Here is a 57,429-nt window from a genome sequence, read left to right on the forward strand (position 1 = left end):
AAAACCCCCACACCAACAGGCGCAGGCAGAATTCGAATCAGAACAAGCCTGAAACCAAACAAAGACACCAAAACTGGCATCACAAACACCACACCCCAGCACGGGGGTACCAGAATGCGGCAAAAAAACAACAAACAAAAACCACCAAACACACTATTGAGTTCTCAAACAACACACCCAGCACCTTCACCGGCCGCGCAAAACACCCCGCAGCTTTAGCCGCGTGGAGTAGGGCGGACAGTTGGAAACATCCCGGAGTCCGGGACTATTCCTCGAAGGTATCGTCGCGCTCTCCGGGCTGGCCGTGTCGCGGCGACTTGGAATAAGTTACGTGAGTGCTAACGGCGAGTCAAATCGCCTGCTAGATCGGCGTTTCGCACGCACGCGGAAGTCTCAAACCCGCTGCACCCCAGCGATATTCCGCTTCCCGCGGCGCAGCACCAACCAGCGGCCGTGGAGGAAGTGGGACGCATTCGCCACCCAGTCCTCGCTGTCGATCTTCTCGTTGTTGACCGACACCCCGCCCTCGGCGATCGTCCGCTTGGCGGCAGCCTTGCTCGCGGACAGACCGGTGGCCACCAGAAGGTCGACGATGCCGTCCGGGGCACCAGAGGCCAGCTCAGCCACCGACGTCTCCCGCAACGCCGCCGCCAGGGTCGGCTCATCGAGCCGCGAGAGTTCACCGCGGCCGAATAACGCCTGCGAGGCGTGCTCGACCGCATCGGTCGCGGCCTGACCGTGCACCAACGTGGTCAGTTCCTGGGCCAGTCGGCGTTGCGCGGCCCGCTCGTGCGGGCGGTTCGTCGTGGCCTCGTCGAGCTCGGCGAGCTCGTCAGCCGTGAGGAACGTGAACCAGCGCAGGTACTTGATCACGTCGGCGTCGGCGGTGTTGACGAAGTACTGATACCAGGCATATGGGCTGGTCATCTCGGGATCCAGCCACAGGCTCCCGCCGCCGGTGGACTTGCCGAACTTGGTGCCGTCCGCCGCGGTGACCAGCGGCACCGTCAGGGCGTGCACGCTCGCGCCCAGGGTCTGACGGACCAGGCGCACGCCGGCGATGATGTTGCCCCACTGATCGGAACCACCGATCTGCAGCGCGCAGCCGTAGCGCCGGTTGAGCTCCACATAGTCATTGGCCTGCAGCAGCATGTAGCTGAACTCGGTGTAGGAGATGCCGTCGGAGTCCAGCCTGCGCCGGATCGTGTCGCGGTCGAGCATCACGTTGACCGAGAAGTGCTTGCCGACGTCGCGAAGGAAGTCGATGGCGCTCAGCTGCGAGGTCCAGCTGAGATTGTTCTCGACGATCGCACCGCTGGCGGAATCGTCGAAGTCGACGAACCGCTCCAATTGACCACGGATCCGCTCGGCCCACTGGGCGACGGTGTCGGTGGTGTTCAACGTCCGCTCGCCGGTGTCGCGGGGATCACCGATCATGCCCGTGGCGCCGCCGGCCAACACGATCGGCCGATGGCCGGCCCGCTGGAATCGCCGAAGTGTGAGCAACGGCACCAGATTTCCCGCGTGCAGGCTCGGCGCGGTGGGGTCGAATCCGCAGTAGACGGTCATCGGCGGCTGCGCGGCCGCGGCGGCAAGCGCATCGATATCGGTGGACTGGGCGATCAGTTCGCGCCAGCCCAACTCGTCGAGGATCGTCGTGGGCATGCGTTGATCTTCCCGTATGGGGTGTGCTCAGTCGCTCGCGCCCGGCCGTGGGGCGCGGGGACTGCGGCGGAAGGCCGAGACTTCCGGGCGTCCGGTGAGCCACAACCGCCAGGGTCGATCGGCTGCCTGAGACACCCCGACCCGGGGGCCGCTGCTGTGCGGACCGCCGCCGGCGCGCAGTTGCAGCGTCACCGGGGACTCCGGATCGAAGACGTCGACGCCGTTGTCATCCATCACGATGCCCAGTGCCGAACACAGGTTGCCGGGACCGCGAGCCAAATCCGCCGGGCGCACCAGCGGACCGCGGTGGGCCTGCGCCACATCTTGCCCCGACTCGATCGCGGCCGCCCGGATCAGCACCGCCGCAGCGGTGCCGTCGGGGCCGCACACCACGTTGGCACATACATGAATGCCGTGGCTTCGGTAGGTATAGAGCCGCCCGGGCGGGCCGAACATCACCGCATTGCGGAGGCCTGGCCCTCGGTACGAGTGCGCCGCGGCATCGGGCCACGGTCCGTCCGGCGGGCCGCCGTAGGCCTCGGCCTCCACGATCAGTGCGCTGACTCCCCTGCTGCTGATCACCCCGCCCAGCAGCGCACGCGCCGCCGACACCGGGTCGGTGTCCAGCAGGTCGGCGCTCATCGAAGGAAATTCTGCCCCAGGCATTGACCGGTCCGTGTTCGGGGAGGATTATTCACCGTGTGATGAGTTCATCGAGTGATGAATTAGCGGCGAGCCGCGACGCCGCCGTTCGCGCCGAGAACCTGAAAGTGATCCGCGGTAAGCGCGTCGCACTGCACGACTTCTCGGTCACCGTCGCGCGCGGCACGATCACCGGGCTGCTCGGCCCGTCGGGCTGCGGCAAGACCACTCTGATGCGCAGCATCGTCGGCACCCAGATCGTGGCGTCCGGAACCGTCACCGTCCTCGGACATCCGGCCGGCTCCCCCGTGTTGCGCCATCGTGTCGGCTACGTCACCCAGGACCCGACCATCTACAACGACCTGCGAGTCATCGACAACGTCCGCTATTTTGCGGCGCTCTACGGCGCTCCGCCGGACAGTGCCGACCGGGCGATCGACGACGTCGGTCTGCGCGACCACGCCAACGCGTACTGCGGGAATCTGTCCGGCGGACAACGCACCCGGGTGTCGCTGGCCTGCGCCCTGGTCAGCCAGCCCGATCTGCTGGTGCTCGATGAACCGACCGTCGGCCTGGACCCCGTCCTGCGCGTCGACCTCTGGCATCAGTTCGACACCCTGGCCCGCCGCGGAACCACGCTGCTGGTGTCCAGCCATGTGATGGACGAAGCCGACCACTGCAACGACCTGCTGCTCATGCGCGAGGGCCGGCTGCTGGCCCACACCACCCCGGCCCGACTCCGAGAGGACACCGGATGCACATCACTGGAGGAAGCGTTCCTGTCCGTCATCAGGCACAGCACCGCAATGTCAGCAAGCTGAGCCCACGGGCCTACCTGGCGACCACGACCCGGATCCTGCGCCAGCTGCGCGCCGACCATCGAAGTGTCGCAATGATTCTCGTGGTTCCGAGTGCGGTGATCACGTTGATGTACTTCATGTTCGACAATGTGCCGTCGTTCCCGGGCACGGTGTCGCCGTTCCAGACCTCATGCCTGATCCTGCTCGGACTGTTCCCGCTGTTCGTGATGTTCCTGATCACGTCGATCACCATGCAGCGCGAACGATCGTCGGGGACCCTGGAGCGAATCCTGACCACTCCGCTGCGCAGGCTGGACCTGCTGGCCGCATACGGCACGGCGTTCTCGGTGGCCGCGGCCGCGCAGGCAATCCTGGCCTGCGTGGTGGCGTTCTGGCTGCTGGGTTTCGACACGAAGGGCAGCCCGGTCTGGGTGTTCGTCATCGCAGTCATCAACGCGGTATTGGGCGTCGGGCTCGGGCTGTTGGCAAGTGCGTTCGCCCGCACCGAGTTTCAGGCCGTACAGTTCATGCCCGTGTTCATCGTCCCGCAGCTGCTGCTTGCCGGGATCATCGTGCCGCGCAATCAGATGCCGACCTGGCTGGAGTGGATCAGCAACGCGATGCCGGCCAGCTACGCGCTGGAGGCCCTGCGCGAGGTCAACGCCAACCCCGGGCTGACCGATATCGCGATCCGGGACATCGTCGTCGTCCTGGCGTTCGCCGTGGCCGCGATGGCGCTGGCCGCAGCGACCCTGCGGCGGCGCACCCCGTGAGCGCCGGCCCGCAACAGGCGAAACGGCCCGGCCGGCCGCGCGGAGCCTCCGACACTCGAGAACGAATCTTGGCCAACGCACGAGAGTTGTTCGCCCGCAACGGCATCGACAAGACTTCGATCCGCGCGATCGCCGCGGCGGCCGGCGTCGACTCGGCCCTGGTGCACCACTACTTCGGCACCAAGGAACAGCTGTTCGCTGCCGCGATCAACATCCCGGTCGACCCGATGACCATTCTGGTGCCGCTGCGCGACACTCCCATCGAAGAACTCGGGCTGGTCCTTCCGACAATCCTGTTGCCGCTGTGGGATTCCGAGATGGGCGACGCGCTGATCGCGACGATTCGATCGCTGGTGGCAGGCTCCGACGTCAGCCTGATCCGATCGTTCCTGCAAGAGGTCATCACCGCGGAAATCGGGCCCCGCGTCGACAATCCCCCGGGCAGTGGGCGGCTGCGGGTCCAATTCGTGGCATCGCAACTGGTGGGTGTGGTGATGGCGCGCTACATCATCGGTCTCGAGCCGTTCGCCTCGCTGCCGGCGGAACAGGTCGCCGCGACGATCGGACCGACGCTGCAGCGTTACCTCACCGGCGAGCTACCCGCGCTCCCCTGACGTCATCCCAGCACCGGGAAGCGGCGTTGCCCGGCGAGTCGGTCCAGCGCGCGCTGCATGACCCGACGGACATGGTCGTCGACCTCGTCGATATCCGGGTCCTTGCCGAAAGCACTGGGGTCGACCGGCTCGAGGACCTCCATCACGATCTTCGAGGGCAGTGGCCAGTTCGGCGGGAAGAAGACGGTGATTCCGAACGGCAGCCCGACGGTCAGCGGCATGATCTCCGCTCGGATGCGTGGCAGGCCGATTCGGTAGGCCAATTCGGTTCCCCGGCTCAGGAAGAACTGGGTCTCCTGGGCGCCGATGGACACCATCGGCACGATCGGCACACCGGTTTCGATCGCGGTGCGCGCATACCCGGTTCGGCCGTCGAAGTCGATCTTGTTCTGCTGCAACGTGGGCCGGTATGCGTCGTAGTCGCCGCCGGGAAACACCAGCACGACGGCACCGGATCGCAAGGCCGCGGTCGCGGCCTCGGGACTGGCGTGCACGACGCCCAGGCGCGGCAGCAGCGGCCCCCACGGCGCGATGAAGATCCCGTAATGCGCCAGGGTGTAGAGCGGACGCCCGTACCCGAACTCGCGGTAGAAGGCGGGGCCGAACACCGGGACGTCGGGCGTGAGCATGCCTCCGGAGTGATTGCACACCAGCAGGGCAGCTCCCGACGGCGGGATAAGCTCGAGACCCCGCACCTCGGCGCGAAAGTACCGCCGGATGAACGGCCAGGCCGCCCGGGTCACCCGTCTGGTGACGGCGGGGTCCCACTTGGCGAGTTCACCGGGCAGGTCCTTGACGACGACGTTGTCGACCACAGTCGCGACGCTACGCCTGCCGCTTCAGGAGCCCGACTGCGCCATCAGGCGCTCATGCTCCTCGGGGCTGACCTCGACCGCCTCGTCGATGAGCAGCACGGGAATGCCGTCCTCGATGCGGTACGCCTTGTGCAGGCGGGGGTTGTACAAGACCTGGTCAACGAGTACCAGCGGACCACGGTCGGCCGGGCACACCAGGATTTTCAGCAACTTGTCGTCGAGCACGGTTACGGGCTTGCCGGCTGGCCCATCACCGGTGCGGTGTTGCCGCCGATGGTGGGGGCTCCGTCGCTGGGCATCTGACCGGCGCCCATCACCGCATTGTTCTGTTGCGCCTGTTGCGCCTGCTGCAGGATCTGCATCTGGGCGAAAATCTTCTGCTGGTAGCCGAGGGTGTTCTGCAGCGCCTCGACCAGTGGCTTCTGATTGGGCCGGTACTGCAGCGCGTTCTGGATCTCGGCGATATTGGTTCGCGACGGCTTGATGCCCTGCGCGCGCAGCTTCATGACCTGCTTGATGAGGTTGGACAGCTGACCGCCGCCGGAACCCTGGTCGTACTCCTGGTCGATGAACAGCAGCAGCTGATCAGCGCTCTGGAACTGCGGGACGCCGTTATCGGCACTCGGGGTGGCCGGAGTGGCGCTCGGATCGGCCGAGGCCGGCTGCGTACCCATCCCGACCAGCAGGCCAGCGGTCAGGGCACCGATCGCCGTGCCGCGGACGGCGCGACGCCAGTGGCGTGAAACGGTCTGGCTTGTCATGCATTCCTCCGGCGCGGTGGACATCTGCGACTTTCGGCGAGCCTAACAGCGCTGCGCGACCTGGGCAGAAGCTCAGTCCTCGGTACCGCCGAGATGAGCACGTGCCGCAGCCGTGAAACGCTTGTATTTCCCCGTATCGGGCTCCAAGTGCCACGCGTTACGGGAAACCTTCGGCACACCCTCGGCTTTCAGCGCCGATACCGTCGGCCGGTAGGTGGCGCTGAGCGGAAAGTCGGGCACCACGTGGACGACGTCCGGCGGCGGACCGACCGGCATCGAGGCGAACGCATCGGTCAGGTCCTCGGCGGAGACGGTCATGCCGGGCCGCAGCGAGATGGCGGTGACGGCGATCGTCCCGCCGGGCACCTCGACTCCATAGGTGGCGGCCAGGTCGACGGCGTCGATCCGGGTGACCGCATCGGTCACCGGTTCGGGGAACACGACGCCGCGCGCGGTGCGGATCAGCGTCGGACGGCTGCCCAGCAGCCAGAAGTCGCCGTCGGCGTCGCGGCGGAACACGTACTCGGTGGAGATCCAGGTGTCACCCGCGGCAAAGACCCCGCGCTTGACCGACGCGGTCGGGTCGACCGGGCCCCACGGCCGGGCCAGAAGAACCCCGACCTGGTTCGGTTCGGCGACCGCGACGAACCCCCGATCGTCTTCGAGGATCAGGTCGTCGACCGGGTCGTAGGCGCCCAGTTCGATACGTCCGCCGCCGGGCAGCGGCCGGCCCTCACTGCCGACTTTGACGCCGGCCACATTGGCCAGCACCGCCTGCCCGTCGGTGGTCGCGAAGAACTCGACGACGTTGGCCGGGGCGAACGCATCCAGCGTCCGCTCCCAGAGGCCAGTCGGCATACCGGAGCCGATGAACAACCGCACCGGATGATTGCCACGCAGCGACAGGGACGGGTCGCCTAGGTAATCCAAGACCTCGCGCAGCATCGTCCAGGTGTAGGACACGACGGTGACGCCGTACTGCCGGATCTCGGCCAGAAAGCGGTCCGGCCGCAACCCGTGCGACAGCGCGATCCGGGTTCCGCCGACGACCGCACCGCCGAGGCTGACCAGCAGTCCGGATTGGTGATGCAGCGGGGTGAGGCAGTAGACGGTGTCGGTGCGGCCCAGTGCGGCAGCCGACGCGGTGCCGAACGCCGACAGTGCCCACCGATAGTTGGTGATCTGCTTGGGCGCCAATTCTCCGCTGACGGTGTTGAACGCGACGAAAGCCAGGTCCCGGGCGAAGCCGGGGTTGGGCCGATACCAACCCGGCAGCTCGACGGCGTCGGGATCGATCTGCTCCATGTCGATGACGTTGGTGTCCTCGGGCAGATGGAGGTCGCGGGTCTCGCCGCCGCCGAGCACCAGCACCTGCACCGGCAACCGCAGCGCCGCCTCGAGGTTGCCGGGGTCGGTGATGACCTCGCCGACCCCACCCAACCGGACGGCCTCGGCGAGGTCGGCGTCCGGCGGCATCAGGACGGCCACCGCGCCCAGCCGGGACAGCGCGGCGATCGCCACCAGCGCCGAGGGCCGGGTGTCCATCAGCACACCGACCCGCACACCCTGGCGAACGCCCACCGCGATCAGGCCGCGGACGACGTTGTTGATGCGGCGGTTCACCGCCTCGTAGGTGTGGACCCTGCCGTCGAACAGCAGGAATTCGCCGTTGGGGGCGCCGTCGGCCTGCTCGTCGATGATCCGGCCGAGCGAGATGCGGGTGTGGTCGTTGATCTGGCCGAGCCGGGCCAGGCGCGGCAGGGTACGCGCGGTCTCGACGGCCAGCGTTCGTGCCGACTTGTTGGCGTAGAGCACCGCCTCGGCGGTGCCGCGAACCGCCGACAGCGCGACCTCGGACGCCTCGGCCAGGCTGTGGACGATACGGGCGGACAGGGCTACGCCGGACTCGTCGGGTTCGGCGGTGCTGTCCTGCATCGGTGCGATGTTCGCGGGCCGGGAATCCAGGCCGGACTGCCAGCGCACCCAATCCGCCACCGTCGGCCACGTCGACGTCGCCGCCTTGGATCCCACGACGAGCCCGAAATGACCCGCCCTGATCATCACCTCGTAGACCTCCGCGGCGGGCGCTGCCCGCTTGATTCCGCGCACCGAAGCCGGCTGGCCGATGTCGTCGACCTCCCCGACGAATGCCAGTACCGGGCACGTGATGTCGGACAGCGTGACCAGCTGACCGTTGATGGCAAATCCGCCCGACATCATCCGGTTGTGCGCAATGAACTGCTTGAGCAGTTCCGACACCGCCGGGCCGGACCAGGCGATCCAGCCCTCGGAGTCCAGGAAGCGCCGCTGCTGCTCGCGCGGCAGCAGAGCGTCGCGGTCGTGCAGCTGGAACAGGAAATCCAACCGCGCTTTGGCGGTCTTGAGCGGGTCGAGCATCTGAAAACCGGTGCGGGCCAACCAGCCTGGGATGTCGATGTGGTTGAAGACGTGGTCGGCCATGAAGTCCGCGGCGACCGCGCCGAGGTTGGCCGGGATGCCCATCGGCAGGGCCGCGAGGGTGTCCACCGGGGAACCGAACGCCACGATGCTGGCGATGTCCTTGGTCTGCCGCAGGGCTGCCGTCTGGTAGCAGAACATGCCGCCCTGCGAGTAGCCGGCGAGATGCACGCTCTGGCCGGTGGCGTCCCTGACAGTGTCGATGGCCTCGTTGAGCGCCACGATGTGGTCGGTGAGGTTGCGCTCCATGCCGCCTTCGACCTCGTCGGGCGAGCCGAAGTCGATGACCCATGGGTCGACACCAGCGGCGTGCAGGATGCCGACGGCGCCGTCCTCGCGGGTGACGTCCCACATGTTCGCCGACATCATCATCGGGTGGACCATCAGCACCGGCGGCCCGGCCGGCGGCTGGCCCGGCCTGCTGTCCGGGAAGTAGCGCCGCAGTTTGTACATCGGCTTGTTCTCGACGATCTGGAAGGGCGAGGGCACCGCACCGGTCTCCAGCCCGCCCCAGCGCAGCACCTCGAAACCGTTCTGCGCCGTGGCCATCAGCCGTTCCACAGGCCTGGTGATCGCCGACAAATTCAGATCCACGGGTTGTTCCCCTGTCCCACGTCGCTGCTGCTTGAGGCCCCGACAGCCAGCACATCATGGCACAAGCCCGATCTGCTTCCTGCTGCTTTGACGGTCCACCAGTAGGGTCTAGCCAGTGGCACACCTGCTCGGCGCCGAAGCGCTCCATCTCGAATATCCGACTCAGGTGGTCTTTGAATCCGTGACCGTCGGCGTCAACGACGGTGCCCGCATCGGCATCGTAGGGCGCAACGGCGACGGTAAGTCCAGCCTGATGGGCATGCTCACCGGGCGCATCACCCCCGACTCGGGACGGGTGACCAGACGCGGCGGGCTGCGGGTGACCGCGCTGGAGCAGGGCGACAGCATGGCACCGGAGAGCACCGTCGGCGAGGTGCTTGTGGGCGATCTCCCCGAACACGAGTGGGCGGGCAACCCCCGCATCCGTGACGTCGTCGCCGGCCTGGTCGCCGACCTGGACTGGCTTGCCCCGGTGGCCGCGCTCTCCGGCGGCCAGCGCCGCCGCGTCCAGCTGGCCGAACTGCTGATCGGTGACTGGGATGTGATCGCCCTCGACGAGCCGACCAACCACCTTGACATCGAGGGCATCACCTGGCTGGCCGAGCACCTCAAAACACGCTGGCCGCGCAGCACCGGTGGTCTACTGCTCGTCACCCACGACCGGTGGTTCCTCGACGAGGTCGCCACCACGACGTGGGAGGTGCACGACGGGATCGTCGAGCCGTTCGACGGCGGCTATGCCGCCTATGTGCTGCAGCGCGTCGAACGTGATCGCGTCGCGGCGGCCGCCGAGGCCAAGCGGCAGAATCTCATGCGCAAGGAACTCGCCTGGCTGCGCCGTGGCGCGCCGGCACGAACCTCCAAGCCCAAGTTCCGCATCGACGCGGCCAACCAACTGATCGAGGACGTTCCGCCGATCCGCAATGGCGTCGAGCTGGCCAAGCTGGCGACCGCCCGGCTGGGCAAGGATGTCATCGACCTGCTCGACGTGTCGGTGTCGTTCGGTGGCAAACCCGTTCTGCGCGATGTGGAATGGCGTATCGGGCCCGGTGAGCGCACCGGCATCGTCGGCGCCAACGGCGCGGGCAAGTCGACGCTGCTGGGGTTGATCGCCGCCACCGTCTCCCCCGACTCCGGCCGGGTCAAGCGCGGCAAGACGGTTCGGCTGGCGATGCTCGACCAGCAGTCCAGCCAGCTCACCGATATCGCCGGCGATATGGTGCGCGAGGTCGTCGGCCGGCTGCCGGCCGGCTATCAGGTCGAAGGCAAGGAGCTGACCCCCACACAGCTGTTGGAGCGCTTGGGTTTTCGCCGCGAGCAGCTGTCGTCACGAGTCGGTGAGCTGTCCGGCGGGCAGCGCCGTCGACTGCAGCTGATGCTGACACTGCTCGAAGAACCCAACGTGCTGGTGCTCGACGAGCCGACCAACGATGTCGACATCGACATGCTCTCGGCCACCGAGGATCTGCTCGACTCGTGGCCGGGCACGCTGATCGTGGTGTCCCACGACCGGTATCTGCTCGAGCGGGTCACCGACCAGCAGTACGCGATCCTCGACGGCCACCTTCGGCACCTGCCCGGTGGTATCGACGAGTATCTGCGCATCAAGGCGCGCAAGCCGGCCGGCGCGACCACACCGGCACGCGAGCCTGCCACACAGACGCTATCCGGCGCCGAATTGCGCAGTGTCGAAAAGGAAATCGCCGCACTGGACCGGGCGCTGGCGAAGCTGACCGATCGGGTGAACGCCAAACACGTGGAGCTGGCCGAGTTCGACCAGTCCGATCATGTCGGACTGGGTCGGCTGACGCAGGAGCTGCGCGCGCTGGAGGCCGAAGTGGCCGAGAAGGAGAACCGGTGGCTGGAGCTCTCCGAGCTGGTCGACTGAGCCGGTGCTTGCACCCGAGGTGCCGAATTACCGATCCGACGCCGATGTACGCAGCGTCGCGGCTTCACGTTGCGCCCACCGATCCGCCCACGCCTGGATCGGCGGGTAGAGATCGAGCAAGAGGCGCCCCTCGTCGGTGATGGCGTAACCGGTCTCGAGTTGCTCGATGATGCCCGCTGTGCGCAGTTCGTGAAGGCGTTCGTTGAGCACCGACGAGCTGATCCCCCCGGACCGGAGCTGAATCTCGCGGAAGGTGCACGCATCGGCACGTAGCTCCCAGATGATGCGCAGAGTCCATCGCCGTCCCAGCAGGTCGAGCAGGGCCATGATCGGTTCGCCGCTGGTCGAGCCGCGGACGGGGCGCCTGGGCCGAGGCGTGTTGTCGGTGGCAGTCACGGGTTGTGCTTCTCTTTCCGAAGCGCTACCGTAACGCTTCGTAATCCGAAGCGGAAGTGTAGCCGATGAGTCATCCCGACATACGAATTCCTCCCATGGAGCCGCCGTACGAGCCGGCGCTGGAGACACTGCTGACGAAGTGGATGCCGCCCGGCAGCGGGATGGCGCCGCTGACGCTGTTCCGCGTGCTGGGCCGTCATGAAGAGCTGGCGTCGCGGGCGCGACCGCTGGGCGCGGGCATTCTGGGCAAGGGCAAGGTTCCTCCGCTGCTGCGGGAAATCATGATTCACCGCACCTGCGCGCTGACTGGCGCGGAGTACGAGTGGGGCGTCCACGCGACGGGCTTCGGGCGGCCGCTGGGGCTGTCCGAGGAGCAACTGGTGTCCACGGTGCACGGATCGGCTGAAGACCCCATGTGGAGCCCTGCCGAGCGGGCGGTGTTCGCCCTTGCCGACGAGCTGCACACCTCGAGCACGGTGTCGGATGACCTGTTCGCCACGTTGACCGAAAACTTCGACGACGAGCAGATCCTCGAACTGTGCGTGACGGCCGGCTGGTATCACGCCATCAGCTACGTGATCAATACAGCGCGGCTGCCGCTGGAGTCGTGGGCGGAGCGATTTCCCGCCCCGGGGCGCTGATCACCGCAGCCGCAGCCGCAATCTGTCCGCGGTATCCCGCACCACGCCAAGCTGATTCGCGACCTGGACCGGTGCCGTCCCGCCGCGGGCATCGCGAGCGGACACCGATCCGTCGACGGTCAGCACCTCCCGCACCTCGGGCGTCAACTCGCCGCTGATGTGGGCCAGCTCCTCGTCGGTCAGCTCGTCGAGTCCGACACCGCGACCCTCGGCAGCACGCACCGCCTCACCGGCGGCCTCGTGCGCCACCCGGAACGGGACACCCCGGCGCACCAGCCATTCCGCGACGTCGGTGGCCAGCGTGTAGCCGGCCGGGGCCAGCGCGGCCATCCGCTCGGTGTCGAACGTCAGGGTGGCGACCAGCCCCGCCATCGCGGGCAGCACCAGCTCCAGCTGCGCGACGGAGTCGAACACCGGCTCCTTGTCCTCCTGCAGATCCCGGTTGTAGGCCAGCGGCTGCGCCTTCAGAGTCGCCAGCAGGCCGCTCAGATTGCCGATCAGCCGGCCGGCCTTACCACGGGCCAGCTCGGCGATGTCCGGGTTCTTCTTCTGCGGCATGATCGAGCTGCCGGTCGACCAGGCGTCGTGCAGTGTCGCGTAGCCGAATTCGGTTGTGCTCCAGAGGATGATGTCCTCGGCCAGGCGGGACAGGTCGACGGCGATCATCGCCAGCACGAACGCGGCCTCGGCGGCGAAATCCCGCGATGCCGTGGCATCGATCGAATTGTCAGCCGCCGCAGCGAATCCCAGCTCCTCGGCGATCGCGTCGGGATCCAGGCCAAGCGACGAGCCGGCCAGTGCGCCCGACCCGTAGGGCGATACCGCGGTGCGGTCGTCGAAGTCGGCGATCCGGTCGACATCGCGCAGTAGCGGATGGGCATGAGCCAGCAGGTGATGAGCCAGCAGCACCGGCTGAGCGGCCTGCAGGTGGGTCTTGCCGGGCATGATCGCGGTCGGGTGCGCAGCGGCCTGCGTCGCCAGCGCCGACACCACCTCGAGCGCGCCGTCCGCGACCCGACGCATCGCGTCGCGGAGCCACATCCGAAACAGCGTGGCCACCTGGTCATTACGAGATCGACCGGCTCGCAGCCGGCCACCGAGATCCGCACCGACCCGGTCGATCAGGCCGCGCTCCAGCGCCCCGTGCACGTCCTCGTCGGTGACTAGTGGGGTGAAGCTGCCGTCGGCGACGTCCGCGCCCAGGCTGTCCAGACCGGCGAGCAGTCCGTCGCGCTGATCGTCGGTGAGCAGGCCTGCCCGGTGCAGTACCTTGGCGTGCGCCTTCGATGCGGCAACGTCGTACGGCGCGAGCACCCAGTCGAAGTGGGTGGACTTGCTCAGTGCCGCAAGGGCGTCCGCGGGCCCGTCGGCGAACCGTCCACCCCACAGGGAGCCCTCGTTGGTGCTCACGGCCATTCACCCGCGAGCGTGCGCGAACGTCTCGCGTCAGCGGCGTGTCGCTGTACCGACACGCACGCTCGCGAAAGGGGTGGAGTCGTCACAGGCCCAAGTCCCGCCGCGCGGCGATCTTCGAGGACAAACCGTGCACGTGCACGAAGCCCTTGGCCGATGACTGGTCGAAGGTGTCGCCCTCGTCGTACGTCGCCAGGTTGAAGTCGTACAACGAGGTGGGGCTGCGCCGGCCGTTGACGGCAATGTGCCCGCCGTGCAACACCATCCGGATCTCGCCGGTCACGTGCACCTGGGTGTCGGCCACGAAGGCCTCCAGCGAGCGCTTGAGCGGTGAGAACCACAGGCCGTCGTAGACCAGCTCGCCCCACTTGCGGTCGGTGGTGCGCTTGAACCGGCCCAGCTCACGCTCCAGCGTCACGTGCTCGAGCTCGGTGTGCGCGGTGATCAAGACCATCGCGCCCGGCGCTTCGTAGATCTCGCGGCTCTTGATGCCGACCAGCCGGTCTTCGACGACGTCGAGGCGCCCGACGCCCTGGGCCCCGGCCCGGCGGTTGAGCTCGACGATGGCCTCCAGGACCGACGTGGAGTTTCCGTCTATGGATACCGGCACCCCGCGCTCGAAACCGACGATCACTTCGTCGGGGGTGTTCCAGTTGAGCGTCGGGTCCTCGGTGTAGTCGTAGACGTCCTTGGTGGGCGCGTTCCACAGATGCTCGAGGAAGCCGGTTTCCACCGCGCGCCCCCACACGTTCTGGTCGATGGAGAACGGCGAGCGCTTGCTGACGTTGATCGGGATGGCGTTCTCCTCGGCGAAGGCGATCGCCTTCTCCCGGGTCCAGGCGTAGTCGCGGACCGGGGCCAGCACCTCCAGATCGGGTGCCAGGGAAGCGAATCCGACCTCGAAGCGAACCTGGTCGTTACCCTTGCCGGTGCAGCCGTGCGCGACGATCCCGCCGCGGTGTTCGCGCGCCGCGGCCACCAGGTGCTTGACGATCAGCGGCCGGCTGAGCGCCGACACCAGCGGGTAGCGGTCCATGTACAGGGCGTTGGACTGAATGGCCGGCAGGCAGTACTGCTCGGCGAACTCGTCGCGAGCGTCGACGACGACGGCTTCGACGGCGCCGCAGTCCAGGGCGCGCTGGCGAACAACGTCCATGTCCTCGCCGCCCTGGCCGAGGTCGATGGCCACCGCCACCACCTCTTTGCCGGTCTCCTTGCCGATCCAGCTGATGGCCACCGAGGTGTCCAGGCCGCCGGAATACGCCAAGATGACGCGTTCGGACATGAAGTGCTCCTTCTTCTTTTGGTCTCTAGTGGATGGTCTCGAACATGGCGGCCAGTTCCGCGCCGGTCATCGGCTCACGGGCCACCACAAAGATGGTGTCGTCGCCGGCGATCGTGCCCACGACGTCGGGCAGTGCCGCCCGGTCGATGGCGCTGGCGAGATAGTGTGCCGCGCCGGGCGGGGTGCGCAGCACCGCCAGGTTGCCGCTGGCATCGGTGGACACCAGGAGGTCGGCGAGCAGCCGCGAGACTCGTTCGGTGCCGCCGGACACCCCACGTACCGGGCTGCCGTCCTCGGGCACGACGTAGACGCCGACGCCTCCGTCGGCGCCGCGCAGCTTGACCGCACCGAGCTCCTCGAGGTCGCGCGAGAGCGTGGCCTGCGTGACGTCGATGCCCTCGTCGGCGAGCAGCGCGGCGAGCTCGCTCTGGCTGTGTACGGACTGCGACGACAACAACGCCACGATCCGGGCCTGGCGCCCGGCCCGGGTCGTACTGATCTCGCTGGTCATCGTCTCTCCAACAGCCACACCAGCAACGCCTTCTGGGCGTGCAGCCGGTTCTCGGCCTCGTCCCACACCGCGCTGTGCGGGCCGTCGATCACCTCATCGGTGATCTCGTGTCCGCGGTGCGCCGGAAGGCAATGCAGGACAACGACTTCGGAGTCGGCGTGGCCGAGCAGCGCCGCGTTGAGCTGGAACGGGCGAAACGGGATCACCCGATCCAGCCCGTCGTTCTCCTGCCCCATCGACGTCCAGGTGTCGGTGACCAGCACATCAGCACCCTTGGCGCCGGCGAGCGCATCCGCGGTCAGCGTGACGGAGGCACCGGTCTGTTGCGCCCGCCGTTCGGCGGCGGCGACGAACAACGGGTGCGGCTCGAACCCGGCAGGTGCGGCGATCGTGACGTGAATGCCTGCGGTGACGCCGCCGAGCATCAGCGAGTGCGCCATGTTGTTGGCGCCGTCACCGAAGTACGTCATCCGCAACCCGCTCAGCGATCCCTTACGTTCCTTCAACGTCTGTAGGTCGGCCAGCACCTGGCAGGGGTGGAACTCGTCGGACAGGGCGTTCACCACGGGAACCGTTGCCCCCGAAGCCATTGCATTGAGCCGCTGCTGGGCGAAGGTGCGCCAGACGATGGCGTCGACGTAGCGCGACAGCACCCGCCCGGTGTCCTCCAGCGTCTCCTCCCGGCCGAGCTGGGTGGCCCGGCCGTCGACCACGACCGCGTGCCCGCCGAGTTGCGCGATGCCGATCTCGAACGAGAACCGGGTGCGGGTGGAGTTCTTGTCGAAGATGACCGCCACCCCGCGCGGGCCCTCGAGCGGGCGCCGGCTCATCGGTTCCTTCTTGAGTTCGGCTGCCAGCTCCAGAATTTCGGCCTGTTCCTCGGGGGTCAGGTCGTCGTCACGCAGGAAGTTTCGCGGGGTGCTCATGGGGTCGCCTCATCCAGGATCGCCGGCAGTGCCGTCAGGAAATCGTCGATCTGTACTTCGGTGATGATCAGCGGCGGGGCCAGCCGGACGACGTCCGGCGCGGCGGCGTTGACCAGGAATCCGGCGTCGCGGGCGGCGGTTTCGACGGCCTTGCCCTGCGGGGCGGTCAACACAATGCCGCGCAGCAGACCGCGGCCCCGGACGTGGTCGACCAACGGATGGCCCAGCGACTCGATGCCGTGGCTGAGCGTCTTTCCCAGCAGGTCGGCGCGGCTGACCAGGTCTTCGGCGGCCAGCACCCGCAGCACCGCCAGCGCGGCAGCGGTGCACACCGGGTTGCCGCCGAATGTGCTGCCGTGCAGGCCGGGGGTCAGCAGGTCGGCGGTCGATCCGGTGGCCAGGCACGCCCCGATCGGCAGTCCCCCGCCGAGACCCTTTGCCAGCGTGACGATGTCGGGGACGATGCCGTCGTGCTGGTGGGCGAAGAACGAGCCGGTGCGCCCGACTCCGGTCTGCACCTCGTCGAGGACCAGCAGCGCGCCGCGCCGGCTGGTGATCTCGCGCGCGGCGACCAGGTACCCCTCGGGCGGGACGACGACGCCACCCTCGCCCATGATCGGTTCGAGGAACACCGCGGCGGTGTCGTCGGTGACGGCGGCATCGAGGGCGTCGACGTCGCCGTACGGCACATGCGTGACGTCACCGGGCAGCGGTTCGAACGGCGCCTGCTTGGTCGGCTGCCCGGTCAGTGCCAGGGATCCCATCGTTCGGCCGTGGAAGGCGCCTTGGGCGGCAACGAGTTTGGTGCGCCCGGTCAGCCGGGTGATCTTGAAGGCTACCTCGTTGGCCTCGGTGCCGGAGTTGCAGAAGAACACCCGCGCCGGGGTGCCGAGCTGCTCGACGAGTGCCTCGGCCAGCGCGACACCCGGTTCGGTGGCATACAGATTCGAGGTGTGGCCGAGCGTGTTCAGCTGGGTGGTGACGGCCTCGATGATCGCCGGGTGGCGGTGGCCGAGGATGTTGACCGCGATGCCGCCGAGCAGGTCGAGGTAGGACTTGCCGCTCTCGTCGGTGACGACGGCGCCGTCACCGCTGGCCAGACCGAGCGGCGGCGTGCCGTAGTTGTCCATCATGACGTCGGACCATCTGTCAGTGAGCGTCATGAGGGGATCACCTTCGTGCCGGTACCTTCGTCGGTGAACAGTTCGACCAGCACACAGTGTTCGACCCGGCCGTCGATCACATGCGCGCTGGGGACCCCGCCCTCGACCGCCCGCAGGCAGGCTTCGATCTTGGGGATCATGCCGGTTTCGAGGTTCGGCAGCAGCTCGGTCAGCAGCTCTGCGTCGATCTGGCTGACCAACGAATTCCGGTCGGGCCAACTGGTGTACAGCCCTTCGACATCGGTCAGCATCAACAGCTTCTCGGCACCCAGCGCCTTGGCCACCGCGGCGGCCGCCGTGTCGGCGTTGATGTTGTGCACCACGCCGTCGACGTCGGGGGCGATCGTCGAGATCACCGGGATACGGCCGGCGGCAATGAGATCCAGGATCGCCGCGGTGTTGACGTGTTCGACGTCGCCGACCAGGCCGATGTCGGTGAGTACGCCGTCGACGGTGACGCCGCGGCGCACCGCGGTCAAGAGCTGGGCGTCCTCACCGGTGATGCCGACCGCATACGGGCCATGGGCGTTGATGAGGTTCACCAGCTCGCGGCCGACCTGGCCGAACAGCACCATCCGCGCGACGTCGAGTACCTCCGGGGTGGTGACCCGGAAACCGCCCTTGAATTCCCCGTCGATCCCGAGCTTCTTGAGCATCGCGCTGATCTGCGGGCCGCCGCCATGCACGACGACGGGGTGAATACCGGCATTACGCAGGAACACCATGTCGTCGGCGAACGCGGCCTTGAGCCGATCGTCGGTCATCGCGTTGCCGCCGTACTTGACGACGACGATCTTGTTGTTGAGCTGCTTGAGCCACGGTAGCGCCTCGGCCAGGATCGCGGCCTTGGTGTTCACGGTCGCGGTCATGAGCTGTACGCCGAGTTCTCTTCGACGTAGGCGTGCGACAGGTCGGTGGTGCGGATGGTCGCCTGCCCGTTGCCGAGCTTCAGGTCGACGGTGACGTCGATGTCGGCACCGGACAGGTCCACGTCGCGAGCGCCCGGTGCGCCCGCGCCGTCTACGCACACCGGGAAGCCGTTGAACGACACGGTGATCCGCTGTGCGTCGATCTCGAACGGCACCATACCGACCGCAGCCAGCACGCGGCCCCAGTTCGGGTCGGAGCCGAACAGTGCGGTCTTCACCAGGCTATCGCGCGCGACGACCCGGGCCGCGGTGACGGCGTCGTCGTCGCTGGGCGCCCCGGTCACGGTGATCGCGACCCGTTTGGTGACGCCTTCGGCGTCGGCCTGCAGCTGCGCGCACAGGTCGTCGCAGACCCGCAGCACGGCAGCGTCGAGATCCTCTTGGCTGGGCGCGATCTCGCTCGCGCCGGAGGCGAGCAACAACACGGTGTCGTTGGTCGAGCAGCTGCCGTCGACGTCGAGTCGGTCGAAGGTCTTGGCGGTGGCCCGGCGCAGTGCGGTGTCCAGCGCGGCGGCATCGGCCACCGCATCGGTGGTCAGTACCACCAGCATGGTCGCCAGCGAGGGCGCCAGCATGCCGGCACCCTTGGCCATGCCGCCGACGGTCCAGTTCTCCCCGGTTTCCGGAGCGTGGTGCAGCGCAACCTGTTTGGGCACCGTGTCGGTGGTCATGATGGCGCGCGCCGCCTCGTCGCCGCCGGTGAGACCGCCGCCGAGTTCGTGGACGATCTCGGTGACGCCGGCCAGCACCTTGGTCATCGGAAGGCGGTCGCCGATCAGGCCCGTCGAGCAGATCGCAACCTCGACGGGCCCGGTCTCGGTGCCCCATTCAGACAACGCGGCCGCGACGGCTTCGGCGGTGGCGTGGGTGTCCTGGAAGCCGCCCGCGCCGGTGCAGGCGTTGGCGCCACCGGAATTCAGCAGCACCGCGCGCAGCCGGCCGGTGGTGAGCACCTGCTGGCTCCACAGCACGGGGGCGGCCTTGATCTGGTTGCGGGTGAACACCCCGGCCGCCGCGTAATCGGGGCCCTCGTTGAACACCAGCGCCAGGTCTAGGTTGCCGGACGCCTTGATGCCCGCCGCGATCCCGGTGGCACGGAAGCCCGCGGGCGCGGTAACCCCTTGTGTGCGAACCAGTTTGGTTTCATCAGTTTGTGTCACGGTGCCACCCCCACGATCGACAGCCCTTCGGTCTCCGCCCAGCCCAGCGCGAGATTCATCGACTGCACCGCCGCCCCGGCTGTGCCCTTGACCAGGTTGTCGATGGCGCACACCGCGACCAGAACGCCGGCGTCGGCGTCGACGGCCACTGCCAGTTGCGCGGCATTGCTGCCGATCACCGCACCCGTGCGGGGCAATTGTCCCTCGGGCAGCAGATGGATGAACGGCTCCGCGTCGTATGCCTTCTCGTACGCCGCGCGGATCTGCGACACCGGCGCCTGGGTGCGGGCCGTGCAGGTGGCCAGGATGCCGCGCGAGGTCGGAATCAGCACCGGGGTGAACGAGACGGTGACGTCTTTGGCCGTCACCGCGCGCAGCCCCTGCGCGATCTCCGGGGTGTGCCGGTGTGCGCCCGCGATGTTGTAGGCCCGCGCCGAGCCGATGACTTCCGAACCCAGCAGGTCGACCTTGGCGGCGCGACCGGCACCAGAGGTCCCACTGACCGCGACAACGGTGACGTCGGGTTCGACGAGGTCCTCGGCGACAGCGGGCACCAGGGCCAGCAGGGCGGCCGTCGGGTAGCAGCCGGGCACCGCGATCCGGCTGGCCCCACGCAGCCGGTCCCGGCCGCCGGGCAGTTCCGGCAGCCCGTACGGCCAGCTGCCCGCGTACGGCGTTCCGTAGAACCGCTCCCAGGCCGCGGAGTCGGTGAGCCGGAAGTCGGCGCCGCAGTCGACAACCAGCGTCTCGGGGCCCAACTGCTCGGCCAGGGCCGCGGAGTGGCCGTGCGGCAAGGCGAGGAAGACGACGTCGTGACCGGCCAGCACGTCGAGCCCGGTGGGCTCGAGCACCCGGTTGGCCAGCGGCAACAGATGCGGGTGATGCTCGGACAGCTGGGTGCCCGCACTGGCGGCGGCCGTGAGCGCGCCGATGGTCAGGCGGCCGTCCGCGTAGGCCGGATGCCCGAGCAACAAACGCAGAATCTCACCGCCGGCATAGCCGCTGGCGCCGGCAACCGCCACCGAAGTCATGCAGTGATTCTGCATGTTTATGCAAGGGTATGCAAATACATTCCAGGTGGGCTCGTCGAGATCGACGAAATGCGGCGATGTACTCGCGAAAGTTCTGCCGAATGTCGGTTCGGGAGGAAGTTAGCCCCGCAGTTCGGCGCCGACACGCTCGGCCGCCGCGGCCACCGCGGCGTCGCGGGCGGCGCTGGCCTCGTCCTCGGTCAGCGTCCGATCCGCCGCCCGGAAGCGCAGTGCCAAGGTCAGCGACTTGCGGTCCGCGCCGATCTGCGGGCCGGTGTACACATCGAAGAGCGCCACGTCCTCCAACAGCTCCCCGGCGCCGTCGCGCACCGCGTCGACCACGGCCGACGCCGGGACATCACTGGCCACCACCAGACTGACGTCCTGGAACACCGCCGGGAACGGCGACACCCGCGGTGCGGGCAGCGTTTCGGTGAGCGGAACGGCATCGAGGTCGAGCTCCACCGCGCAGGTGCCCTTCGGCAGGCCGGAGCGTTCGATCACCGACGGATGCAGTTGACCGGCGTGCCCGACGACCCGCCCGTCGACGAGAACCTCGGCACAGCGGCCCGGATGCCAGGGCAGCTGCTGGGCCGCCCGCAAAGTCACGTCCACACCGCAGGCGCGGGCGATCACCCGGACCGCCTCGAAGGCGTCGGCGGCCTCGACCGGGCGGCCCGGCCCCCACGGGCCGCGCGGTTCGCGCAGCCCGGTCAGCACGGCACCGACGTGAACGGGCTGGCTCGGCAGCGACGCATCCAACGCCGCGATCTCGTCATCGCTCGGTCGACGATGCGTCGGGATCAGCTCGACGCCCTTGGTCTCCTCGGTCGGATGTACCACCTGCGCGATACCGAACAGCGCGACATCGACGAAGCCGCGGGAAACGTTGCGGGACAACGCTTCCAGCAGCGCCGGCAACAGCGTGGTGGCCAGGTGCGGCCGCTCGGCCTCCAGCGGGTTGAGCACGGAGGTGGTGGCGCGCCGCGGATCATCGGCCGACAGGCCCCAGGTATCGAAGACCCCGGCTGGCAGGAACGGGGTCGGCAGCACCTCGACGTAACCCGAAAGGCCCAGCGACTTACCGACCGCGCGGCGGCGCTTCTGGCCCGCCGTCAGTCCACGTCCGGCCGGTGCGGTGGGCAGCACTGACGGGATCTTGTCGAGACCCTCCAGCCGCAGCACCTCCTCGACCAGGTCGGCGGGCTGCACCAGGTCGGGTCGCCAGCTCGGCGGGGTGACCACAAGGATGGCGCGGTCGGCGTCGTCCTCGACGACCTCGGCACCGATCTGCGTCAGCCGCTTCACCGCGGCGCCGCCCTCGTACTCGACGCCGGCCATCCGGTCGGGCAGGTCGAAACGCATCCGCACCGGCGCCGGTGACCAGTCGTCCCGCGGCGGGTCCCCGCGCCAGTCGGTCAGCGTGGGTTCGACGGTGCCGCCGGCGATTTCGGCGAGCAGCGCGGCACACCGGTCGATGGCGGCCACCGAGATGGCGGGATCGACCGAGCGTTCGTAGCGCCGGCCCGCCTCGCTCACGAGATGCAGGCGCCGGATCGTGCGGGACACCGCGGCGGGGTCCCAGACCGCGGCCTCGAGCAGGATGTCGGTGGAGTCGTCGTCGATCTCGGTGGTGCCCGCGCCCATGACACCGCCGATGGCCGCTGTCGCGACATCGTCGACGATCAGCACATCGGCCGGGTCGAGTTTGCGTTCGATGTCGTCGAGCGTGACGACGGTCTCCCCAGGCTTGGCGAACCGGACCGTGAATTCGCCGTTGATGCGGCTGCGGTCGTGGGCGTGCATGGGATGGCCGATTTCGAGCATCACGTAGTTGGTGACGTCGACCGCCGGCGAGATCGGTCGGATGCCGGACAGCATCAGCCGCCGGCGCAACCACCACGGCGACTGCGCTCCTGGGTCGATCCCGGTGACCGCTCGCAGTGCGAAACGGCTGACACCCGTACCGGATTCGACGGTGACCGGCAACGCCGGGCCCTCTGCCGGCAATGCGGGCACGTCGGCGGGGTCGACGAAGTCGAGGTCATAGGCACAGGCGATCTCGCGGGCGATGCCGCGTACCGACATGCAGTAACCCCGGTCCGGGGTGACGGCCAGGTCGAAGACCACGTCGTCGAGACCCAGGACGTCGACACCGGAGTCGCCGGGCTCCGCCGTCCCCGGCGGCAGCACGATGATCCCGGAATGGTCGGCGCCCAACCCTAATTCGGCGGCCGAGCAGATCATGCCGTCGGAGAGCCGGCCATAGGTCTTGCGGCTGGCGATGTGGAAATCACCGGGCAGGGTCGTGCCGGGCAGCGCTACCACGACGAGATCGCCGACCGCGAAGTTCGATGCACCGCAGACGATATCGCGGTCACCGTCCTCGCCGACGTTGACCTTGCACGCCCGGATCGGCTTCTTGAACTCGGTGAGCTCCTCGATCGCGGTCACCCGCCCGACGGTCAGCGGGCCGGACACCGGCCCGAGCGCGATGATGTCCTCGACCTCGTGGCCGACGCGGATCAGCGCCTGCTCCAGCTCATGTGGCTCCACGTGCCAGCCGGGAGCACCCTGCTGAACGACCTCACGCAGCCAGCTGTAGGGAAGGCGCATCAGACCCCGACCCCGAACGGCAGCGAGAAGCGGACGTCACCCTCGACCATGTCACGCATATCGGGAATCCCGTTGCGGAACTGCAGGGTTCGCTCCAGGCCCATCCCGAAAGCAAATCCGGAGTACATCTCTGGGTCGATCCCGGCCGCGCGCAACACATTCGGGTTGACCATGCCGCAACCGCCCCACTCCACCCAGCCGGCGCCGCCCTTCTTGTTGGGGAACCAGATGTCCACCTCGGCCGAAGGTTCGGTGAAGGGGAAGAAGTGCGGCCGCATCCGGGTGCGGGCGTCTGGACCGAATTCCGAGCGGGCGAACGCGTCCAGCGTTCCGCGCAGATGGGCCATCGTCAGGCCGCGGTCCACGGCGAGGCCCTCCACCTGATGGAACACCGGGGTGTGCGTGGAGTCGAGCTCGTCGGTGCGAAACGTGCGGCCGATCGAGACGATGTACACCGGCAGCTCGCGATCGAGCAGCGTGCGCACCTGCACCGGCGAGGTGTGAGTGCGCAGCAGCTGCCGTGACCCCTCCGGAGCGATGTGGAACGTGTCGGACTCGCTGCGCGCGGGGTGATCGGGCGGAAAGTTCAGCGCGTCGAAGTTGAACTGCTCGGTCTCGACCTCGGGGCCTTCGGCCAGCTCCCAGCCCATCGCGACGAAAGTGTCGGCGATGTGCTCGGCCAGGATCGTGATCGGGTGACGCGCACCGACGGGCTCGCGCGTCGACGGCAGGGTGACGTCGATGGCCTCGGCGACCAGGACGGCGGCGTCGCGCTCGGCGCGCAGTGCCGCCAGGCGCTCGTCGTAGCTGCGCTGGGCGTCCCCGCGGGCGAGGTTGACCAGCTTGCCGGCCTCGGAGCGGTCCTCCTTGGGCAGCCCGGCCAGTGCCTGGCGGGCCAGCGCCAGCGGCGCGCGGTCGCCGAGGTGCTCGGTCTTGGCACGGGCCAGCGCGTCCAGGTCGGTGGCCCGCTCGAAGGCGTGCCGGGCCGCGCTGACGGCCTTGGTCAACGATTCCTGCGACAGGTCGACGGGTTGTTCGCCCACGCGGCGAGACGCTCCTTGCACTTCCGGGTTGTTTGCACCACGGATGTGACGCAAGTGCCGATCATAGGTGATGCCAGAATGACGCCTCGCAGGCATTTCACCGGTAAGGATGTCCGATGCTCAGAGCTCTCGCCGTCGTCACCGTGTGGATGGTGGCCCTGGCCGTCGCCGGCCTGTCGCTGACATTCAGTCCCTGGTGGTGGCTGCTGGCGGCGCCGCTGGTCGCGGTGGCGGCCCTGGGCACCTGGGATCTGCTGCAGACCAAGCACACCCTCCTGCGGTCCTATCCGATCCTCGCGCACGCACGATGGCTGGCCGAGGCGCTGCGGCCGGAGATCCGGCAGTACTTCATCGAGTCGAACACCGAGGCCAGCCCGTTCGACCGGGAAACCCGCGACATGGTCTACGAGCGGGCCAAGGGCACCAAGAGCGACGAGCCGTTCGGCACCGAGCGGGATGTCAATGCGCTCGGTTATGAGTTTCTCCGGCATTCCCTGCGCGCCCACTTCGCCTCCGAACTGGCGCCCCGGGTGCGGCTCGGCGGGCCGGACTGTGCCCAGCCGTACGACATCGCGCTGCTCAACGTCTCGGCGATGAGCTTCGGGGCGCTGTCGGGCAATGCCATCGAGGCGCTGAACGGCGGCGCGGCCCGCGGCGGGTTCGCCCACGACACCGGCGAGGGCGGCATCAGCCCGTATCACCTCAAGCACGGCGGTGACCTGATCTGGGAGATCGGCTCGGGCTACTTCGGCTGCCGCGACACCGACGGGCACTTCGACGCCCGCCAGTTCGAGGAGAAGGCCGCGTGGCCGTCGGTCAAGGCCATCTCCATCAAGCTGTCCCAGGGCGCCAAACCCGGCCTCGGCGGGGTGCTGCCCGGTGCGAAGGTGAGCGCGGAGATCGCGGCGACCCGAGGGGTGCCGGTCGGCCGGACCGTCGTCTCGCCCCCCGCACACACCGCGTTTCACACGCCGGTGGAGATGATGCATTTCATTGCCACGCTGCGCAGTCTGTCCGGCGGTAAGCCGATCGGGTTCAAGCTGTGTATCGGGGCGCGCACCGAATTCCTGTCCCTCTGCAAGGGGATGCTGCACACCGGCATCACCCCGGACTTCATCATCGTCGACGGCGCCGAAGGCGGAACCGGTGCGGCCCCACAGGAATTCGAGGACCACGTCGGCATGCCACTGACCGAGGGACTGATGCTGGTGCACAACGCCCTTGTCGGGACCGGCCTGCGCCGCCACATCAGGATCGGCGCGTCGGGCAAGGTGGCCAGCGGGGTGGACATCGTGTCGCGGATCTGCCAGGGCGCGGATTTCACGATGTCGGCGCGGGCGATGATGTTCGCGGTCGGTTGTATCCAGGCGATGAAGTGCAACACCAACAAGTGCCCCACCGGCGTGGCCACCCAGGACAACGGCCGGGCGCGGGCGCTGTATGTCCCGGACAAGACGCAGCGGGTGGTCAACTTCCAGCGGGCGACCGTGGCCAGTGCCGCCCAGATCGTCGCGTCGATGGGCCTCGACGGGTTCCAGGAGCTGCAGCCCGCAATGCTCAACCGGCGCATCGAAGGTCAGCGCACCCGCACCTACGCCGAGATCTACGACTGGCTGATGCCCGGCGAGCTGCTCGAGGATCCGCCAGAGTCGTGGCGCTCGGACTGGATCGAGGCGTCGGCGGAGGAGTTCCGCTAGCCCGCTGCGGTATCCCGGCGCGGTTGCTGTGCGACGAACGGGGCGTCGAACGGTTGCCGTCCCAATATCCTTGCCCCGCCAGGTGATCCGAGGTCGGCGAAGAAGTCCGCGTTGGCGGTCACGTACGGCTGCCAATCCTCGGAGGCCTCGTCGACGTACACGATCGCCTCGACCGGGCACACGGGTTCGCACGCCGCGCAGTCGACGCACTCGTCGGGGTGGATGTACAGCATCCGCTCCCCTTCGTAGATGCAATCCACCGGGCATTCGTCCACGCACGCCTTGTCCCGGATGTCGATGCATGGTTCGCCGATGACGTAGGTCATGACGCCGCCAGATCGTCGAGCGCCGCGTACGCGGCGTTGTAGCCCGGCACGAACGTGATGCCGGGGCCGCCGTGGCACCCGGCACCGCCCAGATACAGCCCTTCGATCGGGATGGGGATATCGAGGAACCCTTTGGGGCCCGGCCGATTCGGCCCCATCAGATCGGGATGCAGCAGGCCGTGGCAGAAGTCGCCGTCGGGCGCACCGAACATCGTCTGCATGTGATACGGCGCGAAGGTGATGTGCCGGATCTGGATGTCCCTGAAGTTCGGCGCGAACTTGGTGATCTTGTCGATGACGGTTTCCGCCATCTCGTTCTTGAGGCGTCCGTGTTGTTCTCGGGGCGCGTCAACCGGGAACCCATAGGCGTACGCGCTGGCCGCGTGCTTCCCCTGGGGTGCGAGCGACGGGTCGGTGACCGAGGGGATCTGCATACCGAACGAGGGGTTGTCGGGGAGCATTCCGGCCCGGGCCATCTCCCATTGCCGTTGCTGCTCTTCGGGTGTCCCGAAGACGCCGACCGACTGCTGCATACCGGGTTCGTTGAGCAGCTCGTAGGGCGACGCGAATTCCGGGAGACCGTCCAGGGCGAAGTGCATCTGGATGAAGGTGGCCCGGTGGTCGCGTCCGGCCAGGCGCTCCACCAGATTGCCCGGTAGATGCTCTGGGCCGACCATGTCGATCAGGGTCAGGTCCGGGGACAGGTTGGACACCACGACCGGCGCACTCAGCACCGATCCGTCCCGCAACCGCACACCGGTGACCCGTTCGTTCTCCACGAGGATCTGGTCGACCTTGGTGCGATAGCGGATTTCACCGCCGAGCTCGGTGAACATTCGTTTGAGGTGGTCGCAGACGGCACCGATGCCGCCCTCGAGTTTGGTCATCATGGTGGCATTCATGTCGGGCACACCCATGGCGAACGCCAGACACGTTGCGCTGCCGGGTGTGAACGGTCCGCGATAGGTGGAGTTGATGGCCAAAAACGCCAGCATCCCGCGGATCGTCGCGTACTTGTCCTTGTCCGGAAAGTTGCGATCGATGACGTCCATGGCCGTTCCGAACAACATCTCGTGGATGGCGCGGCGCTCGGATTCGTTTGCCGCACAGGCATACATCTCGTCGAGGGTCTTCGGCGGCGTGCGAGCCTCGAACCGCCCGAGCGCCCGGGACGGACCGGTCGTCCATTCGAGCATCTTCGCCATGCCCAGCACCGAATCGGCGCCGTGCCGCTCGGACAGATGTGTCATGTATTTCATCGGGTCGCTGTAGAGAATCATCGGTTCCTCCCCGGCTTCGCCGAGGTTGACCGACTGGACTTCGGAGTGAACCTGCGGAATCGTGTGCAACTCCAAGGCCTCTGCGACTTCCGGTGCGGTCGGAAATTGCACTGAGCCGGCGATTTCGTAGCGGAACCCGTCGATCAACTCCACCGTGGCGGCCATGCCGCCGGAATAGGTGTTCTGTTCCAGAACAATCGTCCGCACCCCCCGGCGTTGCAGAACAGCCGCCGCGGTCAGGCCGTTGTGGCCGGCCCCGACGACGATCGCGTCGTAATCACTCATTGCTGGTTTCTCCTCACTTGATGGGACAGATGTCGAGACTGCGGTGAATTGACGAAAAGGATTGTGCGAAAATGTCGTAATGACGAACGCGCACGAGCGACGCAGAACTTCGACGCGCGAGGCGCTGCGCGAGGTGGCGTTGGCGCGATTCGCTCGCGACGGTTTCGCCAATGTGACGGTCGCTCAGCTCGCCGACGACGCCGGCGTCACCCAGCGCACGTTCTTTCGGCACTTCCCGACCAAAGAGGCGGTGCTGTTCCAGGACTACGAGACTCAACTCGAATGGTTCGCCGAGGCTTTGGCGCGGCGCCCGGCCAACGAATCGATCTTCGACGCGGTGCTGGGTAGTGTGGTCAGCTTCCCGCACGACCTGGAGATCGTCCGCCAGGCCGCCATCCTGCGGGCGACCCTGCTCGACGGCGAGCGCACCGCAGGTCACCTTCGGGTGGTTCAGACGTCGTTCGCCGAGGTGCTGACCGAGTTCGTCAGGCGCCGCTACCCCGAACTGCCCGATGTCGACCTGATCGCCGAAGTGGCCGGGGCCGCATTGGCCGCCGCCCTTGTCGCCGCGGTGGAGCGCTGGGGCCGCGACGGCTGCACGACCGACCTGCGCGAGGTCGTCTCCACGAGTGTCGACCTGGTGCGGTCCGGTCTGGCGCCGCTGACCTAACACGGCAGCAGGTCTTTCCACGACGCCGGCGCCGTCGGCGGCGCAAGGTCCGACTGCACATAGCGATGCCCGTCGGGCGTGACAAAGCTGCCCGTTGCCGGGTTGTACGGCACAACCGATACCGGTGCGGGGCCATCGGTGGTCCCGAACCCGCTGGGCGCCGCCCCGGGAACCCTGCTGTCCGGCGGAACACCCTGCGCTATCAGATTGGGGTCCAGCGGATAAGGGCCGACCGCATGCTGGCGAACCGCAGTCGGCACGAACGGCTGGTCGCTGTCACAGATCTCGGCGGTCGGCGCTCGCTTGCCCGGCCTGCCGACGCACGGGTAGTTTCTGGCACCGCGGACCGCGATCGGAGAGTCCTGCGGCAGTTTGCAATACAGACCGTCCGGGGTGTCCATCGTCGTCGTGTCGGCCGGAGACCGCCAGGACGACGGTGGCAGGAATCCGACGGTGCACGGCGGTGGGTCACCCAGCGTGATCGCGAACTCCCCCACCGGTAATCCCGTCGGGTTGTTGGTCGGCAGGCCGAACGCCTGGGTGCTGGCGATCGCCGGCGGCAACAGCACGAGCAACTGCTCGAGCGACGAGTTGTAGGTGACCAGGATCTGACCGACGGCGCTCAGGCTGGCCAGTAGGACCGGCAGCGTGGGCTTGACCTGTTCGAGCAGGCGGGTCACCTCGTTCGCGGCGGCCGGACCGGTACCCAGCACAGCGCGTACCTGATCGTCGTCGTCGGCCACCGTCTGGGTGACATCGGCCAGGCCGCGTGCCCACACCTGCAGCGAATCCGTTGTGGCGACCTGTGAATCGAGTAGTGGCACCGCGTCGTCGATCAACATCCGGGCGCGATCACCGACACCGCTGATCCTGCCGACCACGGTGGCCGAGGAGTCCACCAGCGAGGAAAGGTCGTAGCCCGCGCCGCGCAGCCCCGTGTCCGACTCATCGATCAAGAGCGAGAGCTTGTCTCCGGGAATGCTGTTGACCAGAGCACTCACCCGATCGAGCATCGGGCCGACCGCTTGCGGAACCGTGCTCTGCTGCCGTCCGATCACCGACCCGTCGTGCAGATATGGGCCTGACGCGCTCTGCGGCCGAAGATCCACGTACTGTTCGCCGATCGCCGAGGCGCTGCGGACCTCCGCCCGTAGGTCGACCGGGATCTTGGGCGAAGTGTCCAGCGACAGGGTCGCTTCCGCACCCTGTTTGGTCAACCTCAATGCAGTGACCTTGCCGACTTGCACACCGCGGTACGTCACATTCGAAAACCGGTACAGACCGCCGCCACTGGGCAGTTGCAGGGTGACGGTGATCTTCCCGATCCCCAACAGGGTCGGAACCTGAAGGAATACGAAGGTCATCAGCAGCAGTCCGACAAGGGAGACGATTCCGAAGATCACCAGCTGGATGCGAATGAGCCGCGTCAGCATCAGCGACCTCCGCCTGCCGGCGCGGGTTCCGGCGCGATACCGGTCCGCAGCGGATCGTAGGTGTAGTTGAGGTACCACGGATCACCGGGCGCCGGAATCAGTTTGGCGTCTTGGTCGCCCCATCGGGTACCCAGGAACAACGTTCGTTTCAATCGCGGAACCGTCAGATCGGCGACCAGGAACATGTTCACGTAGTCACCGCGGACGGCACGGTCGATGTAGCTCTGGCTGTACGGGTAGGTGACGGCGAAGGCGAGTGCGGTGTCGAGCTCGGGGCCGACGTCGGCCAGCGCCTTGACCGTCGGCTCGAGATTGCGCAGGTTCGTGACGAGGTCGTCCTGGGCGGCGTTGATCAGATCAGTGGTCGACTCGCTGAACGTGCGCAGCTTCTCCAGCGCGGCGACGATGCGTGGTCGTTCCCGGATCAGGACGTCGAGTGCGGCCGGAACATGGTGCAGCGCACGGCTGATCACCTCCTGCTGCTCTGCGAACGTGCCGGTGAACCTGTTCAGCTGGTGAATCATGTCGATCAGGTCGGCGCGCTGGCTGTCCAGTGTGCCGACGAAGGTGTCCAGCCGCCGCAACAGGTCTCGCACCTGATTTTGCCGTCCGGACAGCGCGGTGTTGGCGTTGCGGATCACGTCACCGATCTGGCCCAATCCCCCGCCGTTGACCACCGCCGACAACGTCGACAATGTCCGCTCGGTGGACGGATACGTCGACGACTTGCTCAGCGGGATCGTCGCTCCCGGCTGCAGCCGGCCTGCCGGCGGCACGCCCACCGGCGGGTCGAGTTCCAGATGCATGGAACCAAGCAAGCTGGTCTGCCCGACCGTGGCGACGGCGTTGGCGGGCACCGCGACGTCGGGACGGACGAACACCTCGACGTCGGCGTGCCAGTCACGCAGCCGCATGGCTCCCACCGTTCCGACCACGACGTCGGCGACGAGGACCGGTGAATTCGATTCCAGCATACCGACATTGGCGATCTCGATGTGAAATACGCTCGCTCCGTTCCTGTCCTGCGTGCCCGGTAGCGGCAAGGAGTTCAGCCCCCGGAATCCGCATCCGGAGGCGCCGGACGCGATGAGCACGACCGCCGCCGTAGCCCAGAGGCGCTGATGTCTCACGGCGTCCCCTGATAGGCCGAGATGGCAGGCGGGGTCTCGGCGGGACCGGGCGCAGGTCCCGATCCGCCGGGCGCGAGCGCCGGATCAGAGTAGAGAAGATTCTCCGGGGACGGCGCCTTCATCAGATATGGGCTCATCGGGAACGGCACCAGGTTGAAGCTGAGCAACTGCAGCGCCGGGCCGAGGTATTGCGCGCATAGCTTGCCGGTTTCCGGTGCCGTGGCGTTCTCGATGGCACCGATCTGCCCGCAGATGAACTGGATGGGATTGGCGAAGTCGTTGAACACGATGGACCCGATGTTGTCTCCGGTGTCCGGGTTGTACACGTTGTAGTAGTTGGCGAACGCATTGGGCGCGACGTGCAGCAGTTGCTCGAGGCTCTTGCGGTTGTCGGCCAGGTTCCGGGTGACGTCGGTCAGCCGCTGGACCTGTTCGACGGTCAGTTCCCGGCTTTCGCCGACGAAGCGCGTGGCATCCACCGTCGCGGTCGCCAGATCGCGCAACGCGGCGTCGAGGTCGTCGGTGTGGTCGTCCAGCGTGCCCGTCAACGCGGCCAGACGGTGTTCGAAGTCGACGATCGCGCCGCTGCTGTCGTGCAGCGCGGTCACCAGGTTCTGCAGCCCGGTGATGATGTCGACGACGTTGCCGCTGCCGTCGGCGAAAATGCGGGCCACCGCTGACAGCTGAGCCAGCATCTGGCGCAGCTTGATGCCGTTGCCGCCCATGGCAGTAGCGGTGTCGTCGATCAGCCGGGCCAGTGCCGGCCGCGCCGATTCACTGCTGGGCCCCAAATCGGTTGACAGGCGCATCAACTGGGTTTTGACATCGTCCCACTCGACCGGGACGGCCGTTCGCTCCACGGGAATGACCGCACCGGAGGGCATCGTCGGTCCGCTGTCCCGATAGGCGGGCGTCAACTGCAGATAGCGGGCCGCGACGAGGTTCTGCGCGACGATGACGGCGCTGGCGCCGGCCGGAATCGACACCCCGGATTCGATACTGAGCACCATCTTCACCTGCTTGCCGACGGGCTCGATGGAATCGATCGTGCCCACCTTGACCCCGGATACGCGTACCTCGTCACCGGCATAGATCGCGGTGGCGGCGGTGAAGTAGGCCGTGATCTTCGTCGCGGGAAAGTAGGTGTGACGGATCACCAGCGCAGTACTTGCCGCACCGAGCGCGACCAGCAGTGCGGCTGTCGCGGCGATCACTCTGCTGCGGACGCTCACCGTTGCCCCTCCTGGGGTTGCGGGGGAATCCCGTTGTAGGGGAAGGGGAATTCTGCGCGGGGTCCGGCATTGTCGGGCGGCTGTCCGGCGTTGGTACCCCGGCGGAAGCCGAAGGCGTAGTCGAAGAACGGCTGCAGGAACTCCGCGGGTATGACGTTGGCGGTGTAGGCCTGGTAGTAGAAGCCGCTCGACACGGCCTCGCCCATGGTGATCTCGTATTTGGCCAGCCCGGGCAGCGCCTTGGCGATGTTGTCGCTGTTCTTCTGCAGCACCGCCATCACCGAATTGAGCTTCTGCAGGGTGGGCGTCAGCTTGGCTTCGTTGTCGTGGACCAGACCCGATAACTGCCTGCTCATCGCCGAGGTGTTGGCCAGCAGGTCGGCGATCGCCTGGCGCCGCTGGGCCAGCACCGCCACCAGGTCGGCGCCGTTGAGGATGAGCGCATTGACCTGTTCTCGGCGTTCGGACAGCACTCCGGTGAGATCGGCTGCGCTGCGCAGGAGTTCGCGCAGGGTGTCATTGCGGTCATTCATCGACCGGGACAACCGGGTCAGGCCCTCCAACGTCGGCCCCAGCTGCGGCGCCATCGCGTCGATGGTGTCCGAGAGGGTCTCCAGGGACTGGTTCAGCGATGCGGTATCCAGCCCGGCCGCGTTCGTGGTGAGATCGCCGACGGCATCGGTGAGCACATAGGGCGAGGACGTCCGCGACATCGGAATCGGCTCGGAGGGTTTCTGCGCACCCGTGCCCGCCGGAACCAGCGTCACGATCCGCGCGCCGAGCACGGTACCGGTCTTGATGTGCGCGGTGGTTTGCGATCCCAGATGCACGGTGCCGTCGATGGTGAACGTCACCAGCGCATCGCCGCGCAGCAGTGACACTGCCGAGACGGTACCGACCTTGATGCCGGAGATCACCACATCGTTGCCGGCCACCAGGCCACCGGCTTCACCGAACACCGCCTGGTATCGCACCTGGGTCGCCCACGACCACAGCCGCTGCGGCGCCAGGCCGACGAGCACGACCAGAACTGCAACCGCGAGTCCGATGAATCCGGCCCGAATCAATCGTCCGCCACGGTATTTCAGCATCACGGCTCAGCGCACCTTCCGCTCTCCTGCTTGAGCCACGGGAACACTGCCGTCCGGCCCTCCAAGTCGGTCACTCGCACCGACATGCCGCACACATACATCTGGATGAAGCTGCCGTACGCGCCGAGGCGGGTCAGTTTGCGGTAGTTCTCGGGCGCCTTCGCCAGCGCGCGATCCACTCGGTCCTTGTCCTGGTCCAAAAGTGGCGCGAGGCGGCTCAATTCGCTGACCGCACCGGCGAGCGGCGGTCGTGCGTCGGTGAGCAGACCGGCCAGCGACGCCGTACCCGCGTCGAGGGCGTCGATGGCCGCGCCGATCGGATCGCGGTCGTCGGCGAATCCGGTGATCATCTTCTCGATGCGATCTATCGCGGTCGAGAAGCGCTCCCCCTCGGCGGTCAGCGCCGACAGCACGACTTTCAGATTGTCGATCAGCGCCGCGATGACTCTGTCGTTGTCGGCCAGCGCGTTGGTGAACGACGATGTCTTGGCGAACAAGGAATCCACGGTGCCGCCCTGCCCCTGCAGGATCTGCACCAGCGAGGTGGTGAGCGCGTTGACGTCCTGCGGACTCAGGCTCTGGATCACCGGCTTCAGACCACTGAGCAACAGATCGAGGTCGAGAGCCGGCTGGGTGCGATCGATGGGAATCTGGGAGCCCGCGGGTAGCGTCGCCGTAGGTCCCGGCGCGTCCACCAATTCCAGGTAGCGGTCGCCGACCAGGTTGAGATAGCGGACAGCCGCCTGGGTTGCGGTGGTCAGCACCACGTCTCGGTCGGCCTCGAAGGTGACGAGGGCGGTGGCGTCGCCGCGCAGCGTCACGGTGTCGACAGTCCCGATGCGAATCCCGGCGGCTCGCACACTGTCGCCGGCCTTGAGCCGGGACACGTCGGCGAACACCGCGGAGTACCCGTTGGTGCGACCGGTGCGGTACTGCGCGAAGGTCATGAACAGGAATGCCGTTGCCACAACCATCACGACCGCGAAAGCGGTGAACTTCAACCCCGTTGCCCGCAGCGACCGCATCAGCCCGGCTGCCCGATCTGCGCGGAGTTGCGCGGCGGGCCGTCGATCGGGCCGTACAGGATCTGTTTGAGCCCATCGGAATTGAGCAGAACGCCCTGGTTTCCGTACTGTGCCGGGTTGGCCCCGACATCGGTGACCAGGAACGGCGGCTTGGTGTTCGGCGTCAGGTGCGGCAGTCCCTGGTCCGCGCAGTGCGGTCCGCCCTTGGCGGCGACCTTGGGCAGGTCAGCGGGATAGCGATACCGCTCCAAACCCATCGTGAAGCTCACCGACACGACGGCACCGGGGTCAGGTTGGGGCGGTGCGAGGGCGATCGGCACCAGGCCGGCCAGCGTGCAATTCAGGGCTTCGCGGTAGCGGTTGGTCAGATCGGTGGTGGGCACCAGCAGGTGCAGCACTTCTGTCAGCGCCTGCCGGTTCCCGTCGACGACCTCGGACCCGGTGCCGGCCAGCCCGATAGCGCTGAGCAACAACGCATCCAGATCGTCCTGCCGGTCGACGAGGGTCTGGCTGATCCGAATCGCATTGTCGGCGGTCCTGATCAGATCAGGCGCGGCGTCAGCGTAGGCACCGGCAGCCACATTCGCCGCGTCGATGTCGTGACTCAGGTTGTCGAGACCGGGTTCGAGCCGGGCCAGCAGCGTGTCGAAGTCCGAGAACATCTGGCCGAGCCGCTCACCCCGTCCGTCCATCGCCCCGGAGAGAGCGCCGAGAATTTCATTGAGCTTCTCCGGCTGCACTTTTGACAGCACCGCCGTCAGTTGTTGGAAGACGGTGTTGATCTCCACCGTGACGTCGGCGGCTTCGATGACCTGGCCGGAGCGCAGCGGCTGAGCCGACGGTTGGGCGGGCGCGGTCAGTTCGACGAGCTTGGCGCCGAACACCGTGGGTGATGTGATGTCGACCTGAACGTTGCCGGGGATCAGGGACAACTGCTCCGGATCGATCGAGAGATGAAGCACCGCTTGACCATTCGGATCCTGGTCGATCGATGCCACCGTGCCGACCTGGACGGCACGCATTTTCACCTTGGCTCCGGGGTTCATCACCAACCCGGCGCGCGGTGCGACCACGGTGATCGGCACACCCGAGGTGACGTCGCCGCGAAACATGACCACCGCTGCGCCGACGGCAGCGACCAGCAGGACGACCGATGCCAGCCCCACTGCGGGGCGAACAGCGCTTCGCAACGTCGACCTCCCTGGCTCCAGAGAATTCGTACCACATCGGTGTCATAACTGACTAGATATATGTCACATATGACGCGGTACTGGCGCGCAGGGTATCGCAGAAGGTTCGAGAAGGGAGTTATGAGCCGGCGGGTTGCGCAGTGGCCGCGCCGGCCAACGCCCGCCGGACCGCCCTACGGCGGGCGACGCGGGCGGCCGCCAGCGCGCCCAGCACGCCGAGCGTCGCTGTCGTCAGGATCGACAGCCCGGTGTTGGCCATGATCAGGTAACCGAAGGCCATCGCGACGGCGAGCAGCGCGTACCGCGCGGTGGTCCAGTGCGCCGGGTGACCGAAGCGGGTGCCCACCACCATGCCCAGGACCAGGGCAACACCATGGCCGACATTGGTGAAGTCGCCGCCGGAGCTGATCGCTGAACCGAACGCCACGGCCAGCCACCAGCCGGTCCACGCCGCCCGCCAGCGCTGCGGGATCGCCGCGGTGAGTGCGCCCAACACGCCCACTGCGCCGTAGCTCATGCCGACATCGGTGACATTGGCAACCGACCAGGACGCCAGCCCGGCGCCCAGCGCCGCGGCCAGCCCGGCCGCCACCAACAACGTCGCCCCGACGTGGCCGACGACGAACGCGACGACCATCCGGCGGCTGCGCCACAGCAGTTCGGCGAGCCCGAGAATTGCGAACAAACCGGGCAGCCAGACGTAGATCGGGCCCTGCTCGGTGACGAAGGCACTGCCGATCAGCGTGCCGAAGCGGCCGTGCCCAAGATTGTGAAGATTGGTGCTCGCGCGCCAGATGACCTGGTCACGGACGTGTGGCCCCAGCGCCAGCAGTGTGGCCGCCACCGCCAGCAGCGCTGCGGAGTAGCCCAACGTGACCCGAACGCGGTCCAGCCGCGAGAACAGAGCGAAAACCATCTCCACCCACTATGCCTGGGCTTCGAGGTCGTCGGCGTCGTCCTCGGCCGGCAGATCCCTGCGGGTTTTGAGGCGATACATCACCAGATCGGTCGGCACACCGGTGGCGCGCGGCGCGAAGACCTGGCGCCTGATCTTCTTGACCGTCACCCCGAGCGACTCGAGTTGTTCGGCATCGATCAGCTCCAGCGTCTTCTCCGACACGATGAGCCCACCGCGGGTGGCACGGTCCATCACCCGCGCGGCGATGTTGACGTCCACGCCCAGCCAATCCGAGCCGATGCGCTGCGGACGGCCGGTATGGATACCGGCACGCATCCGCGGTGTATATCCGTCTACCTCGACGGTTCGGACGGCGTCGCGGGCCGCCATCGTGGCGCGCACCGCCGTCACCGGATCGGTGAAAACGGCCATGATGCCGTCGCCCATCCGTTTGACGATGTGCCCGCCCGCGTCGAGCAGCGGCGGCTCGGCCACCTGGGCGACCCGGCGCAGCAACCGCAGCGTCGCGTCGTCGCCGGCCTGCAGCGACCAGCTGGAGAACCCGACGAGGTCGGTGAAGACCAACGTCACCTCGCGGTTGGCCGGCCGGCCGGAAACCCGTTCGGTGAGCGCCTGCCAGAGCTGCAGGGTGGCCAAGCTCACCTCGCGGGTGGCAGCCTCCCGATCGCGCAGCAACCGGTCGGCAGCACGCGCGGCGGCACGGGCACCGCCCTCGCCGGCCGCCGAGAGTGGATCCCCGAAGTCCGGGTCGCCGGGCAACATCCGCCGGGCACGACGAACCAGGGCGATGACGCCCGGATTGTGGTTGGTGTTGTGCCACCACGCAGCGGGCCCACGCCCGGGTTGGCTGACGTCAACGAGGGAATCGGGTTGATCGTCGAACGGCTCGACGTCCACGAGATCCAGCCTAGGGAACGGATTTCGGGCCAGCCAACCTGGTGTGACGCGGTCGACGTATCGCTATGTCAAACGCATGGTCACAGCTTCGTCGCCGTTATGGACAACGCTTGTTGTCAGCCCTATCGTCTGTACATGAGGTCAACGAAGACCACTCGCCCCGCAAAGCCGACCCCGCTCGGGCCGGACTCGCTGACATGGAAGTACTTCGGCGACCTGCGCACCGGGATGCTCGGTGTGTGGATCGGGTCGCTGCAGAACATGTACCCGCAACTGGGCGCCGGAGTGGAAGAGCATTCGATCCTGTTACGCGAGCCGCTCCAGCGCGTCGCGCGGTCGGTGTACCCGATCATGGGCGTGGTCTATGACGGCGAGCGCGCCCGGCAAACCGGCGAACAGATCAAAGGGTTCCACCAGGGAATCAAGGGTGTCGACAGTGCGGGACGGCGCTATCACGCGCTGGACCCCGAGACGTTCTACTGGGCGCACGCCACTTTCTTCATGCTGATCCTGAAGGTGGCCGAGTACTTCTGCGGCGGGCTGACCGAGGCCGAGAAGCGCCAACTCTTCGACGAGCACGTGCAGTGGTACGCGATGTACGGGATGAGCATGCGGCCGGTGCCCGAGACGTGGGAGGACTTCTGCGAATACTGGGACCGCACCTGCCGCGACGAGCTGGAGATCAACAAGGCGACGCTGGAGATCTTCGACATCCGGATCCCGAAGCCGAAGTTCGTGTTGATGCCGACACCGATCTGGGACCAGTTGTTCAAGCCGATGGTCGCCGGGCAGCGCTGGATCGCGGCCGGCCTGTTCGATCCCGCGGTACGGGAGCGGGCCGGGATGCGTTGGACACCCGGTGACGAGGTGGCGCTGCGGCTGTTCGGCAAGGCCGTCGAACTGGCGTTCTGGGCGGTGCCCGACGAGATCCGGCTGCACCCGCGGGCGTTGTCGGCGTACCGGCGCGCGGCCGGACAGATTCCGGCCGACGCTCCGCTGGTCGAGGCACCCGGTTTCATGGCACCCCCTAAAGACCGGCGCGGCATGCCCATGCACTATGTCCCTCGACACAAGAGCCTCGTCGCGCGTGCGGGGTCGCTGGTCCACACGACGTTCTCACTAGCCGGTTTGCGGCCCGCCCGAGGACGTACCGCTGCCGCCTGAACCGGAGAACCCATGATCGAATGGTCCGACGTCGATATTGCTGTGCGCGACGCCGTCCGCGAGTTCGTCGACAAAGAGGTGCGCCCGCATATCGACGCTCTGGAGAGCGGCGATATGGAGCCCTACCCGATCGTCCGGAAGCTGTTCGCCACCTTCGGTATCGGCGAGATGGCGCGGGAGTCGCTGAACAAGCGGCTGGACAAGATGCGGGCCGGCGCCGAGACGACGTCCAAGGGTGGCGCCGGCATGTTCGGCGACGGTGGCTCAGCCGGCATGGGCTTCGTGCTGATCAGTGAGCTCTGTCGGGTGAGCATGGGCCTGGTCACCGGGATGGGTGTGAGCCTCGGGTTGACCGTGCCCACCATTCAGAGCCGGGGCACGCTGGCTCAGCAGGAGCGCTGGCTGCCCGAGCTGGTGACTTACGAGAAGATCGGCGCATGGGCGATCACCGAGCCGGATTCGGGTTCGGATGCGTTCGGCGGCATGAAGTCCTACGTCGTGCGCGATGGCGACGACTACATCCTCAACGGACAGAAAACGTTCATCACCAATGGTCCCGACGCCGACGTGGTGGTGGTGTACGCCAAGTTGGACGAGGGCGATGCCTCGGTCAGCAAGCGGGATCGCAAGGTGCTGACGTTCGTGCTGGATCGCGGTATGGAGGGCTTTGTTCAGGCCAAACCGTTCCGCAAGATGGGGATTCACAGTTCGCGCACCGGTGAGCTGTTCTTCAACAACGTCCGCCTGGGCCGGGATCGCCTGCTGGGCGAGACCGAGGAGAACAAGTCCGGCGACGGCCGGGACAGTGCCCGATCGAGTTTCGCCGCGGAGCGCATCGGAGTGGTGTCGATGGCACTCGGCGTGATCGAGGAGTGCCTGCGGCTGTGTACCGATTACGCGAAGACGCGGACGTTGTGGGGCAAGGAGATCGGGCAGTTCCAGTTGATCCAGCTCAAGCTGGCCAACATGGAGGTGGCGCGAATGAACGTGCGCAACATGCTGTTCCGGGTGATCGAATGTGGGCAGACGGGCACACCGATCTCACTGGCCGAGGCGTCGGCGATGAAGTACTACTGCTCGCAGGCGGCGACCGATGTGGCCATGGAGGCGATCCAGCTCTTCGGCGGTAACGGGTACATGACCGAGTACCGCGTGGAACAGCTTGCCCGCGACGCGAAGTCGCTGATGATCTACGCCGGCAGCAACGAGGTGCAGATCACCCACGTGGCCAAGGGGCTGCTCAGCGAGTGAGCTTCGGGGGCCGGGCTCTGCTCACTTCTCGGGTTGCTGCCCGCCTCCGAGCGACAGACTCTTCGCTTCGGCACGTAATGCCGCAACCCACCCGGTCGCGGCCCCTTTCCCATCGCAGCGCGTCCGAGATTGCCTTGGACGGTCTCCCCGCGACGGTGAACCCCCAGTCGTCGAGCGCCACGACGAGGTCCGCGACAGTCGTAGGGCCGTTGAGTTGTAGATACCGGGTCAACACGTAGCGGAGGTTTGTTCCTATGTGCCGTGCAGGATCAGATCGGCGGCACGCCAGGCCATCGCCATAACCGGGCCGTTGAGATTGCCGGCCAGCATGGTCGGCATGGCCGAACAGTCCACCACGCGCAGCCCGTCGATGCCCCGCACGCGCAACTGGTCGTCCACGACGTCGTCATCGCTGGGGCCCATCGCGCAGCTGCCGATCGCGTGGTATCCGCTGTACCCGCCGTCGAGTGCCGCATCGGCCAGCGCGTCGTCGTCACACACGTCGGCCCCGGGATAGAGCTCGTGGCTGATGCGATCGGCGATCGGAGATCGGGCGAAGATCTCCCGGGTCCTGCGCACCAGCGCCGCACTCGTCTCGCGGTCGTAGTCGCTGGTCAGGTAGTTCGGGTCCAACCGCGGCGCGGCGTCGGGGTCATTCGACGTGATCTCGACACTGCCTTCCGATGTCGGCCGCAGCACGAACCCCAGAACAGAAAGCCCCGGCTGGCGCTCGATGACCATCGGTTCGCCCTCGTTGTACGCCGGGATCGTGAACGGCCCCAGCAGAAGCTGGCCGTCCACCCGGGGTTGATCGGGCGTGGTTTTCACGAATCCCAGCACATCGAACGTCGGCGTGGCCATCAGTCCCTTGCGGGTGAGTGCGTAACGACCAGCCGTGACGGCCTGCCCCAACCGGCTCGACAGCTTTCGGTTGTATCCGAGATCGGCGTTGAGCCGGTAGCGAACCACGATGCAGCGGTGCTCGCGCATCCGCCGGCCCACGTTGTCGCGTTCCAGCAGCAGCGGCACACCCGCGGCGGCCAGCACCTCACGAGGTCCGATCCCGGAGAGCTGCAACAACTTCGGGCTCCCCATGCTGCCCAAGGACACGATCACTTCGCGGCGTGCCCGGAACTCGGCGGCGCCGCCCCGGCTACGGGCCTGGACCCCAACAGCACGCCCGTTCTCGACGATGATGCGATCGACGGTCGTGCCGGTGACCACGGTGAGGTTGGGCCGGCGCCGCACCGGCTTCAGGAATGCGTCGGCGGCACTGACGCGGCGCCCGTTCTTGATCGTCGCCGTGCTGTAGCCGATCCGCTCGTCGTCGGATTCGTTGATGTCTTGGACCGCGCGTAACCCACTGGCAGCCCCGGCCGCAACGATCTCGTCGCACAGCGGGTCGAGGTCATCGGCAACCGAGATATGCAGCGGTCCGCCGGCGCCGCGCGTCGGCGAGGCACCGAACTGGTTGTCCTCGAAACCCTTGAAGATCGGCAGGATCTCGTCCCAGTTCCAGCCCTTGTTGCCGCGCCGTTCCAATTCGTCGTAGTCGTCCTTGTTGCCACGGTTGTACACCATGCCGTTGACGGAGCTGGACCCGCCCAGAAGCTTTCCGCGGGTCCAGAACTCGGACTTGTTGTTCGGTCCGAAAGGTGTCGTGGCGTAGCGCCACACGTACTTCTCGTTCTCCAGGAGCACCGCCGAGCCCTTGGGCACGTGGATCATCGGATTGCGGTCCGGGCCGCCCGCTTCGATCAGGAGGACGGACACCGCCGGATCGGTCGACAGCCGATTGGCGAGAACGCATCCCGCCGAGCCGGCTCCGGCAATGATGTAGTCGTAACGGGCCATCGCTCCCCCGGCTCTGTGACGAATCGAGCTTTACAGATTGTGCCCGAGATGTATCGCCGAGAAAGATAGCACGGCTCACCAATCCGCTTCGGCAGATTAGCCCAGCCGGAGCGAACGAGCGCTCTCGTACATGCAGATCGCCGCGGCGGCGGCCACGTTCAGGCTCTCCGCACCACCCCACATCGGCACGCGGACCCGCTCGTCTGCCAGCCGCGCGACGTCGGCGGCGAGGCCGTGTGCCTCGGAGCCGAACAGCCACGCCGTCGGCCGGGTGAGATCCACCGCGTCCAGGGTGTTGTCGGCGTCCAGCGTGGTGGCACGCACGGTCAGTCCCGCCGACCGCAACTCGGCGACGAGCACGGCGGAGTCGGGAGCCTCGAGCACCGGCAGCGCGAAGATGCTGCCCGCCGATGCGCGCAGGCACTTGCCGTTGTACGGGTCGACGCTGTCGTCGGTGAGCACCACGGCGTCGGCGCCCATCGCGTCGGCGATGCGGATCAGCGTGCCGGCGTTGCCCGGTTCGGACGTCGCGACGGCGACGAGCACGAGCCGCGGGCGGGCAGCGAGGACGTCGGCGAGGGCGACATCGGGTGGCGTGCACACCGCGACCAGTCCGGAGGGCGTCACGGTCTCCGAGAGCGCCTTGGCTGCGCGCTCGGTGACCTCGTGCACCGTCAGCCCGGCCAGCAGCTCGCTGTGGCGTTGTGCGGCAGCCTCTGTCGCGAACACCTCCAGCACGAGTCCGTGGCGGGCCGCCGCCTCGACGAGGTTCGGCCCCTCGGCCAAGAAGCGCCCAGCACGAAGACGCCCGGTGTGGCGCTGCAGTTTTACTGCAGCCACCACCCGGGCGGATCGTTCAGTGAGTGCCGTTGTCAGGCGGCTTCACCCGAAGGTGCGTTGACATCCTCCGGCAGTGCGGCCTTGGCGGCTTCGACCAGCGCGGTGAACGCGGCCGGGTCGCTGACGGCGATCTCGGCGAGATTCTTGCGATCGACCTCGATACCAGCAGCCTTCAGGCCCTGGATCAGCCGGTTGTAGGTGATGTCGTTGGCGCGGGCCGCAGCATTGATGCGAGAGATCCACAGCTTGCGGAACTCACCCTTGCGGGCACGACGGTCCCGGTATGCGTAAGTGAGCGAATGCAGCTGCTGCTCTTTGGCTTTGCGGTAAAGCCGCGAGCGCTGGCCGCGGTAGCCCTTGGACGCCTTCAGTACTGTGCGCCGCTTCTTCTGGGCATTGAGTGCGCGCTTCACGCGTGCCATTGCGGTGTTCCTATTCTTGGTCGGTCAAAAGTTGAGGGGTTACGGCGCTTAGCCGTTCAGCATCGCGTTGACACGCTTGGTGTCGTTGGCCGACACGACGGTGCGACCGTCAAGGCGGCGGGTCCGCTTGGTGGCCTTGTGCTCGAGCAGGTGGCGACGGTTCGCCTTCTGCCGCACGATCTTCCCGGTGCCGGTCTTGCGGAAACGCTTGGAGGCGCCGCTGTGAGTCTTGGCCTTGGGCATTGGTCCTCAGTTTCTAGGTGGTCTCAGGTGTTTCGGTGGGCTGGGGTTCGGCCGGACGCCCCGCGGGGGTGTCGGCGTCATGCGCCGCCTTGGCGCGAGTCTTCGCGCCGCGGTGCGGTGCCAGCACCATCGTCATGTTGCGGCCGTCCTGCTTGGCGGACGTCTCGATGAAGCCGTAGTCGGCGACATCGGCGCCCAGCCGCTGCAGGAGTCGGAACCCGAGTTCGGGCCGCGACTGCTCGCGTCCGCGGAACATGATCGTGACCTTGACCTTCGAACCCGCCTCCAGGAAGCGGATGACGTGACCCTTCTTGGTCTGGTAGTCGTGGTCGTCGATCTTGGGCCGAAGCTTCTGCTCCTTGACGACGGTCTGCTGCTGGTTCTTGCGAGACTCGCGCTCCTTGAGAGCCGTCTCGTACTTGTACTTGCCGTAGTCCATGATTTTGCAGACCGGCGGCCTGGCATTCGGGGCTACTTCGACAAGATCGAGATCGGCATCCGCGGCGACGCGGAGGGCGTCTTCGATGCGCACGATGCCTACCTGTTCCCCGCCCGGTCCGATCAGTCGGACTTCAGGTACGCGAATGCGCTCGTTGACACGGGTCTCAGTGCTGATGGGGCCTCCCTGGTTCGGTTTCCTGTGCGGACCACCGCGGTGTCACACGACGGGAACAGCTGGGGAGAATCCACGCCATCAGCGAGAAGGCCCTGCCTGAAGCAGGGCCCGATGCCGACCGATCACGGCTGACGCCGCCCTGCGAAATCGCAGGACAGATACCCTGACGGTATCTGCGACCGGACCGCTTTACCTGCGGAAATATCCGTGGCGAGCGGTGGGAGTGGGACTCCTCTTGCTGTCCCTGGCGTACGCCGGGACGGTCGTGCGTGCCAGTCTAGCAGGCATGACGGACCCCAACGACATCCGCGACCTGGCCGACATTCCCGCCGTGGAGGTGATCACCCGCGCCGCGGTGATGCTGATGAGTGCCGCCGCCGAGAAAATCGGGCTGTCTTCGCCCGATCCGGACGCCAGCGAACATCGTGACCTCGACGAAGCCCGCCGTCTGATCACTGCGTTGGCCGGTCTGGTGACCGCGTCTGCGGAATATCTCGGCCCGCACGCAGGCCCGGTACGCGACGGATTGAAAAGTCTCCAGTTGGCATTTCGGGAAGCCAGTGCGGCCCCCGACGAACCCGGCGGCGGTCCGGGCGAAAAATATACTGGCCCTGTCTGGTAGCGCACCACAGACATTTCGCATGCCGAGGGAATATCCTCGCGGCCTATGACCGTCACCACGAGTCGGCCAACTTCACGGTTTCGCTGGGTACCCGCGGCAGCGGGCTGGATCATCGGCGTCATCGCGACGCTGTCGCTGCTGTCGAGCGTTTCCACGATCATTCGGCACCTGATCCGGATGCCCCGGGAGTTCATCAACAGCTACCTTTTCAACTTCCCGGACACCAGCTTCGCCTGGGCGTTCGTGCTGGCCCTGCTGGCCGCCGCGCTCGCGGCCCGCAAGCGCATCGCCTGGTGGATTCTGGTTTTTTACATGGTGGCGGCGTCGGTCTGGAACATCGCCGACCTGATCAGCGGCGACGAGACCGCGGCCGTCGACGCCGGCGAGGTCATCGGCCTGGTCTTCCACATCGCCGCGGCCGGCGCCCTGGTCCTGGCCTACAACCAGTTCTGGGCCAGGGTGCGCCGCGGCGCCCTGCTCAAGGCGGCGGCAACCCTGGTGGCCGGCATGGCCACCGGCACGCTGATCGGCTGGGCCTTGCTCGAGTTCTTCCCCGGCACGCTGGCCCGCGAAGACCGCTTCTGGTACGCGCTGAACCGCGTCTCCGCGTTCGCCGGCGCCGGCGCGGAATCCTTCGAGGGCCATCCGCACACCTTCGTCAACGCGCTGCTCGGCCTGCTCGGCGCGCTGGCGTTGATGGTGGCCGCGATCGTGCTGTTCCAATCCCAGCGTGCCGAGAACGCACTGACCGGTGAGGACGAATCCGCCATCCGCGGCCTGCTGCAGGCCTACGGCAAGAACGATTCCCTCGGCTACTTCGCCACCCGCCGCGACAAGTCAGTCGTCTTCGCCGCCAACGCCCGCGCCGCGATCACCTATCGCGTCGAAGTCGGGGTCTGCCTGGCCAGCGGTGACCCGATCGGCGATCCACGGGCGTGGCAACAGGCGATCGCCGCGTGGCTGTCCCTGTGCCAGGACTACGGCTGGGCCCCCGGAGTGATGGGCGCCAGTTCGACTGGCGCCCAGGCATACCGCGAGGCGGGCCTCAACGCCCTGCAGCTCGGCGACGAAGCCATCCTCTACCCCGACCAGTTCCATCTGTCCGGATCCGACATGCGTGCCGTGCGCCAGGCCGTCACCCGGGCCCGTCGCGCCGGGCTGACCGTGCGGATGCGCCGGCACCGCGACTTCTCCGCCGAGGAGATGGCCGCGGTGATCGCCCGCGCCGATGCCTGGCGGGACACCGAGACCGAGCGCGGTTTCTCGATGGCGCTGGGGCGCCTCGGCGACAGCGCCGACGGTGATTGCCTGCTGGTGGAGGCGGTCCACGGCGCTGACGACGAAGTCGTGGCGATGCTGTCACTGGTGCCATGGGGCAACAACGGGCTCTCGCTGGACCTGATGCGCAGGTCACCGAAATCGCCCAACGGCACCATCGAACTGATGGTCACCGAACTCTTGCAGAATGCCGAAGATATTGGGGTCAGCCGTGTTTCGCTGAACTTCGCGATGTTCCGCGCGGCTTTCGAACAAGGAGCCCAACTCGGCGCCGGCCCCGTCGCGCGGTTGTGGCGTGCCATGCTGGTGTTCTTCTCGAAGTGGTGGCAGCTGGAGACGCTGTACCGGTCGAACATGAAATACCAGCCGCAGTGGGTGCCACGCTATGCGTGCTACGAAGACGCCCGGCTGATCCCGCGCGTCGGCGTGGCCTCCGTCATCGCGGAAGGCTTCCTGGTGCTGCCGTTCTCCCGGCGCGGCAGGCAGCACACCGGCCATCATTCGGCCGTACCCGAGGGCCTGGCCGCCTCCGGCCGGCTGCACGCCGACGGTAGCGCGCCAGATCCCGACGAACCCGACGACAGTAAGCCCGATCGCGGACAGCGGCTCCCCGACCAGGTACGGGTCCGGATGGCCAAGCTGAAAGCCTTGCAGCGCAACGGCGTCGACGCCTACCCGGTCGGCCAACCGCCTACCCACAGCGTCGCGCAGGCGCTGGTTGCCGACGACACCGTCACCCTGTCCGTCGCCGGCCGGATCCTGCGGGTCCGCGACTACGGCGGCGTGGTGTTCGCTCAGCTGCGCGACTGGTCGGGCGATGTGCAACTGTTGCTGGACAAGGCCACGCTCGACGGCGCCGCCGAGGACTTCGCCGGGGTCGACCTCGGCGATCTGGTCGAGGTGACCGGGCATATGGGCTACAGCAAGAACGGCACCCGTTCGGTACTGGTCGAGCAGTGGCGCATGCTCGGAAAGTGCCTGCGCCCCTTGCCCGATAAGTGGAAGGGCCTGCAAGACCCGGAAGCCAGAGTCCGGGCCCGATACGTCGACCTCGCGATCAACCCCGAGGCCCGCGATCTGATCCGCGCCCGCAGCAACGTATTGCACTCGATCCGGGAAACCTTGTTCGCCAAGGGTTTTCTCGAGGTCGAGACGCCGATCCTGCAGCAGATCCACGGCGGCGCCAATGCCCGGCCGTTCAAGACCCACATCAACGCATACGATCTCGACCTGTATCTGCGCATCGCCCCCGAGCTCTACCTCAAGCGGTTGTGCGTCGGGGGCGTCGAGCGAGTATTCGAGCTGGGCCGGGCATTCCGCAACGAAGGTGTCGATTTCAGCCACAATCCGGAATTCACTCTGCTCGAGGCCTATCAGGCGCACGCCGATTACCGGGTATGGATCGACGGCTGCCGCGAGCTCATCCAGAACGCGGCCATCGCGGCCAATGGCTCCGCGGTGGTGATGCGCCCCCGCGCCGACGCCCCCGATCAGCTCGAGGGAGTGGACATCTCCGGAACGTGGACGGTCAAGACGGTGCACGACGCGGTCTCCGAAGCACTCGGCGAGCAGATCGACGCCGACACCGGGCTGACCGAGCTGCACCGGTTGTGCGACGGCGCGCGGGTCCCCTACCTGACCCACTGGGATGCCGGTGCGGTGGTGCTGGAACTCTACGAACGGCTGGTGGAGGACCGCACCGAGATGCCGACGTTCTACACCGACTTCCCGACGTCGGTGTCGCCGCTGACCCGCCCGCACCGCAGCAAGCCCGGCGTGGCCGAACGCTGGGACCTGGTCGCATGGGGTGTCGAATTGGGCACTGCGTACAGCGAGCTCACCGATCCCGTCGAGCAGCGGCGCCGGCTGGAGGAGCAGTCCCTGCTGGCAGCGGACGGTGATCCCGAGGCGATGGAGCTGGACGAAGATTTCCTGCAGGCGATGGAATACGCCATGCCGCCGACCGGCGGTCTCGGAGTCGGCGTCGACCGGGTCGTCATGCTGATCACCGGGCACAGCATCCGCGAAACCCTGCCGTTCCCGCTCGCCAAACCGCGTTAGCTGAGCCGGTCGGCTCACAGCGACCGCCAAGGAAGCTTGGTCACCATGGTTGCGTGACACCGGCCGATCACCAACACATTTCGTTGATGCATGGATGGTTGCCCCTGACGGTGCAGATCCTGGCCGGTCTGGTTCTGGTGTTGGCCGCCGGCTGGCGGACGCGCCGCTGGCGGCTGTTGTGGCTGCCGCTTGCGGCTGCCGCCGGCATCGCGGCGGCGTGGTATGCCCAGCGGGCCATCTCCGATGACGGGCTGGCCGGCGATCCGGCCCCGCATCAGCTGTGGGTATGGATCGCCGTGACCACGGCGGCCGCGTTGGTGGCGATTGCGGGCTGGCGCGGCGCACGGTGGTGGCGGCGTGGCATGTCCGTGGTGGCGATCCCGCTGTGCGCACTGGCGACGGCACTGATGCTCAATCTCTGGGTGGGCTACTTCCCCACCGTGCAGACCGCCTGGAATCAGCTGACCGCGGGTCCGCTGCCGGACCAGACCGACCGCGCCACCGTCTCGGCGATGGTGGTCCAGCACGCCATCCCGGCCACGGGCACGGTGGTGCCGGTGACCATCCCCTCGGACGCTTCGCATTTCGCGCATCGCGAGGAACTCGTGTACCTGCCCCCGGCGTACTACGCCACCAATCCGCCGCCGAAGCTGCCCACCGTGATGATGGTCGGCGGGGAATTCAACACGCCCGCCGACTGGCTGCGGGCGGGCAACGCCATCAAGACGATCGACGACTTCGCGGCCGCCCATCACGGTGACGCTCCGGTGTTCGTGTTCGTCGACTCCGGCGGCGCGTTCAACAACGACACCGAATGCGTCAACGGACCTCGCGGCAACTCCGCCGACCATCTGACCAAAGACGTTGTGCCGTTCATGATCTCGAATTTCGGCGTCAGCGCTGACCGGGCGAATTGGGGTGTCGTCGGCTGGTCAATGGGCGGAACCTGTGCGGTGGACCTCACCACCATGCACCCCGATATGTTCAGCGCCTTCGAGGACATCGCCGGCGACTACGCCCCGAACTCCGGTACCAGGGCTCAGACCATCACGCGGTTGTTCGGTGGCAACGCGGCCAGCTACGCGAGTTTTGACCCCGCCACTGTCATCGCCAAACATGGTTCATACCAAGGTGTTTCCGGATGGTTCGCGATCTCGGGCAATCCGTCGGCTCAGCGTCCACTGCCGGCCGTCCCGAATCCGGGCGATCAGACGGCCGCCGCGAACGCGTTGTGCGGCCTCGGCAGCGCCAACGGCATCGACTGCTCGGTGGTGGCCGAGCCCGGCAAACACGACTGGCCGTTCGCAGCGCGCGCGTTCGCCACCGCGCTGCCATGGCTGGCCGGCCAGATCCACACACCGGGCGTTCCCGTGGTGCCCCTGCCCGGCCCCCGGTGCGTGCGCCCGGCCCGGTCACGATCGCAGCCGCGGGAGGCCCGCCCGGAGTACGGTGAGGTCATGCCCGACGACAGCTACGACGATTCTGGGGTGCCGACATTCGAGTCGGTGCAGGAGAAGATCGAGACCCGGTACGGAACCGCGCTCGGCTCAGCCGAATTGGCTGCCGAAACTCCGGAGGGCCGCACCGTCGAGGAACAGTACGAGGCGCGGCAGAAGGCCGCCGCCGAGCGGTTGGAAGAGATTCGCGCGTCGATGCACAACCCGGATCAGCCCTGACCGGGCCCGTCGTCGCGATCACCGGCGCGAGCAGCGGTATCGGCGCCGCGACGGCGCGCCTGCTGGCCGGTCGCGGCGCGGCAGTCGTCCTCGGCGCACGCCGCGATGACCGGCTGCGCGCGCTGGCCGGCGAGATTCGCGACGCGGGCGGGGCGGCGTCGACCATCGTCACCGACGTCACGCAGCGTGCCGATGTCGAGCGGCTCGTCGACGCCGCGGTGCAGGAATTCGGGCGCCTCGATGTGTTCGTCGGCAACGCCGGGATCAGCCGCATCGGCCCGACTTCCACTCTCGACGTCGACGGCTGGGACGCGATGATCGATGTCAACGTGCGCGGTGTGCTGCACGGCATCGCGGCGGCGATGCCGGTGTTCCGCCGCCAGGGTCACGGGGACTTCGTCACCGTCGTGTCGACTGCCGGTATCAAGATCGTGCCGAACATGGGCGTCTACGCGGCCACCAAGAACGCCGTGCGCACTCTGCTGGAGGCGCTGCGCCAGGAGTCGACCGACGGCGTCGTCCGCACCACGTCGATCTCACCCGGCTATGTGAACACCGAGTTGGACTCCTCGATCGAGGATCCCGAGGCCCGCAGGCAGGCCCGCGCGGCCATGGAGAGCTTCGGCATTCCGCCCGAGGCCGTCGCCAGGGCGATCGCATTCGCGATCGAGCAGCCGCGAGATGTCGAGATCGGCGACATCACCATCCGGCCGACAGTCCAGGGCTAACTGACCTTGCGCCGCCTGGCAGTCCGGGTGGTCTTCTTGGGTGCCGGCGCGTTCAGCACGTCGGACAGGAACTTGCCGGTGTAGCTCTCCGGCACCGCGGCCACATCCTCCGGCGTGCCCTGTGCGACGACCGTGCCACCGCCCGAACCACCCTCGGGACCCATGTCGACGATCCAGTCCGACGTCTTGATGACATCCAGGTTGTGCTCGATGACGATCACCGAATTACCTTTGTCCACAAGGCCGTTGATGACCTTGAGCAGCTTGCGGATGTCCTCGAAATGCAGACCGGTGGTCGGCTCGTCGAGGATGTAGACGGTGCGGCCCGTCGAGCGCTTCTGCAGCTCGGCGGCCAGCTTGACGCGCTGCGCCTCGCCGCCGGACAGTGTCGGGGCCGGCTGGCCCAGCCGCACGTAGCCCAGCCCGACGTCGACGAGGGTCCGCAGGTACCGGTGAATCGAGCTGATCGGCTCGAAGAACTCGGCCGCGTCCTCGATGGACAGGTCGAGCACCTCGGAGATGGTCTTGCCCTTGTAGTGCACTTCGAGCGTTTCGCGGTTGTAGCGAGCGCCCTGGCAGACCTCGCACGGCACGTACACGTCGGGCAGGAAGTTCATCTCGATCTTGATGGTGCCATCACCCGAACATGCTTCGCACCGACCACCTTTGACGTTGAACGAGAACCGGCCCGGCTGATAGCCGCGGACCTTGGCCTCGGTGGTGGCGGCGAACAATGTGCGGATCTTGTCGAACACACCGGTGTAGGTCGCCGGGTTGGATCGCGGGGTGCGCCCGATGGGCGACTGATCGACCCGCACCAGCTTGTCGACGTGCTCGAGCCCGTTGATCCTGGTGTGCCGGCCCGGGACCTGGCGGGCGCCGTTGAGCTTGTTGGCCAGCACCGAGGCCAGGATGTCGTTGACCAGCGTGGACTTGCCCGAGCCCGACACCCCGGTCACCGAGGTGAGCACCCCGAGTGGGAATGCGACGTCGATGTCGTGCAGGTTGTGCTCGCGTGCGCCGATCACGGTCAGTTGCTTGCGGCGGTCGACCGGCCGGCGGATGGCCGGCACATCGATGGTCTGCTTGCCCGACAGGTAGGCACCGGTGATGGAGTTGGGGTTGCGCAGCAGGTCGGCGTACGGCCCGCTGTGTACCACCTGGCCGCCGTGCTCACCGGCCGCCGGGCCGATGTCGACCACCCAGTCAGAGTGCGCGATGGTGTCCTCGTCGTGTTCGACGACGATCAAGGTGTTGCCCAAATCCCTTAGCCGCGTGAGGGTTTCGATCAACCGACGGTTGTCCCGCTGATGCAGCCCGATCGACGGCTCGTCGAGCACGTAGAGCACGCCGACCAGACCCGAGCCGATCTGGGTGGCCAGCCGGATGCGCTGGGCCTCGCCGCCGGACAGCGTGCCCGCCGCGCGGGACAGCGACAGATAGTCCAGCCCGACGTCGAGCAGGAAGCCCAGCCGGGACTGAACCTCCTTGAGTACCTGTCCGGCGATCGCCGATTCGCGGGTGCCGAGAGTCAGATCGTTGAGGAACTCCGAGCAGTCCGCGATGGACAGCTCGCAGACTTCGGCGATCGACTTCGCGCCGTGCTCCCCCGCCGCCAGCGTGACCGCCAGGATCTCGGGCTTGAGCCGGGTGCCGTCGCAGACCGGGCACGGCACGTCGCGCATGAACCCGTCGTAGCGTTCCTTCATCTGCTCGGACTCGGTTTGCTCCATGCGCCGGTGCAGGAAGGCCATCACGCCTTCGAATTCGGCGTAGTACGACCGGGTTCGGCCATAGCGGTTCTTGTAACGGACGTGGACCTGCTCGTCGCAACCTTCCAGAATCGCCTTGCGCGCCTTGGCCGGGAGCTTGCGCCACGGGGTGTCGACGTCGAAACCCATGGACTCGCCCAAGCCGGCCATCATGCGGGTGAAGTACTCCGCGGTGTGGCCCATCGCCCACGGCGCGACCGCGCCCTCGGCCAGCGTCATATCCGGGTCGGGGACCACCAGTTCCGGATCGACCTCCTTGCGGATACCCAGGCCGCTGCATTCCGGGCAGGCGCCGTACGGCGAGTTGAACGAGAACGACCGCGGTTCGAGGTCGTCGACCGCCAGGGGGTGGCCGTTGGGGCAGGCCAGCTTCTCGGAGAACCGCTGCTCGCGATGCGGGTGGTCGTCCTCACGGTCGACGAACTCCAGCACCACGATGCCGTCGGCGAGGTTCAGCGCCGTCTCGACGGAGTCGGTGAGCCGCTGTTTGGCGCTGGCCTTGACCGTCAGCCGGTCGACCACCACCTCGATGTCGTGCTTCTCCTGCTTCTTCAGCTTGGGCGGATCGGTGAGCGGGTGCACCACGCCGTCCACCCGGACCCGGCTGTAGCCCTGGCTGTTCAGCTTGTCGAAGAGGTCGACGAACTCGCCCTTGCGGGTGCGCACGACCGGCGCCAGCACCTGGAAGCGGGTGCCCTCCGGCATGGCCAGCACCTGGTCGACGATCTGCTGCGGAGTCTGCCGCGCGATCCGCTCGCCACAGACCGGGCAGTGCGGGGTGCCGGCGCGGGCATAGAGCAACCGCAGATAGTCGTAGACCTCGGTGATGGTGCCGACCGTCGAACGCGGGTTGCGGTTGGTGGACTTCTGGTCGATCGAGACCGCCGGCGAGAGCCCCTCGATGAAGTCGACGTCCGGCTTGTCCATCTGACCGAGGAACTGGCGGGCATAGGCCGAGAGCGACTCGACATAGCGGCGCTGGCCCTCGGCGAAGATCGTGTCGAACGCCAGCGAGGACTTGCCCGATCCGGACAACCCCGTGAAGACGATCAGACTGTCGCGGGGCAGGTCCAAGTCGATGCTGCGCAAGTTGTGCTCACGCGCGCCCTTGACGACCAGACGGTCAGCCACCAGCGCCCCCTTCCTGCAGGTTTATCGGCGAGAAGACGCCGCTCCCCATGCTATGTCGACCCACCGACAAGTAACGTGGCGACCATGACAGTCGTCGACGACACCTACACCGGACACGTCGAACCGCAGGCCGCAGCCCGCAGGACCGTGCCAGGAGCCACGATCATCAAGATGTCGGTGGGCCCGATGGACAACAACACATACCTGATCACGTGTTCCCACACCGGCGAGAGTTTATTGATCGACGCCGCCAACGACCCGGAACTGCTCGTCGACCTGGTGCGGGAGCACGGACCGAAGCTGACCCTGATCGTGACCAGCCACCAGCATTTCGATCACTGGCAGGCACTGGAAGCACTGGCCGCGGCGACCGGGGTGCCCACCGCCGCCCACCAGCTCGACGCCGACCCGCTGCCGGTGAAACCGGACCGGTTCCTGGCCGGCGGCGACACCATCAGCGTCGGCGATCTGGTCTTCGACGTGATCCACCTGCGCGGCCACACCCCCGGCTCGGTGGCACTGGCACTGCGGCCCACCGCCGAGCGGACGGCCACTCACCTGTTCACCGGCGACTGCCTGTTCCCGGGCGGGGTCGGAAAGACCTGGGAACCGGGCGCGTTCGAGCAGTTGCTCGGCGATGTGAACGACCGGGTGTTCGGCGTGTTCGGCGACGACACCGTCGTCTACCCGGGCCACGGCGACGACACGAGCCTCGGCTCTGAGCGGCCGCATCTGCAGGAGTGGCGCGAACGCGGCTGGTGATCCGTGGACGCCAAATCGACTGAACTGCAAGCTCAGATCGACCGCCTCTCAGCTCAACTGGAAGTCCGCACTGTGACTGTCGGCTTGTTGACAAATGATGGACTCAACATCTACGTCGGCGACGACGGCTGGTACCACTTCGCCTTCTACGAACGCGGGAAGGTCGGATTCGATCGAGTCGGCAGCCTGAACGACGTCCTGTACTGGTTCTGCCAAGGTGAGGTCTCGAACCTCGCCCACAAGTATGTCGGCGACCGTGCGCAGGCATTCCAATTCGAGTACGACGTTCTTCGCCGCTTCAACCCGGAGTGGGCCAAACGCAACGTGCGTGAAACGGCAGCAATGTTTCGGCGACATCGCCCCAATGAGCCGAATCCAGAAGGAATCTCGTTGCTTCCCGACATCGGCGAAGCGCTGTGACATAACGGGTTACGCCGACCCCACTAGGGGCAGGTCGCGACGATCTCGAACGGCCTGCTGACCTGCTTGCCGGTCGAGTCCGAACCGCTGGCATTGCCTTTGATGGTGTAGGTGTTGCCGTCCTTGGTGGCGGTGGCGGAATCGCCGGGCACCCCGTCGGTGAAATTCAGCACCACCCCGTTGACATCACCGATCGCGATCGAGAACTTGCCGTCCGTCGTCGCGCACACCACCGGCCCGTCGACCTGCTTGGCCTGACCGTCGATGGTGACCGTGGCTCCCGTCCCACCGCGCCGACCGTCAAAATCGCCACTGCGCCAACGACACTCAACAACTGAATCCTCATCGGCCTCTCCTTGCGTTGATGGCCAGTTGGGGCGAGCCTAAACCACGGTCACGTGTCGAAATCCGAAACAGACAATCGTTCAAATATCCGGTTGGCAAAACTTCGTGCACCGCGTGAGGACGCGCATGCAACGATCCAAGCGATGCCCCATACCCAGGGGTTACATCGGGTAGCCTAAGCACGCTCTGCACCGTTAGCTTGTCCAATAATTCGGAGGCGTCGATGTCCCAGCAACCTTATGGAGCCCCACCACCGGCACAGCAGCCCAAGAACAATCTGGCGCTTGCCATCCTGGCCACGATTTTCTGCTTCCCGATCACCGGCATCGTCGCGATCGTGAAGGCCGCCCAGGTGAACGGGCTGTGGGTTCAGGGCCAGTATGCCGAGGCCGAGGCTTCGGCCAAGGCCGCCAAGAAGTGGGTGATCTATAGCGTGATCGCGTGGGTCGTCATCCTCGTGATCTACGGCGTTCTGTTCGCTGCCGGCGTGATGAATATGGACGTCGAAACCACCACGTCGTGACTTCGACCGAGGTTGGGCAGGCGGCCGACGGCCGTCTCGCCCGCCTCGGCGCGCCGATAGTCGTCGGTGCAATGGCCGCGTGCGCCTGTGCGGCGGTGTGGATCGCCGACCCGACCACACCCGGCGGCGTACTACCCGTGTGCCCGACGAAAGCCCTTCTCGGCGTTGACTGTCCGGGTTGCGGAACGCTGCGCATGATCTATTCGCTGCTGCACGGCGATCTCCTGGCGGCCGTCAGGTTCAACGCGCTGGCGTTGGTGGCGTTCGGCTTGTTGGCCGTGGCCTATGGGACGTGGACCTATGGCCGCGTCACCGGCCGGCAGATCACAGGGTGGCAACACCGTCGATGGGCGCCGGTCGTGGCGCTGGCGGTGATATCGGCGTGGTTCGTGGTGCGCAATCTGCCGTTCGCACCGTTCACCGCGCTACACGTCTGATGCCTCAGATCCAGCCGCGCCGCTTGAACGCGACGTAGAGCAGGCCCGACGTCACGATGATGATCAGGGCGCTGGCCACCACCCCCGCCGTCTGAGAGAACCCCGGATACGGCACGTTCTGCCCGTACCAACCGGTTACCGCCGTCGGCACGGCAATGATGGCCGCCCAACCGGTGAGCTTCTTCATGATCGTGTTGAGCCGGGCGTCCTGCAGCGACAGATTGGTCTCGAACACCGTGGTGATCATGTCCCGCAATGACTCGGTCCATTCCGCCGCGCGGATGACGTGGTCGTAGAGATCCGAGTACCAGCTGTCGAGTTCGACGGTGTCGGAATGCTCGGCGCGGCGACGCATGATCGTGTTGATCACCTCGCGCATCGGCAGCACGATGCGGCGCAACTCGACGAGCTCCTTGCGCAGCCGATACGTCGAGCGCTGGATCGTGCGGGTCACTGCGCGATCGTCGAACAACCCGTCCTCGAGGGACTCGATCGCGTCGTCGAGCTGCTGGATGGTGTCGAACTGACCGTCGACGATCACGTCGAGCAGGCCATGCAGCAGTGCCGGTGGTCCCATCTTCAACAGGTCGGCGTTCTCATCCCACCGGCGGACCACTTCGTCTATGTCGAAAACCGGCTTCTGCGGATCGATTTCGTGCCGGACGGTGACGATCCCGGCGGGCAGCACGAAAATCGACACCCTGGTCATCAGCAGCCGCGACTCCAAGTCGTTGACCATCGGCGGCGCCAGCGCGGTGGCGTACACGGTGAGAAACGTGTGCGACGCATAGCGCGTGGCCTTGGTGCGCTCGGCATGAGCGACGGTGTCCTCGACGGCGTGCTGATCGAAGCCGAGCTCGTCGGCCAGTTCGCAGAGCACGCCATGATCCGGGTTGCACATGTCCACCCACACCAAGGCCCCGTCCTCGGCGAGGTGAGTGGACACGTCGTGGAGGGGGAAGTCCTCCGTCTTCAGTACGCCATCGACCCACAGTCGGGTTCGGCAGTGGGTCATCGGTCCAGTCTGCAGCGGCCCGGCGGTATGCCTAGCCGGTGGTGTGGACGATCAGCACGTCGGTCTTGGACCGCCGCGCCACATTGGCCGGAACCGACCCCAGCAGGCGGCCCGCGATCGTGCTCAGTCCGACGTTGCCGACGACCAGCAGGTCAGCGCCGACCTCTTCGGCCAGATCCACCAGGGCGTCAACCGGAGCACCGACGACAGCGCGCTCTTCGACCTCGGCAGCACCAGCTTCCTTGGCCCGGTCGCGCGCCTCTCGCAGGATCGCGTAGATGGGGGCGTTGCCCGCCATCTTGTAGCCCTCGTCCTTCAGCAGGTCGGCCGCGCGGGTGTCCTCGGAAGCCGGGAAATAGGCGGTCGCCACGATGACCTTGGAGCCCGGGCTGGAGGCGAGGTAGCCCGCCCGGTCGACTGCACGCAGCGATGAATCCGAGCCGTCCGTGCCGACGACCACGGTCTTGTAACCGCCCATTCGTACCCTCCAGTCTCCAATTTCAACGCCGTCTGGAACATTAACGCCTCGGCACCACGCAAGGGTGCGATTCACGCCACGCGGCAATTACGGCGCGCCGCGCGACGCCACTCTACCGGGGAAAATAGCGGGCCCGACAGTTGTGTGTGCCGCCCGACAGGGTGGCCTGTGGCAAATCCAGATCGCATCGGATTCGCGATTGTCGGGGCCACCACACGTCAATGATGACCAATGAACTGAATTCAAAACCCCGTGAATTCGCCAAGCTGGCGATCACCGCCGCACCTGACGGTCTGGTGAACTGCGGGTTACTGTCTTGCTCACCAATCGACACGGGTACAGGACCGCCTACGTGAGCATCACCATTCGGCCCGAACCGGCCACCGGCGTCGGGCAACGCCCCGCCACCTCGGCCCGGTCGCTCGACGCCGTCTGGGTGGCGGTGTTCGCGGCTTCGGTCAGCGCCGCGGGTGCGGCCCGGCCATCGCTCTGG

The 57,429-nt window shown here is 67.0% G+C and carries 54 protein-coding genes and 2 pseudogenes (1 of these 56 only partly in view); 19 read left to right on the plus strand and 37 right to left on the minus strand.

Annotation, left to right across the window (positions count from 1 at the left end):
* On the plus strand, positions 1-219 hold a 219-nt coding region (locus tag HPC46_RS34710), incomplete at its 5' end, for a hypothetical protein (protein ID WP_218894322.1).
* 174 nt (positions 220-393) lie between these two features.
* On the opposite strand, the gene tyrS is transcribed toward HPC46_RS34710, so the two are convergent.
* The gene (tyrS, locus tag HPC46_RS17730; protein ID WP_179472217.1) at positions 394-1,665 is read right to left on the minus strand and encodes a tyrosine--tRNA ligase; all 1,272 of its coding nucleotides are present in this window, start codon (positions 1,663-1,665) and stop codon (positions 394-396) included.
* 27 nt (positions 1,666-1,692) lie between these two features.
* The gene (locus tag HPC46_RS17735; protein ID WP_179472219.1) at positions 1,693-2,307 is read right to left on the minus strand and encodes a DNA-3-methyladenine glycosylase; all 615 of its coding nucleotides are present in this window, start codon (positions 2,305-2,307) and stop codon (positions 1,693-1,695) included.
* 59 nt (positions 2,308-2,366) lie between these two features.
* On the opposite strand from HPC46_RS17735, the gene HPC46_RS17740 reads away from it, so the two are divergent.
* The 3 genes from HPC46_RS17740 to HPC46_RS17750 are packed head-to-tail and all read left to right on the plus strand — an operon-like array spanning position 2,367 to position 4,494.
* Positions 2,367-3,128, plus strand: coding sequence for an ABC transporter ATP-binding protein (locus tag HPC46_RS17740; protein ID WP_179472221.1), 762 nt, complete (start codon positions 2,367-2,369; stop codon positions 3,126-3,128).
* A complete protein-coding gene (locus tag HPC46_RS17745) occupies positions 3,062-3,880 on the plus strand; it encodes an ABC transporter permease (RefSeq protein ID WP_218894324.1) in 819 nt (272 codons plus the stop codon). The genes HPC46_RS17740 and HPC46_RS17745 overlap by 67 nt, the downstream gene beginning before the upstream one ends.
* On the plus strand, positions 3,877-4,494 hold the full coding sequence (locus HPC46_RS17750; protein ID WP_179472223.1) for a TetR/AcrR family transcriptional regulator: 618 nt from the start codon (positions 3,877-3,879) through the stop codon (positions 4,492-4,494). The genes HPC46_RS17745 and HPC46_RS17750 overlap by 4 nt, the downstream gene beginning before the upstream one ends.
* Positions 4,495-4,496: 2 nt before the next feature.
* Here HPC46_RS17750 and HPC46_RS17755 read toward each other — a convergent pair whose 3' ends face one another.
* The 4 genes from HPC46_RS17755 to HPC46_RS17770 all read right to left on the minus strand — a co-directional run bounded on the left by HPC46_RS17755 (position 4,497) and on the right by HPC46_RS17770 (position 9,121).
* Positions 4,497-5,309: a lysophospholipid acyltransferase family protein gene (locus HPC46_RS17755; RefSeq protein ID WP_179472225.1), complete on the minus strand. Its 813-nt coding sequence runs from the start codon at positions 5,307-5,309 to the stop codon at positions 4,497-4,499.
* Between the two features lie 24 nt (positions 5,310-5,333).
* Positions 5,334-5,534, minus strand: a complete 201-nt coding sequence (locus HPC46_RS17760; RefSeq protein ID WP_005149131.1) for a Trm112 family protein — start codon at positions 5,532-5,534, stop codon at positions 5,334-5,336.
* 2 nt (positions 5,535-5,536) lie between these two features.
* Positions 5,537-6,070: a hypothetical protein gene (locus HPC46_RS17765; protein ID WP_179472227.1), complete on the minus strand. Its 534-nt coding sequence runs from the start codon at positions 6,068-6,070 to the stop codon at positions 5,537-5,539.
* Between the two features lie 72 nt (positions 6,071-6,142).
* Positions 6,143-9,121 carry an acyl-CoA synthetase gene (locus tag HPC46_RS17770; RefSeq protein ID WP_179472229.1) on the minus strand — a complete coding sequence of 993 codons (2,979 nt, stop codon included), beginning with the start codon at positions 9,119-9,121 and terminating at the stop codon, positions 6,143-6,145.
* 115 nt (positions 9,122-9,236) lie between these two features.
* Between HPC46_RS17770 and HPC46_RS17775 the strand changes: the two genes are divergently transcribed.
* Positions 9,237-11,009 carry an ABC-F family ATP-binding cassette domain-containing protein gene (locus HPC46_RS17775; RefSeq protein ID WP_179472231.1) on the plus strand — a complete coding sequence of 591 codons (1,773 nt, stop codon included), beginning with the start codon at positions 9,237-9,239 and terminating at the stop codon, positions 11,007-11,009.
* Between the two features lie 27 nt (positions 11,010-11,036).
* On the opposite strand, the gene HPC46_RS17780 is transcribed toward HPC46_RS17775, so the two are convergent.
* Positions 11,037-11,405 carry a winged helix-turn-helix transcriptional regulator gene (locus tag HPC46_RS17780; protein WP_325096695.1) on the minus strand — a complete coding sequence of 123 codons (369 nt, stop codon included), beginning with the start codon at positions 11,403-11,405 and terminating at the stop codon, positions 11,037-11,039.
* A 95-nt stretch (positions 11,406-11,500) separates the two neighbouring features.
* On the opposite strand from HPC46_RS17780, the gene HPC46_RS17785 reads away from it, so the two are divergent.
* Complete coding sequence (locus HPC46_RS17785) at positions 11,501-12,046, plus strand: carboxymuconolactone decarboxylase family protein (protein ID WP_233716487.1); 546 nt, start codon at positions 11,501-11,503, stop codon at positions 12,044-12,046.
* Here the strand turns inward: HPC46_RS17785 and argH are convergent, their stop codons facing one another.
* The 10 genes from argH to pheS form a co-directional block, all read right to left on the minus strand.
* Positions 12,047-13,456, minus strand: a complete 1,410-nt coding sequence (argH, locus tag HPC46_RS17790; protein ID WP_179472235.1) for an argininosuccinate lyase — start codon at positions 13,454-13,456, stop codon at positions 12,047-12,049.
* Between the two features lie 88 nt (positions 13,457-13,544).
* Positions 13,545-14,744, minus strand: coding sequence for an argininosuccinate synthase (locus tag HPC46_RS17795; protein WP_179472237.1), 1,200 nt, complete (start codon positions 14,742-14,744; stop codon positions 13,545-13,547).
* Between the two features lie 25 nt (positions 14,745-14,769).
* Complete coding sequence (locus HPC46_RS17800) at positions 14,770-15,255, minus strand: arginine repressor (RefSeq protein ID WP_179472239.1); 486 nt, start codon at positions 15,253-15,255, stop codon at positions 14,770-14,772.
* Positions 15,252-16,181 carry an ornithine carbamoyltransferase gene (gene argF / locus HPC46_RS17805; protein WP_179472241.1) on the minus strand — a complete coding sequence of 310 codons (930 nt, stop codon included), beginning with the start codon at positions 16,179-16,181 and terminating at the stop codon, positions 15,252-15,254. The genes HPC46_RS17800 and argF overlap by 4 nt, the downstream gene beginning before the upstream one ends.
* Positions 16,178-17,344, minus strand: coding sequence for an acetylornithine transaminase (locus tag HPC46_RS17810; RefSeq protein WP_179472243.1), 1,167 nt, complete (start codon positions 17,342-17,344; stop codon positions 16,178-16,180). Before HPC46_RS17810 ends, argF begins: the two co-directional genes overlap by 4 nt.
* Positions 17,341-18,213, minus strand: coding sequence for an acetylglutamate kinase (gene argB / locus HPC46_RS17815; protein ID WP_179472245.1), 873 nt, complete (start codon positions 18,211-18,213; stop codon positions 17,341-17,343). Before argB ends, HPC46_RS17810 begins: the two co-directional genes overlap by 4 nt.
* Entirely contained in the window at positions 18,210-19,433 is a 1,224-nt protein-coding gene (gene argJ / locus HPC46_RS17820) for a bifunctional glutamate N-acetyltransferase/amino-acid acetyltransferase ArgJ (protein ID WP_179472247.1), read from the minus strand. Before argJ ends, argB begins: the two co-directional genes overlap by 4 nt.
* The gene (gene argC / locus HPC46_RS17825) at positions 19,430-20,464 is read right to left on the minus strand and encodes an N-acetyl-gamma-glutamyl-phosphate reductase (protein ID WP_407665518.1); all 1,035 of its coding nucleotides are present in this window, start codon (positions 20,462-20,464) and stop codon (positions 19,430-19,432) included. The genes argJ and argC overlap by 4 nt, the downstream gene beginning before the upstream one ends.
* 120 nt (positions 20,465-20,584) lie before the next feature.
* On the minus strand, positions 20,585-23,080 hold the full coding sequence (gene pheT, locus HPC46_RS17830; protein ID WP_179472251.1) for a phenylalanine--tRNA ligase subunit beta: 2,496 nt from the start codon (positions 23,078-23,080) through the stop codon (positions 20,585-20,587).
* A complete protein-coding gene (pheS, locus tag HPC46_RS17835; protein WP_005149116.1) occupies positions 23,080-24,123 on the minus strand; it encodes a phenylalanine--tRNA ligase subunit alpha in 1,044 nt (347 codons plus the stop codon). Before pheS ends, pheT begins: the two co-directional genes overlap by 1 nt.
* A gap of 116 nt (positions 24,124-24,239) precedes the next feature.
* Between pheS and HPC46_RS17840 the strand changes: the two genes are divergently transcribed.
* On the plus strand, positions 24,240-25,820 hold the full coding sequence (locus HPC46_RS17840; protein ID WP_179472253.1) for an FMN-binding glutamate synthase family protein: 1,581 nt from the start codon (positions 24,240-24,242) through the stop codon (positions 25,818-25,820).
* On the opposite strand, the gene fdxA is transcribed toward HPC46_RS17840, so the two are convergent.
* Positions 25,817-26,146: a ferredoxin gene (gene fdxA / locus HPC46_RS17845; RefSeq protein WP_179472255.1), complete on the minus strand. Its 330-nt coding sequence runs from the start codon at positions 26,144-26,146 to the stop codon at positions 25,817-25,819. The two genes, HPC46_RS17840 and fdxA, sit on opposite strands and share 4 nt — an antisense overlap.
* On the minus strand, positions 26,143-27,711 hold the full coding sequence (locus HPC46_RS17850; protein WP_179472257.1) for a phytoene desaturase family protein: 1,569 nt from the start codon (positions 27,709-27,711) through the stop codon (positions 26,143-26,145). The genes fdxA and HPC46_RS17850 overlap by 4 nt, the downstream gene beginning before the upstream one ends.
* A 79-nt stretch (positions 27,712-27,790) precedes the next feature.
* Here HPC46_RS17850 and HPC46_RS17855 point away from each other — a divergent pair, with 79 nt between their 5' ends.
* Positions 27,791-28,381: a TetR/AcrR family transcriptional regulator gene (locus HPC46_RS17855; RefSeq protein ID WP_005149111.1), complete on the plus strand. Its 591-nt coding sequence runs from the start codon at positions 27,791-27,793 to the stop codon at positions 28,379-28,381.
* Here the strand turns inward: HPC46_RS17855 and HPC46_RS17860 are convergent.
* From HPC46_RS17860 to HPC46_RS17895, 8 genes are all read right to left on the minus strand, one after another.
* On the minus strand, positions 28,378-29,814 hold the full coding sequence (locus HPC46_RS17860; protein WP_179472259.1) for an MCE family protein: 1,437 nt from the start codon (positions 29,812-29,814) through the stop codon (positions 28,378-28,380). The two genes, HPC46_RS17855 and HPC46_RS17860, sit on opposite strands and share 4 nt — an antisense overlap.
* Positions 29,814-30,944: an MCE family protein gene (locus HPC46_RS17865; RefSeq protein ID WP_179472261.1), complete on the minus strand. Its 1,131-nt coding sequence runs from the start codon at positions 30,942-30,944 to the stop codon at positions 29,814-29,816. Before HPC46_RS17865 ends, HPC46_RS17860 begins: the two co-directional genes overlap by 1 nt.
* Positions 30,941-32,176, minus strand: coding sequence for an MCE family protein (locus tag HPC46_RS17870; protein WP_179472262.1), 1,236 nt, complete (start codon positions 32,174-32,176; stop codon positions 30,941-30,943). The genes HPC46_RS17865 and HPC46_RS17870 overlap by 4 nt, the downstream gene beginning before the upstream one ends.
* Positions 32,173-33,267 carry an MCE family protein gene (locus HPC46_RS17875; protein ID WP_179472408.1) on the minus strand — a complete coding sequence of 365 codons (1,095 nt, stop codon included), beginning with the start codon at positions 33,265-33,267 and terminating at the stop codon, positions 32,173-32,175. The genes HPC46_RS17870 and HPC46_RS17875 overlap by 4 nt, the downstream gene beginning before the upstream one ends.
* Positions 33,267-34,292: an MCE family protein gene (locus HPC46_RS17880; protein ID WP_179472264.1), complete on the minus strand. Its 1,026-nt coding sequence runs from the start codon at positions 34,290-34,292 to the stop codon at positions 33,267-33,269. Before HPC46_RS17880 ends, HPC46_RS17875 begins: the two co-directional genes overlap by 1 nt.
* Positions 34,292-35,482: an MCE family protein gene (locus HPC46_RS17885; RefSeq protein WP_179472266.1), complete on the minus strand. Its 1,191-nt coding sequence runs from the start codon at positions 35,480-35,482 to the stop codon at positions 34,292-34,294. The genes HPC46_RS17880 and HPC46_RS17885 overlap by 1 nt, the downstream gene beginning before the upstream one ends.
* Before the next feature lie 118 nt (positions 35,483-35,600).
* Positions 35,601-36,398, minus strand: a complete 798-nt coding sequence (locus HPC46_RS17890; RefSeq protein ID WP_179472268.1) for a rhomboid-like protein — start codon at positions 36,396-36,398, stop codon at positions 35,601-35,603.
* A 9-nt stretch (positions 36,399-36,407) separates the two neighbouring features.
* Positions 36,408-37,298 (minus strand): adenylate/guanylate cyclase domain-containing protein, encoded by an 891-nt coding sequence (locus tag HPC46_RS17895; protein ID WP_179472270.1) that lies wholly within the window; start codon positions 37,296-37,298, stop codon positions 36,408-36,410.
* A gap of 135 nt (positions 37,299-37,433) precedes the next feature.
* On the opposite strand from HPC46_RS17895, the gene HPC46_RS17900 reads away from it, so the two are divergent.
* The gene (locus HPC46_RS17900) at positions 37,434-38,462 is read left to right on the plus strand and encodes an oxygenase MpaB family protein (RefSeq protein WP_179472272.1); all 1,029 of its coding nucleotides are present in this window, start codon (positions 37,434-37,436) and stop codon (positions 38,460-38,462) included.
* 12 nt (positions 38,463-38,474) lie between these two features.
* On the plus strand, positions 38,475-39,713 hold the full coding sequence (locus HPC46_RS17905) for an acyl-CoA dehydrogenase family protein (protein WP_179472273.1): 1,239 nt from the start codon (positions 38,475-38,477) through the stop codon (positions 39,711-39,713).
* On the opposite strand, the gene HPC46_RS35030 is transcribed toward HPC46_RS17905, so the two are convergent.
* From HPC46_RS35030 to infC, 6 genes are all read right to left on the minus strand, one after another.
* A complete protein-coding gene (locus HPC46_RS35030) occupies positions 39,703-40,002 on the minus strand; it encodes a hypothetical protein (protein ID WP_233716493.1) in 300 nt (99 codons plus the stop codon). The genes HPC46_RS17905 and HPC46_RS35030 overlap by 11 nt on opposite strands.
* Positions 39,966-41,567, minus strand: coding sequence for a GMC family oxidoreductase (locus HPC46_RS17910; RefSeq protein ID WP_179472275.1), 1,602 nt, complete (start codon positions 41,565-41,567; stop codon positions 39,966-39,968). Before HPC46_RS17910 ends, HPC46_RS35030 begins: the two co-directional genes overlap by 37 nt.
* A gap of 96 nt (positions 41,568-41,663) precedes the next feature.
* A complete protein-coding gene (locus tag HPC46_RS17915; RefSeq protein ID WP_325096696.1) occupies positions 41,664-42,410 on the minus strand; it encodes a TrmH family RNA methyltransferase in 747 nt (248 codons plus the stop codon).
* Positions 42,411-42,439: 29 nt separating this feature from the next.
* Entirely contained in the window at positions 42,440-42,829 is a 390-nt protein-coding gene (gene rplT / locus HPC46_RS17920) for a 50S ribosomal protein L20 (RefSeq protein WP_005149096.1), read from the minus strand.
* Between the two features lie 48 nt (positions 42,830-42,877).
* Positions 42,878-43,072 carry a 50S ribosomal protein L35 gene (gene rpmI / locus HPC46_RS17925; RefSeq protein ID WP_005149094.1) on the minus strand — a complete coding sequence of 65 codons (195 nt, stop codon included), beginning with the start codon at positions 43,070-43,072 and terminating at the stop codon, positions 42,878-42,880.
* A gap of 13 nt (positions 43,073-43,085) precedes the next feature.
* Positions 43,086-43,688 (minus strand): translation initiation factor IF-3, encoded by a 603-nt coding sequence (infC, locus tag HPC46_RS17930; RefSeq protein WP_081479193.1) that lies wholly within the window; start codon positions 43,686-43,688, stop codon positions 43,086-43,088.
* A gap of 286 nt (positions 43,689-43,974) precedes the next feature.
* On the opposite strand from infC, the gene HPC46_RS17935 reads away from it, so the two are divergent.
* The 4 genes and pseudogenes from HPC46_RS17935 to HPC46_RS17950 all read left to right on the plus strand — a co-directional run bounded on the left by HPC46_RS17935 (position 43,975) and on the right by HPC46_RS17950 (position 50,053).
* The gene (locus tag HPC46_RS17935; protein WP_179472277.1) at positions 43,975-44,310 is read left to right on the plus strand and encodes a DUF1844 domain-containing protein; all 336 of its coding nucleotides are present in this window, start codon (positions 43,975-43,977) and stop codon (positions 44,308-44,310) included.
* A 45-nt stretch (positions 44,311-44,355) separates the two neighbouring features.
* A complete protein-coding gene (lysX, locus tag HPC46_RS17940; RefSeq protein ID WP_179472279.1) occupies positions 44,356-47,649 on the plus strand; it encodes a bifunctional lysylphosphatidylglycerol synthetase/lysine--tRNA ligase LysX in 3,294 nt (1,097 codons plus the stop codon).
* Positions 47,650-47,735: 86 nt separating this feature from the next.
* Positions 47,736-49,037 (plus strand): annotated as a pseudogene (locus HPC46_RS17945) (alpha/beta hydrolase); the annotation flags it as partial.
* A gap of 284 nt (positions 49,038-49,321) precedes the next feature.
* Complete coding sequence (locus HPC46_RS17950; RefSeq protein WP_179472412.1) at positions 49,322-50,053, plus strand: SDR family oxidoreductase; 732 nt, start codon at positions 49,322-49,324, stop codon at positions 50,051-50,053.
* Here the strand turns inward: HPC46_RS17950 and uvrA are convergent.
* Positions 50,050-52,956, minus strand: coding sequence for an excinuclease ABC subunit UvrA (gene uvrA, locus HPC46_RS17955; protein WP_179472283.1), 2,907 nt, complete (start codon positions 52,954-52,956; stop codon positions 50,050-50,052). The genes HPC46_RS17950 and uvrA overlap by 4 nt on opposite strands.
* 84 nt (positions 52,957-53,040) lie before the next feature.
* Here uvrA and HPC46_RS17960 point away from each other — a divergent pair, with 84 nt between their 5' ends.
* Together HPC46_RS17960 and HPC46_RS17965 are read left to right on the plus strand one after the other, a co-directional pair.
* Complete coding sequence (locus tag HPC46_RS17960) at positions 53,041-53,718, plus strand: MBL fold metallo-hydrolase (RefSeq protein ID WP_179472285.1); 678 nt, start codon at positions 53,041-53,043, stop codon at positions 53,716-53,718.
* A gap of 72 nt (positions 53,719-53,790) precedes the next feature.
* A complete protein-coding gene (locus HPC46_RS17965) occupies positions 53,791-54,138 on the plus strand; it encodes an Imm63 family immunity protein (RefSeq protein WP_179472414.1) in 348 nt (115 codons plus the stop codon).
* Positions 54,139-54,161: 23 nt separating this feature from the next.
* Here the strand turns inward: HPC46_RS17965 and HPC46_RS17970 are convergent.
* Positions 54,162-54,413: pseudogene (locus HPC46_RS17970) on the minus strand (lipoprotein LpqH); the annotation flags it as partial.
* Positions 54,414-54,706: 293 nt separating this feature from the next.
* Between HPC46_RS17970 and HPC46_RS17975 the strand changes: the two are divergent.
* Positions 54,707-55,006 (plus strand): CD225/dispanin family protein, encoded by a 300-nt coding sequence (locus tag HPC46_RS17975; RefSeq protein ID WP_179472287.1) that lies wholly within the window; start codon positions 54,707-54,709, stop codon positions 55,004-55,006.
* A gap of 71 nt (positions 55,007-55,077) precedes the next feature.
* Positions 55,078-55,443 carry a DUF2752 domain-containing protein gene (locus tag HPC46_RS17980; protein ID WP_179472418.1) on the plus strand — a complete coding sequence of 122 codons (366 nt, stop codon included), beginning with the start codon at positions 55,078-55,080 and terminating at the stop codon, positions 55,441-55,443.
* A 4-nt stretch (positions 55,444-55,447) separates the two neighbouring features.
* Here HPC46_RS17980 and HPC46_RS17985 read toward each other — a convergent pair whose 3' ends face one another.
* Positions 55,448-56,458: a magnesium transporter CorA family protein gene (locus tag HPC46_RS17985; protein WP_179472289.1), complete on the minus strand. Its 1,011-nt coding sequence runs from the start codon at positions 56,456-56,458 to the stop codon at positions 55,448-55,450.
* Positions 56,459-56,489: 31 nt separating this feature from the next.
* Positions 56,490-56,936, minus strand: a complete 447-nt coding sequence (locus tag HPC46_RS17990; protein ID WP_179472291.1) for a universal stress protein — start codon at positions 56,934-56,936, stop codon at positions 56,490-56,492.
* A 352-nt stretch (positions 56,937-57,288) separates the two neighbouring features.
* On the opposite strand from HPC46_RS17990, the gene HPC46_RS17995 reads away from it, so the two are divergent.
* Positions 57,289-57,429, plus strand: partial view of a glycosyltransferase family 39 protein gene (locus HPC46_RS17995; protein WP_179472293.1) — the 5' portion only. Its footprint extends 1,395 nt past the window's final position; only the first 141 of its 1,536 coding nucleotides appear in the window; its start codon is at positions 57,289-57,291; its stop codon lies beyond the right edge, outside the window.

The sequence above is a fragment of the Mycolicibacterium vinylchloridicum genome, from assembly GCF_013404075.1.
In the GTDB taxonomy this organism is placed as follows: Bacteria; Actinomycetota; Actinomycetes; order Mycobacteriales; family Mycobacteriaceae; genus Mycobacterium; species Mycobacterium vinylchloridicum.

Excerpts from the sequence above, each read along its gene's own strand:
- tyrS (WP_179472217.1), bottom strand. The coding sequence starts at position 1,665 with ATGCCCACGACGATCCTCGACGAGTTGGGCTGGCGCGAACTGATCGCC.
- HPC46_RS17735 (WP_179472219.1), bottom strand. The coding sequence starts at position 2,307 with ATGAGCGCCGACCTGCTGGACACCGACCCGGTGTCGGCGGCGCGTGCG.
- HPC46_RS17745 (WP_218894324.1), top strand. The coding sequence starts at position 3,062 with ATGCACATCACTGGAGGAAGCGTTCCTGTCCGTCATCAGGCACAGCAC.
- HPC46_RS17765 (WP_179472227.1), bottom strand. The coding sequence starts at position 6,070 with ATGACAAGCCAGACCGTTTCACGCCACTGGCGTCGCGCCGTCCGCGGC.
- HPC46_RS17785 (WP_233716487.1), top strand. The coding sequence starts at position 11,501 with ATGGAGCCGCCGTACGAGCCGGCGCTGGAGACACTGCTGACGAAGTGG.
- HPC46_RS17795 (WP_179472237.1), bottom strand. The coding sequence starts at position 14,744 with ATGTCCGAACGCGTCATCTTGGCGTATTCCGGCGGCCTGGACACCTCG.
- HPC46_RS17800 (WP_179472239.1), bottom strand. The coding sequence starts at position 15,255 with ATGACCAGCGAGATCAGTACGACCCGGGCCGGGCGCCAGGCCCGGATC.
- argF (WP_179472241.1), bottom strand. The coding sequence starts at position 16,181 with ATGAGCACCCCGCGAAACTTCCTGCGTGACGACGACCTGACCCCCGAG.
- HPC46_RS17810 (WP_179472243.1), bottom strand. The coding sequence starts at position 17,344 with ATGACGCTCACTGACAGATGGTCCGACGTCATGATGGACAACTACGGC.
- argB (WP_179472245.1), bottom strand. The coding sequence starts at position 18,213 with ATGACCGCGACCGTGAACACCAAGGCCGCGATCCTGGCCGAGGCGCTA.
- argC (WP_407665518.1), bottom strand. The coding sequence starts at position 20,464 with ATGACTTCGGTGGCGGTTGCCGGCGCCAGCGGCTATGCCGGCGGTGAG.
- pheT (WP_179472251.1), bottom strand. The coding sequence starts at position 23,080 with ATGCGCCTTCCCTACAGCTGGCTGCGTGAGGTCGTTCAGCAGGGTGCT.
- HPC46_RS17840 (WP_179472253.1), top strand. The coding sequence starts at position 24,240 with ATGCTCAGAGCTCTCGCCGTCGTCACCGTGTGGATGGTGGCCCTGGCC.
- fdxA (WP_179472255.1), bottom strand. The coding sequence starts at position 26,146 with ATGACCTACGTCATCGGCGAACCATGCATCGACATCCGGGACAAGGCG.
- HPC46_RS17850 (WP_179472257.1), bottom strand. The coding sequence starts at position 27,711 with ATGAGTGATTACGACGCGATCGTCGTCGGGGCCGGCCACAACGGCCTG.
- HPC46_RS17855 (WP_005149111.1), top strand. The coding sequence starts at position 27,791 with ATGACGAACGCGCACGAGCGACGCAGAACTTCGACGCGCGAGGCGCTG.
- HPC46_RS17860 (WP_179472259.1), bottom strand. The coding sequence starts at position 29,814 with ATGCTGACGCGGCTCATTCGCATCCAGCTGGTGATCTTCGGAATCGTC.
- HPC46_RS17875 (WP_179472408.1), bottom strand. The coding sequence starts at position 33,267 with ATGCTGAAATACCGTGGCGGACGATTGATTCGGGCCGGATTCATCGGA.
- HPC46_RS17880 (WP_179472264.1), bottom strand. The coding sequence starts at position 34,292 with ATGCGGTCGCTGCGGGCAACGGGGTTGAAGTTCACCGCTTTCGCGGTC.
- HPC46_RS17890 (WP_179472268.1), bottom strand. The coding sequence starts at position 36,398 with ATGGTTTTCGCTCTGTTCTCGCGGCTGGACCGCGTTCGGGTCACGTTG.
- HPC46_RS17900 (WP_179472272.1), top strand. The coding sequence starts at position 37,434 with ATGAGGTCAACGAAGACCACTCGCCCCGCAAAGCCGACCCCGCTCGGG.
- HPC46_RS17905 (WP_179472273.1), top strand. The coding sequence starts at position 38,475 with ATGATCGAATGGTCCGACGTCGATATTGCTGTGCGCGACGCCGTCCGC.
- HPC46_RS17910 (WP_179472275.1), bottom strand. The coding sequence starts at position 41,567 with ATGGCCCGTTACGACTACATCATTGCCGGAGCCGGCTCGGCGGGATGC.
- rplT (WP_005149096.1), bottom strand. The coding sequence starts at position 42,829 with ATGGCACGCGTGAAGCGCGCACTCAATGCCCAGAAGAAGCGGCGCACA.
- rpmI (WP_005149094.1), bottom strand. The coding sequence starts at position 43,072 with ATGCCCAAGGCCAAGACTCACAGCGGCGCCTCCAAGCGTTTCCGCAAG.
- HPC46_RS17935 (WP_179472277.1), top strand. The coding sequence starts at position 43,975 with ATGACGGACCCCAACGACATCCGCGACCTGGCCGACATTCCCGCCGTG.
- lysX (WP_179472279.1), top strand. The coding sequence starts at position 44,356 with ATGACCGTCACCACGAGTCGGCCAACTTCACGGTTTCGCTGGGTACCC.
- HPC46_RS17960 (WP_179472285.1), top strand. The coding sequence starts at position 53,041 with ATGACAGTCGTCGACGACACCTACACCGGACACGTCGAACCGCAGGCC.
- HPC46_RS17975 (WP_179472287.1), top strand. The coding sequence starts at position 54,707 with ATGTCCCAGCAACCTTATGGAGCCCCACCACCGGCACAGCAGCCCAAG.
- HPC46_RS17980 (WP_179472418.1), top strand. The coding sequence starts at position 55,078 with ATGGCCGCGTGCGCCTGTGCGGCGGTGTGGATCGCCGACCCGACCACA.
- HPC46_RS17985 (WP_179472289.1), bottom strand. The coding sequence starts at position 56,458 with ATGACCCACTGCCGAACCCGACTGTGGGTCGATGGCGTACTGAAGACG.
- HPC46_RS17990 (WP_179472291.1), bottom strand. The coding sequence starts at position 56,936 with ATGGGCGGTTACAAGACCGTGGTCGTCGGCACGGACGGCTCGGATTCA.